Annotated in this window: 61 protein-coding genes (1 of these 61 running past the window's edge); 24 read left to right on the top strand and 37 right to left on the bottom strand. The window is 64.0% G+C overall.

Annotated features, from left to right (window positions below; genetic code table 11):
* Positions 1-1103 carry the 3' portion of a methanol/ethanol family PQQ-dependent dehydrogenase gene (locus AC0L20_RS33435; RefSeq protein ID WP_027519387.1) on the top strand. Its footprint begins 637 nt before the window's first position, so only the last 1103 of its 1740 coding nucleotides appear in the window; its start codon lies beyond the left edge, outside the window; it ends in the stop codon at positions 1101-1103.
* 305 nt (positions 1104-1408) lie between these two features.
* Here AC0L20_RS33435 and AC0L20_RS33430 read toward each other — a convergent pair whose 3' ends face one another.
* From AC0L20_RS33430 to xoxF5, 7 genes are all read right to left on the bottom strand, one after another.
* A complete protein-coding gene (locus tag AC0L20_RS33430; RefSeq protein WP_027566531.1) occupies positions 1409-1669 on the bottom strand; it encodes a hypothetical protein in 261 nt (86 codons plus the stop codon).
* Between the two features lie 57 nt (positions 1670-1726).
* The gene (locus AC0L20_RS33425) at positions 1727-4039 is read right to left on the bottom strand and encodes a xanthine dehydrogenase family protein molybdopterin-binding subunit (RefSeq protein WP_473294764.1); all 2313 of its coding nucleotides are present in this window, start codon (positions 4037-4039) and stop codon (positions 1727-1729) included.
* Position 4040: 1 nt separating this feature from the next.
* Positions 4041-4493 carry a (2Fe-2S)-binding protein gene (locus AC0L20_RS33420; RefSeq protein WP_007601363.1) on the bottom strand — a complete coding sequence of 151 codons (453 nt, stop codon included), beginning with the start codon at positions 4491-4493 and terminating at the stop codon, positions 4041-4043.
* Between the two features lie 656 nt (positions 4494-5149).
* Positions 5150-5713, bottom strand: coding sequence for an S-(hydroxymethyl)glutathione synthase (gfa, locus tag AC0L20_RS33415; RefSeq protein WP_027519384.1), 564 nt, complete (start codon positions 5711-5713; stop codon positions 5150-5152).
* Between the two features lie 33 nt (positions 5714-5746).
* Complete coding sequence (locus tag AC0L20_RS33410) at positions 5747-6856, bottom strand: S-(hydroxymethyl)glutathione dehydrogenase/class III alcohol dehydrogenase (RefSeq protein ID WP_027566533.1); 1110 nt, start codon at positions 6854-6856, stop codon at positions 5747-5749.
* 61 nt (positions 6857-6917) lie between these two features.
* Positions 6918-7406 carry a c-type cytochrome, methanol metabolism-related gene (locus tag AC0L20_RS33405; protein WP_473294794.1) on the bottom strand — a complete coding sequence of 163 codons (489 nt, stop codon included), beginning with the start codon at positions 7404-7406 and terminating at the stop codon, positions 6918-6920.
* A gap of 109 nt (positions 7407-7515) precedes the next feature.
* Positions 7516-9321, bottom strand: a complete 1806-nt coding sequence (gene xoxF5, locus AC0L20_RS33400; RefSeq protein ID WP_007601367.1) for a lanthanide-dependent methanol dehydrogenase XoxF5 — start codon at positions 9319-9321, stop codon at positions 7516-7518.
* A 510-nt stretch (positions 9322-9831) separates the two neighbouring features.
* Here xoxF5 and AC0L20_RS33395 point away from each other — a divergent pair.
* Positions 9832-10800 carry a helix-turn-helix domain-containing protein gene (locus AC0L20_RS33395; RefSeq protein WP_007601369.1) on the top strand — a complete coding sequence of 323 codons (969 nt, stop codon included), beginning with the start codon at positions 9832-9834 and terminating at the stop codon, positions 10798-10800.
* A gap of 56 nt (positions 10801-10856) precedes the next feature.
* On the opposite strand, the gene AC0L20_RS33390 is transcribed toward AC0L20_RS33395, so the two are convergent.
* The 6 genes from AC0L20_RS33390 to AC0L20_RS33365 form a co-directional block, all read right to left on the bottom strand.
* Entirely contained in the window at positions 10857-11282 is a 426-nt protein-coding gene (locus tag AC0L20_RS33390) for a hypothetical protein (RefSeq protein WP_027566537.1), read from the bottom strand.
* Positions 11283-11411: 129 nt separating this feature from the next.
* On the bottom strand, positions 11412-12401 hold the full coding sequence (locus AC0L20_RS33385) for a Bug family tripartite tricarboxylate transporter substrate binding protein (RefSeq protein ID WP_473294763.1): 990 nt from the start codon (positions 12399-12401) through the stop codon (positions 11412-11414).
* A 110-nt stretch (positions 12402-12511) separates the two neighbouring features.
* Positions 12512-13522 (bottom strand): FUSC family protein, encoded by a 1011-nt coding sequence (locus AC0L20_RS33380; protein WP_473294762.1) that lies wholly within the window; start codon positions 13520-13522, stop codon positions 12512-12514.
* A 127-nt stretch (positions 13523-13649) separates the two neighbouring features.
* Positions 13650-14579 (bottom strand): substrate-binding periplasmic protein, encoded by a 930-nt coding sequence (locus AC0L20_RS33375; RefSeq protein ID WP_473294761.1) that lies wholly within the window; start codon positions 14577-14579, stop codon positions 13650-13652.
* Positions 14576-14932 (bottom strand): c-type cytochrome, encoded by a 357-nt coding sequence (locus AC0L20_RS33370; RefSeq protein WP_027566541.1) that lies wholly within the window; start codon positions 14930-14932, stop codon positions 14576-14578. Before AC0L20_RS33370 ends, AC0L20_RS33375 begins: the two co-directional genes overlap by 4 nt.
* Positions 14933-14942: 10 nt before the next feature.
* On the bottom strand, positions 14943-16607 hold the full coding sequence (locus AC0L20_RS33365; RefSeq protein WP_247436601.1) for a methanol/ethanol family PQQ-dependent dehydrogenase: 1665 nt from the start codon (positions 16605-16607) through the stop codon (positions 14943-14945).
* 344 nt (positions 16608-16951) lie between these two features.
* Between AC0L20_RS33365 and AC0L20_RS33360 the strand changes: the two genes are divergently transcribed.
* The 4 genes from AC0L20_RS33360 to AC0L20_RS33345 all read left to right on the top strand — a co-directional run bounded on the left by AC0L20_RS33360 (position 16952) and on the right by AC0L20_RS33345 (position 18880).
* A complete protein-coding gene (locus AC0L20_RS33360) occupies positions 16952-17344 on the top strand; it encodes an EF-hand domain-containing protein (protein ID WP_473294760.1) in 393 nt (130 codons plus the stop codon).
* A 171-nt stretch (positions 17345-17515) separates the two neighbouring features.
* On the top strand, positions 17516-17596 hold the full coding sequence (gene pqqA, locus AC0L20_RS33355) for a pyrroloquinoline quinone precursor peptide PqqA (protein WP_018460299.1): 81 nt from the start codon (positions 17516-17518) through the stop codon (positions 17594-17596).
* Positions 17597-17632: 36 nt separating this feature from the next.
* Positions 17633-18538 carry a hypothetical protein gene (locus tag AC0L20_RS33350; RefSeq protein WP_473294759.1) on the top strand — a complete coding sequence of 302 codons (906 nt, stop codon included), beginning with the start codon at positions 17633-17635 and terminating at the stop codon, positions 18536-18538.
* 132 nt (positions 18539-18670) lie between these two features.
* The gene (locus tag AC0L20_RS33345; protein WP_027566545.1) at positions 18671-18880 is read left to right on the top strand and encodes a hypothetical protein; all 210 of its coding nucleotides are present in this window, start codon (positions 18671-18673) and stop codon (positions 18878-18880) included.
* 168 nt (positions 18881-19048) lie between these two features.
* Here the strand turns inward: AC0L20_RS33345 and AC0L20_RS33340 are convergent, their stop codons facing one another.
* Genes AC0L20_RS33340 through AC0L20_RS33325 form a run of 4 tightly spaced genes read right to left on the bottom strand, consistent with a single transcriptional unit; the run spans position 19049 to position 21869 of the window.
* Complete coding sequence (locus AC0L20_RS33340) at positions 19049-19402, bottom strand: hypothetical protein (RefSeq protein WP_007601387.1); 354 nt, start codon at positions 19400-19402, stop codon at positions 19049-19051.
* Between the two features lie 47 nt (positions 19403-19449).
* On the bottom strand, positions 19450-20160 hold the full coding sequence (locus AC0L20_RS33335) for an ABC transporter ATP-binding protein (RefSeq protein WP_473294758.1): 711 nt from the start codon (positions 20158-20160) through the stop codon (positions 19450-19452).
* Positions 20150-20887: an ABC transporter permease gene (locus AC0L20_RS33330; protein WP_456768809.1), complete on the bottom strand. Its 738-nt coding sequence runs from the start codon at positions 20885-20887 to the stop codon at positions 20150-20152. Before AC0L20_RS33330 ends, AC0L20_RS33335 begins: the two co-directional genes overlap by 11 nt.
* A 1-nt stretch (position 20888) precedes the next feature.
* Positions 20889-21869 (bottom strand): ABC transporter substrate-binding protein, encoded by a 981-nt coding sequence (locus AC0L20_RS33325; protein WP_473294793.1) that lies wholly within the window; start codon positions 21867-21869, stop codon positions 20889-20891.
* A gap of 87 nt (positions 21870-21956) precedes the next feature.
* Between AC0L20_RS33325 and AC0L20_RS33320 the strand changes: the two genes are divergently transcribed.
* The gene (locus tag AC0L20_RS33320; RefSeq protein WP_473294757.1) at positions 21957-22316 is read left to right on the top strand and encodes a hypothetical protein; all 360 of its coding nucleotides are present in this window, start codon (positions 21957-21959) and stop codon (positions 22314-22316) included.
* A 231-nt stretch (positions 22317-22547) separates the two neighbouring features.
* Here the strand turns inward: AC0L20_RS33320 and AC0L20_RS33315 are convergent, their stop codons facing one another.
* Both AC0L20_RS33315 and AC0L20_RS33310 read right to left on the bottom strand, forming a co-directional pair.
* Positions 22548-23366 carry a quinoprotein dehydrogenase-associated SoxYZ-like carrier gene (locus AC0L20_RS33315; protein WP_473294756.1) on the bottom strand — a complete coding sequence of 273 codons (819 nt, stop codon included), beginning with the start codon at positions 23364-23366 and terminating at the stop codon, positions 22548-22550.
* Between the two features lie 50 nt (positions 23367-23416).
* Positions 23417-24343, bottom strand: a complete 927-nt coding sequence (locus AC0L20_RS33310) for a quinoprotein relay system zinc metallohydrolase 2 (RefSeq protein WP_473294755.1) — start codon at positions 24341-24343, stop codon at positions 23417-23419.
* Positions 24344-24471: 128 nt separating this feature from the next.
* Between AC0L20_RS33310 and AC0L20_RS33305 the strand changes: the two genes are divergently transcribed.
* Together AC0L20_RS33305 and AC0L20_RS33300 are read left to right on the top strand one after the other, a co-directional pair.
* Positions 24472-25353 (top strand): substrate-binding domain-containing protein, encoded by an 882-nt coding sequence (locus AC0L20_RS33305; RefSeq protein WP_473294754.1) that lies wholly within the window; start codon positions 24472-24474, stop codon positions 25351-25353.
* 1 nt (position 25354) lies between these two features.
* On the top strand, positions 25355-25912 hold the full coding sequence (locus AC0L20_RS33300) for a PQQ-dependent catabolism-associated CXXCW motif protein (RefSeq protein ID WP_473294753.1): 558 nt from the start codon (positions 25355-25357) through the stop codon (positions 25910-25912).
* A 140-nt stretch (positions 25913-26052) separates the two neighbouring features.
* Here AC0L20_RS33300 and AC0L20_RS33295 read toward each other — a convergent pair whose 3' ends face one another.
* The 6 genes from AC0L20_RS33295 to AC0L20_RS33270 all read right to left on the bottom strand — a co-directional run bounded on the left by AC0L20_RS33295 (position 26053) and on the right by AC0L20_RS33270 (position 30901).
* Positions 26053-26352, bottom strand: coding sequence for a copper-binding protein (locus tag AC0L20_RS33295; protein ID WP_007601401.1), 300 nt, complete (start codon positions 26350-26352; stop codon positions 26053-26055).
* A gap of 131 nt (positions 26353-26483) precedes the next feature.
* Positions 26484-27098, bottom strand: a complete 615-nt coding sequence (locus tag AC0L20_RS33290) for a hypothetical protein (protein ID WP_473294752.1) — start codon at positions 27096-27098, stop codon at positions 26484-26486.
* Positions 27095-27943: an ABC transporter permease gene (locus tag AC0L20_RS33285; RefSeq protein WP_473294751.1), complete on the bottom strand. Its 849-nt coding sequence runs from the start codon at positions 27941-27943 to the stop codon at positions 27095-27097. Before AC0L20_RS33285 ends, AC0L20_RS33290 begins: the two co-directional genes overlap by 4 nt.
* Entirely contained in the window at positions 27940-28746 is an 807-nt protein-coding gene (locus AC0L20_RS33280) for an ABC transporter ATP-binding protein (protein WP_473294750.1), read from the bottom strand. Before AC0L20_RS33280 ends, AC0L20_RS33285 begins: the two co-directional genes overlap by 4 nt.
* Positions 28743-29735: a YVTN family beta-propeller repeat protein gene (locus tag AC0L20_RS33275; protein WP_473294749.1), complete on the bottom strand. Its 993-nt coding sequence runs from the start codon at positions 29733-29735 to the stop codon at positions 28743-28745. The genes AC0L20_RS33280 and AC0L20_RS33275 overlap by 4 nt, the downstream gene beginning before the upstream one ends.
* On the bottom strand, positions 29720-30901 hold the full coding sequence (locus AC0L20_RS33270) for an ABC transporter substrate-binding protein (protein ID WP_473294748.1): 1182 nt from the start codon (positions 30899-30901) through the stop codon (positions 29720-29722). The genes AC0L20_RS33275 and AC0L20_RS33270 overlap by 16 nt, the downstream gene beginning before the upstream one ends.
* Positions 30902-31028: 127 nt before the next feature.
* On the opposite strand from AC0L20_RS33270, the gene AC0L20_RS33265 reads away from it, so the two are divergent.
* Positions 31029-31532, top strand: coding sequence for a DUF3280 domain-containing protein (locus AC0L20_RS33265; RefSeq protein ID WP_456768819.1), 504 nt, complete (start codon positions 31029-31031; stop codon positions 31530-31532).
* Between the two features lie 24 nt (positions 31533-31556).
* On the opposite strand, the gene fghA is transcribed toward AC0L20_RS33265, so the two are convergent.
* Together fghA and AC0L20_RS33255 are read right to left on the bottom strand one after the other, a co-directional pair.
* Positions 31557-32402, bottom strand: a complete 846-nt coding sequence (fghA, locus tag AC0L20_RS33260) for an S-formylglutathione hydrolase (RefSeq protein ID WP_473294747.1) — start codon at positions 32400-32402, stop codon at positions 31557-31559.
* A 70-nt stretch (positions 32403-32472) separates the two neighbouring features.
* The gene (locus AC0L20_RS33255) at positions 32473-33093 is read right to left on the bottom strand and encodes a response regulator (RefSeq protein WP_018460280.1); all 621 of its coding nucleotides are present in this window, start codon (positions 33091-33093) and stop codon (positions 32473-32475) included.
* 144 nt (positions 33094-33237) lie between these two features.
* Here AC0L20_RS33255 and AC0L20_RS33250 point away from each other — a divergent pair, with 144 nt between their 5' ends.
* The 6 genes from AC0L20_RS33250 (at position 33238) to AC0L20_RS33225 (ending at position 38739) form a co-directional block, all read left to right on the top strand.
* Positions 33238-34596 carry a histidine kinase gene (locus AC0L20_RS33250; protein ID WP_247290576.1) on the top strand — a complete coding sequence of 453 codons (1359 nt, stop codon included), beginning with the start codon at positions 33238-33240 and terminating at the stop codon, positions 34594-34596.
* Positions 34597-34749: 153 nt separating this feature from the next.
* A complete protein-coding gene (locus AC0L20_RS33245; protein WP_473294746.1) occupies positions 34750-37257 on the top strand; it encodes a TonB-dependent receptor in 2508 nt (835 codons plus the stop codon).
* A 150-nt stretch (positions 37258-37407) separates the two neighbouring features.
* Positions 37408-37707, top strand: a complete 300-nt coding sequence (locus tag AC0L20_RS33240; protein WP_007601417.1) for a hypothetical protein — start codon at positions 37408-37410, stop codon at positions 37705-37707.
* A complete protein-coding gene (locus AC0L20_RS33235) occupies positions 37704-37937 on the top strand; it encodes a hypothetical protein (RefSeq protein ID WP_063995436.1) in 234 nt (77 codons plus the stop codon). Before AC0L20_RS33240 ends, AC0L20_RS33235 begins: the two co-directional genes overlap by 4 nt.
* Before the next feature lie 167 nt (positions 37938-38104).
* Positions 38105-38272: a hypothetical protein gene (locus tag AC0L20_RS33230; protein ID WP_473294745.1), complete on the top strand. Its 168-nt coding sequence runs from the start codon at positions 38105-38107 to the stop codon at positions 38270-38272.
* Positions 38273-38331: 59 nt separating this feature from the next.
* Positions 38332-38739 (top strand): hypothetical protein, encoded by a 408-nt coding sequence (locus AC0L20_RS33225; protein ID WP_473294744.1) that lies wholly within the window; start codon positions 38332-38334, stop codon positions 38737-38739.
* A 27-nt stretch (positions 38740-38766) separates the two neighbouring features.
* Here AC0L20_RS33225 and AC0L20_RS33220 read toward each other — a convergent pair whose 3' ends face one another.
* Complete coding sequence (locus AC0L20_RS33220; protein WP_473294743.1) at positions 38767-38973, bottom strand: hypothetical protein; 207 nt, start codon at positions 38971-38973, stop codon at positions 38767-38769.
* Positions 38974-39441: 468 nt separating this feature from the next.
* Between AC0L20_RS33220 and AC0L20_RS33215 the strand changes: the two genes are divergently transcribed.
* The 3 genes from AC0L20_RS33215 (at position 39442) to AC0L20_RS33205 (ending at position 43146) form a co-directional block, all read left to right on the top strand.
* A complete protein-coding gene (locus AC0L20_RS33215; protein WP_473294742.1) occupies positions 39442-40905 on the top strand; it encodes a GH1 family beta-glucosidase in 1464 nt (487 codons plus the stop codon).
* A 235-nt stretch (positions 40906-41140) separates the two neighbouring features.
* Positions 41141-42373, top strand: a complete 1233-nt coding sequence (locus AC0L20_RS33210) for an acetyl-CoA C-acetyltransferase (RefSeq protein WP_473294741.1) — start codon at positions 41141-41143, stop codon at positions 42371-42373.
* 470 nt (positions 42374-42843) lie between these two features.
* The gene (locus AC0L20_RS33205; protein WP_007601427.1) at positions 42844-43146 is read left to right on the top strand and encodes an HU family DNA-binding protein; all 303 of its coding nucleotides are present in this window, start codon (positions 42844-42846) and stop codon (positions 43144-43146) included.
* 72 nt (positions 43147-43218) lie between these two features.
* On the opposite strand, the gene AC0L20_RS33200 is transcribed toward AC0L20_RS33205, so the two are convergent.
* From AC0L20_RS33200 to AC0L20_RS33170, 7 genes are all read right to left on the bottom strand, one after another.
* A complete protein-coding gene (locus AC0L20_RS33200; RefSeq protein ID WP_473294740.1) occupies positions 43219-43374 on the bottom strand; it encodes a hypothetical protein in 156 nt (51 codons plus the stop codon).
* 5 nt (positions 43375-43379) lie between these two features.
* Positions 43380-45785 (bottom strand): endopeptidase La, encoded by a 2406-nt coding sequence (lon, locus tag AC0L20_RS33195; protein WP_473294739.1) that lies wholly within the window; start codon positions 45783-45785, stop codon positions 43380-43382.
* A gap of 8 nt (positions 45786-45793) precedes the next feature.
* Positions 45794-46177, bottom strand: a complete 384-nt coding sequence (locus AC0L20_RS33190) for an Hsp20/alpha crystallin family protein (protein WP_007601432.1) — start codon at positions 46175-46177, stop codon at positions 45794-45796.
* Positions 46178-46331: 154 nt separating this feature from the next.
* Positions 46332-46898 carry a YciE/YciF ferroxidase family protein gene (locus AC0L20_RS33185; protein ID WP_473294738.1) on the bottom strand — a complete coding sequence of 189 codons (567 nt, stop codon included), beginning with the start codon at positions 46896-46898 and terminating at the stop codon, positions 46332-46334.
* Positions 46899-47001: 103 nt separating this feature from the next.
* Positions 47002-47208: a hypothetical protein gene (locus AC0L20_RS33180; protein WP_456768828.1), complete on the bottom strand. Its 207-nt coding sequence runs from the start codon at positions 47206-47208 to the stop codon at positions 47002-47004.
* 92 nt (positions 47209-47300) lie between these two features.
* Positions 47301-48488: a carboxylate-amine ligase gene (locus tag AC0L20_RS33175; RefSeq protein ID WP_473294737.1), complete on the bottom strand. Its 1188-nt coding sequence runs from the start codon at positions 48486-48488 to the stop codon at positions 47301-47303.
* A 3-nt stretch (positions 48489-48491) separates the two neighbouring features.
* Entirely contained in the window at positions 48492-49439 is a 948-nt protein-coding gene (locus AC0L20_RS33170; RefSeq protein WP_473294736.1) for a gamma-glutamyl-gamma-aminobutyrate hydrolase family protein, read from the bottom strand.
* Between the two features lie 155 nt (positions 49440-49594).
* Between AC0L20_RS33170 and AC0L20_RS33165 the strand changes: the two genes are divergently transcribed.
* The 3 genes from AC0L20_RS33165 to AC0L20_RS33155 all read left to right on the top strand — a co-directional run bounded on the left by AC0L20_RS33165 (position 49595) and on the right by AC0L20_RS33155 (position 52833).
* Positions 49595-50221: a MarC family protein gene (locus tag AC0L20_RS33165; protein ID WP_473294735.1), complete on the top strand. Its 627-nt coding sequence runs from the start codon at positions 49595-49597 to the stop codon at positions 50219-50221.
* A 158-nt stretch (positions 50222-50379) separates the two neighbouring features.
* A complete protein-coding gene (locus AC0L20_RS33160) occupies positions 50380-51033 on the top strand; it encodes a class II aldolase/adducin family protein (protein WP_473294734.1) in 654 nt (217 codons plus the stop codon).
* Positions 51034-51045: 12 nt separating this feature from the next.
* Complete coding sequence (locus AC0L20_RS33155; RefSeq protein WP_473294733.1) at positions 51046-52833, top strand: chloride channel protein; 1788 nt, start codon at positions 51046-51048, stop codon at positions 52831-52833.
* 49 nt (positions 52834-52882) lie between these two features.
* On the opposite strand, the gene AC0L20_RS33150 is transcribed toward AC0L20_RS33155, so the two are convergent.
* A complete protein-coding gene (locus AC0L20_RS33150; protein WP_473294732.1) occupies positions 52883-53140 on the bottom strand; it encodes a DUF2798 domain-containing protein in 258 nt (85 codons plus the stop codon).
* A 47-nt stretch (positions 53141-53187) separates the two neighbouring features.
* Here AC0L20_RS33150 and AC0L20_RS33145 point away from each other — a divergent pair, with 47 nt between their 5' ends.
* Both AC0L20_RS33145 and AC0L20_RS33140 read left to right on the top strand, forming a co-directional pair.
* Positions 53188-53382, top strand: coding sequence for a hypothetical protein (locus AC0L20_RS33145; RefSeq protein WP_473294731.1), 195 nt, complete (start codon positions 53188-53190; stop codon positions 53380-53382).
* Positions 53383-53428: 46 nt separating this feature from the next.
* Positions 53429-53818 carry a hypothetical protein gene (locus AC0L20_RS33140; RefSeq protein WP_473294730.1) on the top strand — a complete coding sequence of 130 codons (390 nt, stop codon included), beginning with the start codon at positions 53429-53431 and terminating at the stop codon, positions 53816-53818.
* Positions 53819-53898: 80 nt separating this feature from the next.
* Here AC0L20_RS33140 and AC0L20_RS33135 read toward each other — a convergent pair.
* The coding region (locus tag AC0L20_RS33135) for a hypothetical protein (protein WP_473294729.1) at positions 53899-54080 on the bottom strand (182 nt) is incomplete at its 5' end.

Genomic DNA, 54080 nt, shown 5'->3' with positions numbered 1-54080 from the left:
ATGCCAAGGACGGCAAGGAGCTGTGGCGGACCTATACCATTCCGGGCGAAGGCGAACCCGGCCACGACACTTGGCAGGGCGAGGACTGGAAGAACGGCGGCGGCTCGGCCTGGATGACCGGCAATTACGACAAGGACACCAAGACGATCTATTGGGGCGTCGGCAACGCCGCGCCGTGGCCCGGTGAGATGCATCCGGGCGACAATCTCTATACTTCCTCGGTGCTCGCGCTCGATCCGAACACCGGCAAGATCAAGACCTATCACCAGTATCACCAGAACGATTCCTGGGATTGGGACGAGGTCGAAGCGCCGATGTTGATCGACCTGCAACGCGACGGCCGCAACATCAAGAGCCTGGTCCATCCGGGACGCGATGCGATCTTCTGGATACTCGAGCGCACGCCGACCAAGATCAACTACGTCGCCGGCTGGCCGTTCGTCTCCACCGACGTCTGGAAGGGCATCGACGCCGAGAGCGGCAGGCCGATCGTCGATCCCGCGCACAAGCCGATGGTCGGCAAGCGCGTGGAGTTCTGTCCGTCGCTGTGGGGCGGCAAGGATTGGCCGTCGGCGGCCTACAGCCAGAAGACCGGCCTCGTCTACGTGCCCGCCAACGAGAATTTCTGCGGCGGGTTCACCGGCGAGAAGGTTCCGCTCAAGCCCGGCGAGCTCTGGCTCGGCACCAAGCCGGAGGACATCGGGCTGAAGACGAAGCCCGGGGCGGATCATTTCGGCGAGCTCCAGGCCTGGGATCCCGTGACGGGCAAGAAGATGTGGCAACACAACTTCCCGAAATCGCAGCTGTTCGGCTCGGTGACGGCGACCGCGGGCGATCTCGTCTTCGTGGGCGGCACCAACGACCGCAACTTCCGCGCCTTCAACGCGAAGTCCGGCGAGCTGTTGTGGGAGCAGAAGACCAACTCCGGCATCATGGGCATGCCGGTGTCCTATGAGATCGACGGCACGCAATACATCGCGATCCAGTCGGGATGGGGCGTGGATGCACAGCGCATCCAGGATGCACTCGTGACCAACAATATCGGCATCGAAGCCAACGTGCCGCAAGGCGGCGTGATCTGGGTGTTCGCGCTCAAGAAATAAGCTCCGCTGGCGGATCGAAAGAAGCGGAGTGTCAGGGGGCAAATGCGGCGGACGTCAGCGTCCGCCGCATTTTGCGTCGGCGTCTTCCCTTCTCCCCTTGCGGAAGAAGGTGGCGCGAACGCCGGATGACGGGCTCCATCCGCGCATCTCAATATGCGAGATTCGCGCAGGCATACCCCCCACCCAGCGTGATCGTGGCAACCGGCGTCGCTGCCCTCTCCCGCAAGGGGGAGGGCACATCGATGCGCTTCGGCGAAGAAGTAGAGCCGATAATCACGACGTCAAAACGCCGATGTGCCAGATCGCTACTTCCCCTCGCGCTCGACCTTGTCCTTTTCCTTCTGGTTCATCTCGCGAACCTTGGGATCTGGATTGTGCTGTCCGGTGGTCTGGGTGGTCGAGGGCGGCGTGGCATTGGCGTTGGGCACAGAGTTCTGGTCCGGCGTGCTGGGGCGCGTCGCCGTTGTCGGCGGCGTGGTGTTGCTCTGGGCGTATGCGCCAGTGGCCGTCAAAAGAAAGGCGCTCGACAGCAACGAGACTGCGAGCGCCTTTGAGATATGGGTCATCGATCTGCTCCTGTCAGATCGATGCAAACGGCGCGAGGCCGCCTTGTGTTCCCGCCTTTACGCTTCCAATTGCTTGCCGAGCGGAAGGCTGCGGATGCGTTTTCCGGTCGCGGCGAAGATGGCGTTCATCAGCGCCGGCGCGAATGGCGGGACGCCGGGCTCGCCCACGCCGCTCGGCGGCGTGTCGGGTCCGGGCGGCACGATGTAGACGTTGGTCACCGCAGGGGATTCGTCGATCCTGAGGACCTGGAAGTCGTCGAAGTTCTTCTGCTGCACCTTGCCGTCCTTGAAGGTGATCTCGCCGTATTTGGCGAGACTGAGCCCCATGATCGCCGCGCCCTCGATCTGCGAGGCGATGCGCTCGGGGTTGACATAGGTGCCGCAGTCGATGGCGGTGTCCACCCGCGGCACCGTCAGCTTGCCCTTGTCGTCGACGGCAACCTCGACGATGGTCGCGATATAGCTGACGAAGCTGCGGTGCACGGCGATGCCGAGGCCATGGCCCTTCGGCACCTGACGTCCCCATTGGCCCTTCTCGGCGACCAGTTCGACCACCTTGCGCAGGCGCGCGGTGTCGATCGGATAGCTGTCCAAGGGCTCGCCGTAGTTCCACATGTCCTTCACAGCAGGCTTGACGATGCGCGGGCTGCCGATCAGCGCGAGCAGCGTCTCCTTCTGGTCGCGGCCGGTCGCATGGGCGATCTCGCCCACCATCGACTGCACCGCGAAGGCGCGCGGGATGTTCGAGACCGAGCGGAACCAGCCGATGCGGCTGAACGCCGCGGCCTCCGGGTTCTCGCAGGAGATATTGGCGATCTCGAACGGCATGTCGACGAGGCCCATGCCGAGCTCGAAGGGCGCCTGGTTCTTGGCACCCGCGGCGAATGTCGAGGCGATGGTCGGGGCCACGCTGCGATGGCGCCAGGCGATCACCTTGCCGCTCTTGTCGAGCCCCGCCTCGATCCGTTCCACGGAGACCGTGTGCAGGAAGTCGTGGCGGACGTCGTCCTCGCGCGTCCACTGCACCTTGACAGGCACGCCGAGCTCCTTCGACAGCAGCGCGGCCTCGAGTGCGAAGTCGCATTTCGACTTGCGGCCGAAACCGCCACCGAGCAGCGTGACGTTGACGGTGACATTGCCCTCGGGAATGCCAAGCGTCTTCGCAACGTCCTCGCGCGTGCCGCCCGGGCTCTGCACCGGCGCCCAGATCTCCGCCTTGTCACCCTTGACGTCGGCGACAGCCACCGGCGGCTCCATGCTGACATGGGCAAGGTGCGGCAGATAATATTCGCCGACGACGACCTTGTCGGCGCCCTTCAGAGCAGCCTCGGCGTCGCCTTCCTGGCGCACGACGAGCCCCGGCTTGCGCGAGGCCTCCTCGAGCTCCTTGCGGTAGGCGACGGAATCGTATTTGCCGTTGGCGCCGTCGTCCCAGGTCAGCTTCAGCGCGTCGCGGCCCTTGATCGCCGCGCCGGTGTTGCGCGCGATCACGGCAACACCGCCGAGCGGCTGGAATTTCGACGGCCACGGCCATCCGCGCACCTGCATCACCTTCTCGACGCCGGGGACCTTCAACGCCGCGTCCGGATCGAACTTGACCAGCTTGCCGCCGGTCACCGGCGGGCGCGCGATCACGGCATACTTCATGCCTGGCAGCCGCACGTCCGCGCCGTAACGTGCCTTACCGGTGGTGATGTCGTGGAGATCGACGATGCCGATCTGGCCCTTGCCGAGATAGCGGAAGTCCTTGGGGTCCTTCAGCTTGAGCCCTTCGATGCTCGGCACCGATTCCTTGGCGGCGTCGGCCGCGAGCTCGCCGAAGCCGAGCTTGCGGCTCGTCGCGCTGTGGACGACCTCATGATTGACGGCCTTGACCTCGGTTGCCGGCACGCCCCAGCGTTTCGCTGCGGCCTGCTCGAGCATGGTGCGGGCGGAGGCACCGATCTGGCGCATCGGGATCAAATAATGCCGCGTGCTGCGCGAGCCGTCGGTGTCCTGGTTGCCGAATTTGACCTCGTCGCCATGGGCCTGTTCCACCTTGACCCGCGACCAGTCGGCTTCCATCTCCTCGGCCACGATCAGCGGCAGGCTGGTGCGCACGCCCGTGCCCATCTCGGCGCGGTGGGCGAGGATGGTGACGGTGCCGTCGGGTGCGACCGCGACGAACACGCGCGGATCGACCACGACGCCGTGGGGCATCTTGCCGGCGCCGGTCTCGTAGGCGAACGCCTGGCGCGACATCACGGGCGCTGCGAGTACGAAGCCGCCGGTGATGCCGAGTCCCTTCAGGATGCTGCGGCGTGAAACCTTCTCGACTTTGATGTTCTTCTCGAAGCCACGAAGCTTCTTCGGGGTGTCGATGAAATTCATGTCACACTCCCGTCGATGCGAGATGGACCGCATTCTCGATGCGCTGGTAGCAGCCGCAGCGGCAGATGTTGCCGGACATCGCTTCGCGGATCTGGTCGTGCGACGGCTTTGGATTGTCCATTAGCAGCGCGGCCGCCTGCATGATCTGGCCTGCCTGGCAGAAGCCGCATTGGGGAACGTTGACCTGCCGCCAGGCCTTCTGCACCGGGTGATCGCCGTTCGGATGCAGTCCCTCGATCGTCGTGATCTCGCGGCCGGCGACGTCGTTGATCGACGTGATGCAGGCGCGCACGGCCTCCTTGTCGACGATGACGGTGCAGGCGCCGCACAGGGCCTGGCCACAGCCGAACTTGGTGCCGGTCAGCCCGGCCTCGTCGCGCAGAAACCAGAGTAGCGGGAGATCCGGGTCGCCGTCCCAGCTCTGTTCCTGGCCGTTGATCTTCACCTTGATCATGATCGTCCCTCGCTCTTCATAAGCTTGTTGATTTCAGATTTTCCAGATGCCGGTCGGTGCAATGTCCGCTGCGCGGCGTCGCATTCCAGCGGTCATCCCGCGCGGGCAGATCCCGGCAGAACTCAGGAATGCCAATGTCATGTCCGGATGTGTTCGATACCTCCCGTCGTGTTCTTGATTATTGAATTCGCGCGGCATCGTCACGTCGCGATCTTAGCAAGGATCGCTTCGGTCTAGCATTCACAGCCAAGTGTTCTCTCGTCAGCTGTTCTCGATGGGAAAAGATTGCAACGAAGGTTTGTCAAAAGCAGGGCGCCGCATCACGCTGCGCGCCTCTGCACATGGGCACAATGAAAAAAAGCTTCGTCCGCCAGAAGACCTGTGCGGACGAAGCAGGATGCCTCAGTCGAGGGAGGGAGAAACGCAGGCGCCGCGGACTTCAAGCAGGGAGCCGGCGGCCCTGCGCAGTCATTCAGAGACCAGGACTGAGGGAGTTGACGGTCCCACACAAGTGCAGTCGAGCAGCGGCGGCATCGCCGCGATTGTCCCGGGCCGGCTCCGTCCGCTCGCTGGGTGTAGTGGAACCAGCGAGCGGGTGGGGCGCGGTAAACGTCAGGCAGCCTTGCTCGGGCGGCCTTTGCTTAAGCGGCCTTGGCTCAGGCAGCCTTGGCCTTCGCCACGTGGGTCGCGATGGCGTCCATCAGCGCCGGCGACAGACAGTCATAGGGCTCGAGGCCAAGCTCCTTGAACCGAGCCCGTATTCCGCCCATCTGCTCCGGCTTCACGCCCGATTCGATCACCGACGAGACGAAGGCAGCGAATTGCGGCGCCTGCGAACCCTGTTCCTGGAACAGTTCGGGGTGGATGAAGTCGAGGCCGTAGAACGGGTGACCCTTGTTCTCGATACGGCCATACATGTGCGTGCCACAGGCCTTGCAGGCGTAGCGCTGGATCACCGCCGACGGGTCAACGATCTGGAGCTTGTCGCCGTTCTCGAGCACGGTGACGTTCTGGCGGGGTACCACGGCGACGACGGAGAAATTCGCGCCCTGCGGTTTCCAGCACTTGGTGCAGCCACAGGCGTGGTTATGCGCGACGTCGCCCTTGACGGCGACCTTGACCTGATGGTCGCTGCATTTACATGCGAGCGTGCCGCCGGCGAAGCTGCCGCTGCCCTGTTTGATGCCGTTATCGATCGAGGGATGGAGTGCAACAGTCATGGGTCGATCCTCCTTGGGGTGACGCTTTTCGAGTTAGAACACGACGACTGAACGGATCGATTTGCCCTCATGCATAAGGTCGAAGCCTTTGTTGATGTCTTCGAGCTTGAGCGTGTGGGTAATCATCGGGTCGATCTGGATCTTTCCGTTCATGTACCAGTCGACAATCTTCGGCACGTCGGTCCGGCCCCGCGCGCCACCGAAGGCGGTGCCGCGCCAGTTTCGCCCGGTGACGAGCTGGAACGGGCGGGTCGCGATCTCCTTGCCGGATTCGGCAACGCCGATGATGATCGAGGTGCCCCAGCCACGATGGCAGGCTTCCAGCGCCTGGCGCATCACTGTGGTATTGCCGGTGCAGTCGAAGGTGTAGTCGGCGCCTCCGTCCGTCAGGGTCACGAGATGCGGGACGATGTCGCCGGTGATCTTCTTGGGATTGACGAAATCGGTCATGCCGAACCGGCGTCCCCATTCCTCCTTGGAGTCGTTGATGTCGACGCCGATGATCTTGTCCGCGCCAGCCATCTTGGCGCCCTGGATCACGTTCAGGCCGATGCCGCCGAGGCCGAACACGACCACGTTGGAGCCCGGCTCGACCTTGGCGGTGTTGACGACGGCGCCGACGCCGGTGGTGACGCCGCAGCCGATGTAGCAGCTCTTGTCGAACGGCGCGTCCTCGCGGATCTTGGCGACCGCGATCTCCGGCAGCACGGTGAAGTTCGAGAAGGTCGAGCAGCCCATGTAGTGGTAGATCGGCTTGCCCTTGTAGGAGAAGCGGCTGGTGCCGTCGGGCATCACGCCCTTGCCCTGCGTCGCGCGGATTGCGGTGCAGAGATTGGTCTTCTGGCTGAGGCAGCTTTTGCATTGCCGGCATTCCGGCGTGTAGAGCGGGATGACATGGTCGCCCGGCTTCACCGAGGTCACGCCAGGGCCGATCTCGCGGATGATGCCCGCGCCCTCGTGGCCCAGGATCGACGGGAAGATTCCTTCGCTGTCGAAGCCGTCGAGCGTGTAGGCGTCGGTATGGCAGATGCCCGTCGCCTTGATCTCGACCAGGACTTCGCCGACCTTCGGTCCTTCCAGATCGACTTCGACGATCTCGAGCGGCTTCTTGGCTTCGAAAGCGACGGCGGCACGTGTCTTCATCTTAAACTCCTCAAATTCCGGCAGGGCGCCAAGAACCAGGTCTTGGTCGGGCTCCGCACGTTCACTTCTTGCCCATGCACGAATCTTCGTTCTTGGTATAGGCGTCGTTCTTGTCCTCGTGCTTGCCAGGTCTGGTGCGGCCCCAGGCCTCGTTGGAGCGGGCGCGCAGATAGACGTAGAGATCGTCCATGTAGCAGGCGACGTTCGGGTTATCGCCGAAGGCCGGCATCACGTTCTCTGCGGCAGTCGAGATGTTCTTGCGGCCGGAGGCGACGACGCCGAGAAAGTCGGCATAGCTCATCGTCTTCAGCGAATCCTTCAGCGCCGGGGCGTAGGTCGAGCCCATGCCATCCGGGCCGTGACACACATGGCAGTCCGAGTGATAGCGGCGGTATCCGGAATAGGTGTACCAGTCGACGGATCCGTCAGTGACCTTATAGGTTGGGTTGCCTTCCTTGTCGGACCATTCGCCGGTTTCGTTCTGCTTGACGGCGGTCGGGTCGCCTGAGCCGTCCGCGACGGCAATTCCCCCGGACGCGACCAAGAACATCGCAGCAATGGCAGAGCAGATTTTACGCAAGAGATTTTCCTCAGAAGGCATTCGGTGAGACGAGCCGGCGCGTGGAGTTGATCCACGCGCCGGAGCGATGCTGAGAGGCCTAGTTGGGCAGCGAGAACACGGTCAGCGTACCGCCGAGTGCGGTGTAGTTGCTGAGCGCCGCGTAGCCACCGACTGCGCCGAGACCGGCGGTCGGATCGGTCAGGCCTGCCGCCAGACCAATGCCGGCCCAGCCGCCCACGCCGGAGAGCACTGCGACATACTGCTTGCCGCCGTTCTCATAGGTGGTGACGTTGCCGATGATGCCGGAGGGAGTCTTGAACTTGTAGAGCTCCTTGCCGGTCTTGGCGTCGACTGCCTTCAGGTAGCCTTCGAGCGTTCCGTAGAACACCACGTTGCCTGCGGTTGCGAGCGCACCCGACCAGACCGAGAACTGCTCCTTGTTCGACCAGACGATCTTGCCGGTCTTGCCGTCCCAGGCGATGAAGTTACCCATGTGGGTTTCACCCTGCGGCGGATACATCGAGAGCGTCGCGCCCACATAGGGCTGGCCCGCGGTGTAGCTCACCTTGAACGGTTCGTAGTCCATGCAGACGTGGTTGGTCGGAACGTAGAACAGCTGCGTGTCTGGCGAGTAGGCTGCCGGCTGCTCGTCCTTGGTGCCGAGCGCGGCCGGGCAGATGCCCTTCACGTTGTGGTCCTCGCCCGCCTTGTCGGTCGAAGCGGTGTCGAGCACCTTCGGACGGCCGTAGGTCGCCGAGTTCTTGTCCATGTCGACGCCGGAGGTCCAGTTCACCTTCGGATCGTACTTCTCGGCGACCAGGAGCTCACCGGTGGCACGATCGAGCGTGTAGCCGAGGCCGTTACGATCGAAGTGCGTCAGCAGCTTGCGCGGCTGGCCGTTGATGGCCTGGTCCGAGAGGATCATCTCGTTGACGCCGTCATAGTCCCACTCGTCGTGGGGCGTCATCTGATAAACCCACTTGGCCTGGCCGGTGTCAGGGTTGCGAGCCCAGATCGTCATCGACCATTTGTTGTCGCCGGGACGCTGCTTCGGATTCCAGGTCGAGGGATTGCCCGATCCGTAGTAGACGAGGTTCAGCTCGGGATCGTACGAGATCCAGCCCCAGGTGGCGCCGCCGCCGATCTTCCACTGATCGCCTTGCCAGGTCTTGAGGCTGGAGTCCTTGCCGATCGGCTTGCCGAGCGCGGTGGTCTTCTCTGCGTCGACCAGGATTTGATCATCCGGTCCTTCGGAGTAGCCGCGCCAAGCCAGCTTGCCCGTCTTGATGTCGTAGGCGGTCATATGGGCTTGAACACCGAACTCACCGCCGGAGATGCCGATCAGCACCTTGTCCTTGACGACCATGGGGGCCGAAGTACCGGTCTCGCCCTTGCTGGCGTCGCCGTTCTTCGCGGTCCATGCCACCTGACCGCTCTTGGCATCGAGCGCGACGAGCGTGGTGTCGGCCTGATGCAGGAAGATCTTGCCGTCGCCATAGGCCAAGCCGCGGTTGACCGTGTCGCAGCACATCACCGGGATGACGTTCGGATCCTGCTTCGGCTCGTACTTCCAGACGATCTTGTTCTCGTTCGAAAGGTCAATAGCGTAGACCTTGTTCGGGAACGGCGTGTGGACGTACATCATGTTGCCGATGATCAGCGGGCCGCCTTCGTGGCCGCGCAGCACGCCGGTCGAGAAGGTCCAGGCGACCTGGAGCTTGCCTACGTTTTGTGCGTTGATCTGGTTCAGCTTGGAATAGCGGGTGTTGGCGTAGTCGCCCGTCGGCATCACCCAGTCTTTCGGGTTCTGCGACATCTTGAGCACTTCATCGTTGGCCGACGCGCTGCCGACGGCGAGAGCCGCCGCGGAGCCAAGATAGGCCGCGAGTAGTACCTTGCGCATAGTCATTCCTCCGTTGTCTCGTTTATTTTTCCGAAGCATTGCTCAATCACCGGGCTTCTCGTCCGGTGTCTGCTCGTGCAGGGCGGTCACGTTTGGGACCAGAAACGATGCTGGGTGCTTTCTCCTCCTGATGAGAGCTACGGGTCCACGTGCGGAGCGGCCCGTTCTTGTTGTTCCTGATACAATCCCTAACGACTTCGTTATCGGGAAACTTGCCCAAGAGAGAAGCTGGTTTGCTTGACAGCGCACGGGTAGGAAGTTTTTGATTTTGCAGTAGCGAATTCAGCGGCTTCCGCAACGCATTGGGACCGTCTCCCACGCTTAGGTTCCCCTTGACGGCGCTGCAACTAAGGCGGAGGATTAACTTACAAGGGTGGCAATGGAACGATGGCGCTCGTTCTGGAAGATCGCTCAAAATCGAGGTAAACGTCACGCAATCACGGTTCAGGGCTCCGGCAGCGCGGCTCGCGATTCGCGTCAAATTTCCGGATCAAACCAGTGGCTGGATTAATGTCCGACACAATTCACACGCTCTCGACGACGGGCATGACGCCGAAACGTCAGATCCAAAGCTGGATCGACGGGCTGACCAGCCTGTGTGGGCATTTCGACGTCGATCCGCTGGAAGCGTCTTCGCTTGAAGGCCGCATCGACTACACCAGCGTCTCGCGTCTGAAGCTCTGCCAGATCGAGGTCAGCCAGCATCGCATCGCGCACACCCTGGCGCGCGCCAAGGCCAACGAACACCCCTATATCAAGATCCACTTCCAGACCTACGGTGTGTCCTATTTCGAGCAGGAAGGCCGTCACATCGAGCTGAACCCGGGCGACATCATCGCCTATGACGTCTCCTGTCCGCATTCGATCATCAGCCCCGCTTTCACGCGCCACGACGTGGTGATCGTGCCGAAAGCGCTGCTGCGCGACCGCGGGTTCCCGTCGCAGCGAATGCCCGCCTGCAAATTGACCTCACGCACGGGGACGGGGCGGATCGCCCATGATTTCGTCCATGCGACCTTCGACGAGGCGGCCAAGCTGTCGGCGAACAGTGCGGTCGGCGTCGCCGATTCGCTGATCGACCTCTTGCTGCTGCCGCTGCGCGAGGCGGACACGATGCTCGATCGCGTCGGTCCCGAAGCGACCTATGTGCGCGCGCAGTTCTTCATCCGCGAGCATTTGCGCGATCCGGATCTGTGCATCGACCAGATCTCCGGCGAGCTCGGCTGCTCCAAGCGTTATCTGCACATGCTGTTCTCGGAGCGCGGCACCACGGTGAGCGACTACATCTGGCAGGCGCGTCTTCAGAATTGCCGCCAGGAGCTCGAGGCCCACGCCGGCAAGACCATCACCGACGTCGCGTTTTCTTGGGGCTTCTCCAGCTCATCGCATTTCAGCCGGGTGTTCCGGAAGTATTTCGGCGTGGTGCCGTCCTCGATCCACAAGGCGCAACAGGGCGCGGTTGCCGCGGACGAGCACTAGGCAAACGCCAGGTTCGGCGACGACGACGGTTGACCGTCACGCGCCCGCGATGTCTCTCACGCCGATATGGCGATATAGGGAATGCTGGTCAGGAGAGCGGCGAGCAGCACCGCATTGCCGAGCATTCCACTCCAATGTAGTCGGCGTAGCCGGCGCGGGGCCTCAGCATCGCCGGCGTCCCTGGCGCTGAGCTGTTCGTCCATCCGTTGCATGAACCAGCGGCGTCCGTAGATCGCCAAGGCTGCAAGGAGGCCAACGCCCATCGCGGCGACCAGACGACCGTCGAGCAGGAAAGCGACCGCTCCGATGAGTCCGGCAACGCGCATCACCAGAAAATGCGCATTGAACATTCCGCGCAAAAGCTGGGCGACGGGCTGGATATCCAGCTTCACCAGCAGGAAGGCCGGAGACGCCAACGTGAAATAGCCCATCGGAAAGAGCAGGATGATCATGACGGCTACGGCAACGCCATCCGGTGTCATGGGATCGGCCTTTCTCGTCCGCGCCGGCGAGACCTTCCCGCCGGGTCGCACAATCATAGCGGGAAAATACGTTTCCGGCACTAGGCTTTGGTCGGATGCTGCGCCGCGAAGGGCGTCTTGTCTCGCGGTTCAGGAGGGCTCGAGGCCGAGCGACCGCGCGCTCTCGATCCAGATCGGCAGCTCGCGCTGATATAGGGCGTTGGTTTCCTTGAAGCCGATCGCGGGTTCGAGCACGAACGTGTTGAGAACCTCCTTCACCTTCGGATCGTTGTTGGCAGCGACGCAAAGCTCCGCCAGGCGGTCGACGACCGGCTGCGGTGTCGCCTTCGGCACGGCCCAACCGGAGAAGCCGCTAACGGTGAAGAATTTCGACGTCGCGCCCTGCTCGGGGAGAGTCTTGATATCGGGGATGGCGTCGACCTTCTTCGAATGCACCGCGAACACGGTGCCACGGTCGCTCTGCAAAACCGATTGCGCTGCCGTGTAGCTGCCCATGGCCACGTCGAGCGTACCTTCCAGCATGCCCGTCCACATCGGGGCTTCGCCGCGATAGTGGATCGGCTCGATGGCAAGGCCATACTGCTTGTTGAGCTCGTGGACCGTCATATGCGGGGCCGAGCCCGCGCTATAGGTGCCGAAGTTGACCTTGCCGCTCTTGCGCGCAAAGGCGACGAAATCCTCCAGCGTCTTGACGCCGGTCTTCGGGTTCGCCACCAGCAATAGGCCGGCGCCCGGAATGACGCTGACGAGCGTCAAATCCTTGTCCATGTCGTAGCCAGGAGTCTTCATCACCACCCGGTTCATGATGTAGGTGGTCGAGATCGAGCACAGGATGGTGTGGCCGTCGGGCTCCGCGCGGGCGACCTCCGCCGTCCCGATCGCGCCCGCGGCACCGGGCTTGTTCTCGACGACGACGGTCTTTCCGACCTGCTTGGCAATGAATTCGCCATAGGCGCGCGCGAGCAGGTCGGTCTGTCCGCCGGCGGGATAGCTGCAAATCATGCGGATCTGCCGCGATGGCCACGCAGCCTGCGCCGAGGCGCCGCGCGAGACGAAGGGCATCGCGAGTGCGGTGGTGCCGGCGGCGATGAAGTGGCGGCGATCGAGCGTTGCGGACATGATTCTCTCCCGGATTGCCGTCGACGGTACTGCATCGGATCGCCTCTGCCATGGGTGGCAGGCGAGACACATTGGCGCATTCGAAGGGCCGCGCTGTGCCTATTCGGGCGTCATCCGGACAATCCCACTTTTCGCATGACACGCAGCCAGGCGATTTCGGTCAGGGCTACCGCAAGCAAGCCAAAGGTGCCGCCGATCAGCACGTTGACGATGCGCTCCTCCGCGATGCCGCTGGCGCTGCCGGCGAAAGAGGCGGCCAGCGCGATGAAGAAGCAGCGCAGGCCGAAGCCGATGATGTAGCGGGAAAACGAGATCAGCGTGAGGGTGGCCGCGAGAACCGCGAGCGCATAGCCGACCCGGCTTTGCGGCAGCACCATGCCGGCGAGGAAACCGAGCGGCACGCCGGCGACGGCGCCGATCGCCCGCTGCTTCAGCTTGCCGGTCGAAGCGGCGAGATCGCCGACCACGACGCTTGCGGCCGACCACATCACCCATTGGCCCTGCGCGAGATCGAGGATCTCGACCAGAGCCGCCGCAGCGAATACCGCAAGGGCGGTTGCCGCCGCGGACACAAACCATTCGGCCGCGGGCGCTCCGAACGAGGTCGCGGCATCGCCGCACCGTCGCTGGTCGTAAATCCGGATAGCGCAGACCAGCGCCAGCGCGATCGGAGAGGACACGATGATCATGCCGGCATGGCGCAGAGCTTCCGAGGCGCTCACGCCCTCCCGCACCTCGCAGGCAAGATACACGGCGGGGATGAACACCCAATTCCCAAGCGTGCGGAAATGTTCGCCGTGGCGCGTCACTGCGACTGCAAGGAATCCGGCGAGCGCCGTCAGCACTGCGAATAGCGGCTTGATCGGGCTCGCGAGGAACAGCGCGGCAAAGGTGAGGAGGATGGCGAGATAATGCCACGCGACGACTTTTGGCGGCAGGCGCAGCCTGAGCGCGGGAATGAGCAACGAGACCGCGACCAACCCGAGATTCAGCAGCGCCGTCTCGCGCGCGAAGAAGTAGGCGGCGACTAGGGGGCCGACGACGATCAGCGCCCGCACCAATTCGCCGGTCTTGATTTCGCGCGAGAGGAGATCGCGCAGGCTTGCGGCGGAAGGATTCACGATGCCACCGGATGGCCGAATGAAAACGGCGGCATCATAGGGTGCAGAATGTCGCCGAGCTAGCGATGGTTGTAACGGGCCCATCGCCGACCACTTTATCCGTCATTCCGGGAGCCGGACGCTCCGGTCACCGCTGAATGATCTTCATCCAGACGTCGCCGAGGATCGCAGGCTCACGTGGCGGCAGATAGGTCAGCCCCGCCTGCGTGCCGAATTCGGCGATCTTGCCCTCGGCAGCAAGCCCGGTCAGCGCCTTGTTGACGGCGTCGATCAGCGCGGGATCGCTGGCGAGTCCGACATAGCCGCGATTGGCTCCGATCGGATAGTAGTAGCCGGACGCGGTGATCGCCGTATCGGGGTGCGCGGCGCGATGGGCGTCGAGGCGGCCGAGGTCGATCAGCGTCGCGTCATAGTCGCCGCGGGCAAGTGCACCGAGGAGATCATCGCGGCCGGGGACGAGATGGGTGATGTCGTCGATCAGGCGCCCTTTGTCGAAGGTCATGAGGATCGCATCGCCGAGCGAGCCGCTCTCGATGACGAGGCGCAGGCCGGCGAGATCGCCGATATCGCCGATCTTGCGACCCCGCGCCTTCGGTCCGAGCACGACCGTCATCGGCGAGTAGACATAGGGCTGGCTCGGCGCGAGCACGCCGAGCGCGACGCGGCGGCGCCGGTCGTCGCGCGTGGCGCCGGCAAAATCCGGCAGGCGCGCCGTTTTCATGCCGGGCTTGACGAGGGAGTCCGTCGTCAGCGCGTAGCCGCCGACGAGCGAGCAGCGGCCGTCGGACAGCAGCGCATTGGCCTCGAGCTGCGGGCTCGAATCCTCGTCCAGCTTGCTCTCGAACCACTGGATCGTCAGCGGCCGTCCGAGCCGGTCGGCGATCGCCTGCGCCAGCAGCACGTCGAAACCAGAGCCCGGCTTGCCCTTGTGGTGCACCGAGAGCGGTGGCCTGTCCTCGTCGAGACAAATCTTGAGCGGATCGTCGGCCGCGCGTGCAGCCGTGGCCGCCGCCGCGAGGATCGCGGCAATGCTCCAAGCGGCCAGCCAGCGCCTCATGGTTTTCTCCGGCTCGAGATGAAGGCCCAGAGATTCCCGATCTCCTCGTCGCTGAGAATGTCGGCCCAAGGCGGCATCTTGTTGTTCTTGCCGTTCTTCACCGTGGTGACGAAGCGCGTCTTGTCGTCGGGGAACGCGCGCAGGTCCGGCGTGATGGTGCCGGGGTTCATCATGTTGGGGCCGTGGCAGTGCGAGCATTTCTCGGCATAGGTCGACTTGCCGTGGTCGATCTGTGCCTGCACGGGATTGCCGGTTGAATCATCCGCGGCACGAACGGTCGCCGCAAGCGCGACCGTCAGCACCGCGACGGTGGCGAGGATCGCCACCGTCTTGTGAGATAGTTTTCTCAGCATCGTGCCGTGGTTATTGCTTGACCGCAAAAACCCAAAGCGAGCCGCCGGGCGGGACTTTGGCCAGCCGTTCGTCGCCGGAGAACAGCGAGTAGACGCCGCCATAGCCGCTCGTCACCGCGACATACTGCACGCCGTCCTGCTGCCAGGTCACCGGTTGTCCCTCGATGCCCGAGCCGGTCTGGAACTGCCAGAGCTTCTTGCCGGTGTCGGCATCGAAGGCCTCGAACTCGCCGGTCAGCGCGCCCGAGAACACGACGCCGCCCGCGGTCGACAGCACGCCGGAGAAGCGCGGGATGTCGCTTGGTGCTTCCCACTTCGCCTTGCCGGTCATGGGATCGATCGCCTTCAGATGACCGCGCGGGCCGTCACCCCATTCCCAGAGATCGGTGAGGTCCATGCCGAGATACCATTCACCCTGCTTGAAGGTGGCGGGTTCGGTCTTGTACCTGCCGCCGAAGGCGAGCGTGTTGGCGTAGGCGAGGCCGGTCTGCGGATTGAACGACATCGGCTCCCAGTTCTTGCCGCCGAGGATCGACGGATAGACGGTCACCTTCTTGCCCTCACGCGCATCCTTCGAGACGTCGGTCTCGATGGGGCGTCCGGTCTTCATGTCGATTCCGGTCGCCCAGTTGACCTTCACGTAAGGATTGGCCGCGAGCAGCTTTCCGTTGGTGCGGTCGAGCACGTAGAAGAAGCCGTTGCGGTTGGCGTCCATCAACACCTTGGTCGGCTTGCCCTCGACGTTCATGTCGGCGAGGACCATCTCGGCCACGCTGTCATAGTCGAACGGATTGTTGGGCGAGAACTGGTAGTGCCACTTGATCTTGCCGGTTTTGGGATCCATCGCCAGCACGGAGCAGGTGTAGAGGTTGTCGCCCGGGCGCACCGCCGAGTTGAACGGTCCGGGATTGCCGATACCCCAATAGACCGTGTTCAGCTCGGGATCATAGGAGCCCGTGATCCAGGTCGAGCCACCGCCGAGCTTCCAGGTATCGCCCTTCCAGGTGTCGCCGCCGGGCTCGTCCGGGGAGGGGATCGAATGGGTGCGCCACAAATGCTTGCCCGTTGCCGGATCCCAGCCGTCGATGAAGCCGCGGGTGCCGAACTCGGCGCCGGAGATGCCGGTGATCACGATGCCGTCGGCGACCAGCGGCGCCACCGTCATCGAATATCCCTCCTTGATGTCGGCCGCCTTCTGCCGCCACAGCTCCTTGCCGTCCTTGGCGTCGAGCGCGATCACGTTGGCGTCGAGCGTGGTGCGGAACACCTTGCCGTCATAGAGTGCGGCGCCGCGATTGATGATGCCGCAGCAGACGATGCGCGGAGTCTCCGCAGGATACTCGACCTTGGATTTCCAGATCTGCTTGCCGGTCTTGGCGTCGACCGCCATGGTCGCGTTGTGCGACGTCACGTAGATCACGCCCTGGTACACCAGCGGCTGCGATTCCTCGCTGCGATCGTCGTTGAAAGAGTAGTTCCAGACCGGGACAAGGTTCTTGACGCTGTCCTTGTTGATCTGGTTCAGCGTCGAGAAACGCTGGAGATTGTAGCCCATCCCGTAATTGAGAACGTTCGATGTATCGGTCGCACCCTTGACCAGCTGCTCGCTGGTTTGTGCATTTGCACAAGTCGATGCAAGCATGACGAGGCTCGCGGCCATCGCAAAGCGTTTCATCCGTCCCTCCCAATATGCGCGCCTATTGACGCTGCGACAGCAACACTCCGCCCGAATGCAAAACGCGTCAATACGAAAGTCGCAATTGCGATGCCGATATGGTGGGCGGCGCGGGATGCCGGTCACCTGACGGAGAGCTGACAAGCAACTCTCACTTGTGCGCAGGCGCTGAAGAAATTCCGCGGCATGGAGCAGGGCGCGTGCGCGACGGCAGCGGTCGGGCCGACGGGTTCCGCAAGTTGTACGGGCGCAGTCTGCAATTCGGGGCTTGAACCGAGGCTCGCTTGTGCACTTATGTCGTGTCGATCCGGCTCGAATCGGAGCTCTTGGTCTGGGAGGTTTTCATGATATCGCGTCGCTCTGTTGCACTTGCGCTCACGATTGCACTGCTGTCCGGTCCGGCATGGTCGGCCTCCGGCAACGCGGTCAAGACGTTCGATACCGACAATGACGGCACGCTCGATCTGGCCGAGGTGAAGAAGGCGGCGGCCGCGTTGTTCGCCAAGCTCGATCCCGATCACGACGGCACGCTCGACGCCCGCGAGTTGCGCGGACGGTTAACGGCGAAAGAACTCGCCGCCGCCGATCCCGATCGCGACGGGACTCTCACGCTCGACGAATATCTCTCGGCCGTGGAGCAGCGCTTCAACGCAGCAAATCCCGACAAAGATGGAACGCTGGATGCGAAGGAGCTGAACTCGCGCGCCGGCCGCGCGCTGCTGCGCTTGTTGCGGTGAGCGCCGCGCCGCTTGACTGGGAGCGAAGGCGAGTTGTCCGAGAGAGAAATTTGCAAGCGTGATGCGACAGTTCGCTGTGTCAACGGCGCGATTCCCGACTTGCGCTGTGGCTGACGCAGCCCTAGGTTTTGGCCGGCGCGATGTCGCGCTCAATCCCTTGGGAGTCCCCGAATGGCCTGGAAAGCTCCGAAGATCGTGGAAGTGCCGGTCGGCATGGAAATCAACATGTACGCCTGCGCTTTGCGCAAGTAAGACCACAAGTAAGACTGACGACCTGCCGCGGCTTCGATGGCAACCACCGTCGAAGCCGTGGTAGTGTCGGGGATGCGCGCGAGAGCCCTTACATTCTGGACCATAACCGCCTGCACCGTCGCGCTCGCGCCGGCATGCGTCAGCGCCGAAGAGGGCTTCGATACCGAGCACATTTTCGGCTTCATGATCGGCACCGATGTCGGCAATCCCGGCGAGCGCGAATTTCAGACCCAGACGACAGGTCGATTCGGCAAAGGGGGCGGGACCTATCGCGCGCTGTCGCAGGAGGTCGAGATCGAGGTCGTGCCGCTGCCGAACTTCCGCGTCGAGGTCGGCGGCACGGCCACGCTGCACGACATCACCGGCGTCCCCGATATCGGCGACCGCCGCCAGCTCAATTTCCAGGGCGCTTCGCTCGACCTGCGCTATCGCCTGCTCGATCGCGAGCACGCGCCGTTCGGGTTGACCGTCGCCGCCGAACTCCATGGCGACCGCATCGACGAGACCTCGGGCGCAAAAGGGCGGATGTACGGTACCGATTTCACGCTCGCCTTCGATCGCGAGCTGATCCCGAACTTTGCTATCGGGGCGCTCAACCTGATCTATCAGCCCGAATGGGCGCGTTTCGAGATGGCGGGACTGTCCGAAAAGAGCTCGACCATCGGCGCGGCCTTCGCCGGCCTAGTGCGCGTGCGGCCCGATGTGCTGCTCGGCGGCGAGGTGCGCTACTTCCGGCAGTACGAAGGCATCGGCCTCGGCGAGTTCGCAGGACAGGCGCTCTTCGTCGGTCCGACCGCTTATTTCCAGCTTTCCGAGCGCTCGCGCCTGACCATGAGCTGGAGCATGCAGGCCTGGGGCCGTTCGGCCGGATCGGGCGGCAATCTTGACCTCGTCAATTTCGAGCGCCACCAGGCGAGGCTGGTGTTTGGGGTTAATTTCTAGCGCTCGCGGCCCGGTTGCGGGGAGAGGTGACGGGGCAATTCCCGCTCCATTTCGCGCGGCCGGATTGAAACTTCCGGCTCCTCGGAACGTAATCTTTTGTGCTAACTTCATCGCCTCTGCGAGGATCCCGGCATGAACCCGATCGACCTGGTGGTGACTGTGTGTGCGGTGCTCTCGCCTGCGACCTGCGAGGAGCAGCATCTGGTGTTCAACTATGCGGGGTCGCCGACGCAATGCGCGATGGCTGCGCCGCCCTATATCGCGCAATGGGTCGGCGACCATCCGAAGTGGCAGGCGGTGCGATGGCGCTGCGAGTATCCGCACCCGAATGACAAGGCGTAAGCGCTGCGCTGCCTTGCTGGTTACGACGGGCCGGGGTCCTCATCCTGAGGAGCTTGCGAAGCAAGCGTCTCGAAGGATGGCCGCGGGCGACAGACGGGCCTGCATGGTTCGAGACGCGCGTTCCGCGCTCCTCACCATGAGGGGAAAACGCTCGTAACGCAGCCCGCGCTACTTGCTGCAGTCCTTCAGATCCTTGTCGGCGATCGAGAACACCGCATCCGCCTTGATCTCGATGTCGCGCACGATGCACTGCCGCGCATTGGGATAGCTGACCCTGGCGTCGTAGCGGCCGGGCTCGACGCCGGTGATGCGCAGCCGCTCGTCGTGGTCGACCTCCTTGTCCTTGTCGTTCAGGCACTGGTTCGGACCCCACTCGGTCTTCCCGGCCGGCGAGAGCTGGAAGCCGGAGATCGTCTCCGTCGTCAGATTCCAGAGCCGGATACCCTTGCCCTTGGCCTGCGCGAGCGCCGCGCCCGGCATCGCAACCAACAGGATGCCGATCGCAATCAGCGTACGCCGCATGGTGAATCTCCCGCGAAGATGTCGTTGGTCCAGTTGACCATGAGTTCTCATTTTGATTCAAGCTGCAACGCCGCGAGCTCGGCCCTGATCATGCCGAGCTCGGCCTCGCTGCGCTCCGCGCGCGGGATGGCAATCGGCACCTCGCGCACGATGCGCGCCGGTCGCGGCGACAGCAAGAACAGGCGGTCGCCGAGCCGGATCGCGTCATCCAGGCTGTGGGTGACGAGCAACGTCATCACCGGACGGCGCGCCACCAGCGTCGCGATCTCGTCGCGCAAACGGCCGGCGAGTGCGTCGTCGAGCGAGGCGAGGGGTTCGTCGAGCACGAGCAGGTCGGGCTCCACCGCAAAGGCGCGGGCGAGCGCGACGCGCCGGGCGAGGCCTAGCGACAGCTCGCCGGGAAAGTGGTTGCGATGCGCGTCCAGCTCCAGGATCCTGAACAGCTCGGCAAGCTTGGCGTCGGTGACATCGGGTGCCGCAAGCCGCACATTCTGCTCGACCGAGCGCCATGGCAGCAGCCGCGGCTCCTGGAAAACCATGCCGATCCGCGCTTCCGGCGGGCGCGAGACGCGTCCCTCGAAATCGCGGTCGAGCCCGAGGATGATGCGCAGCATCGTGCTCTTGCCGCAGCCGGACGGACCGATCAGCACGCCGACCTCGCCGGATTGCAGCGCGAAGCTGACCGGCGCGAGCACCTCCTGCGTTCCGCCCGCGGCACTCCTGAACGTCTTGCCTGTGATATCGACCTCAAGCCGCACGGGGTCGCCACCGTGTCGCACGGGCTTCGAACGGTTGCACCAGCGCGGTTTCGATCACCAGCACGACGGCGGCGAAGGTTAGCGAATAGGCCAGCAGCCGCGGCGTGTCGAACAGCTGGAAGGCGACGCCGATCTCGAAGCCGACGCCGTTGGGTCGCCCCAGGAGTTCGGCGACCAGTACGATCTTCCACACCAGCGATAATCCGGACCGGGCTGAGGCTGCGATATAGGGTGCCAGTTGCGGCAGCACGACGTGGCGGAAGGCGCGCCAGCGTGGCATCGCGAACACGCTCGCCATCTCGTCGAGCGAGCGGTCGAGCGCGCGTGCGCCCTCGCGCAGGGTGACGATGGCGGTCGGCAGCTTGTTGATCGCGATCGCCGCGATCGCTGCGGCCTCGGTGAGGCCGGCCCAGATATAGGCCAGCACGATCACGACCAGCGCGGGCAGGTTCAGCAGCAGGATCAGCCAGGGATCGCCGAGTCGGTCGGCGAGCTTCACCCGTCCCATCAGATAGCCGATGGCGCTGCCGAGTGACATCGCCAGCACGAAGGCGAGGCTTACGCGGGCAAGCGTGGCGCCGAGATGCAGGAACAGCGCGCCGCTCGATGCTTCCGCGATGACGACGTCGAGCACGGCGGGCGGGGAGGGCAGCTTTGCGGCGCCGACGAACAGCGCGGCAATCCACCAGATCGCGAGCAACAGGGCAAACGACAGAAGACGCAGCACCTCAGTCTCCGGGAACTGCGTGATAGAACGTGCCGGGATCGAGCTCGGCGGCCGGGCCCACGAGGTCGCGTCCGCCGGTCTCGGCCAGCACGCGGTAGAGCACGCGCGCGTCCTTTTCTTCGTCATCGATGCTCCGGCGCGGAATGCCGTCGCGATAGCGCTCGCGATAGGTCTTGAGCAGGGTGGCATCGCTCGTGCCGGTGAGCGGCGCGATCTTGTCCCAGGCGGCATCCGAGGTCACCAGCAGCTGCTTGGCCTTGCGCGTCATCGCGATGAAACGCGCCACGGCCTCGCGATGACTTGCCGCCCAGCTCTCGTCGAAAACATAGCCGACCGCGGAGACGGCGCCCTTGGCGCCGAGTTTTGGCAATATGTCCTCAATGCCGGTGAGGCGTCTAAAGCCCTTGGCCTCCAGCTGTGCGCAGAAATTCCAGAAGTTGAGGCTCGCATCCATCTCGCCGTCGAGCGCCTTGGCGGCGATCAGAGGCGGAGCACCATAGACGATGGTCGCCTCCGATTTCAGGTCGATGCCGTCCTGCTTCATGCGCGCCTGGAGCAGCAGCCAGCTCTTGTCGATGGGACCACCGCCGACCGCGAGCTTGCGGCCCTTCAAATCGGCGAGCGACTTGATCGGCGAGGCGGCCGGCACCATCACCGCGCCGAGCGCGCTGGAATAGGGATAGAAAGTGAGCTTGGCGCCGAGCGTGCGCTCGCGCGACACCCACAGCCAGTCGGACAGGATGATGTCGGCATTGCCGGCGCGCAGCGCGATCTTGCCGGCCTCGGGGCTCGCAAGCTCGGTGACGTCGAGCGACAGGTCGGCCTCCTTGTCGAGGCCGCCGGCGCGGATCGCGGCCAGCTCCCACGAGAATGTTCCGGTCTTCTGCACCGCAAGGCGAATCGTATCCGCGGCACGGCCGGGCCCGGCTAGTGTCAGCGCCAGCGTCACCGCAAGTGCCAATGATCGACCAATTGCTCTCATCACCTTGTGAGCCGTTTCCTCTGACAGAGTGCTTTTCAGGACAATACGCATAGCATAGCTTCCGTCGCAACCAGCGGGAGGACGCGCATGAATCTGGCCGGACAGCTACGACCGATTGTCGCCGCATTGGCGGTGTGGGCTGCGACCGCGCTCGCCGCGCGGGCTGAAGAGGCCAATGATTATCCGACGTCGGCGCGTGCCGAGTATGTCTATGGCTGCATGAAGGCCAATGGCGAGAGCCGGCAGGCGATCGAGCAATGTTCCTGCTCGATCGACGTGGTGGCCTCGATCGTATCCTATGAGCGCTACGTCACCGCAGAAACCGCGCTCAGCATGTCCCAGGTCCGCGGCAATCTCGGCGTCCAGTTCCGCACCTCGGAGCAGGCGAATTCGGCCGTGAATGATTTGAGGCGAGCGCAGGCGGAAGCCGAGGTGAGGTGTTTCTGAGCCAGCGCCGCGCAGATGGTGCGCCTTCTCCCCTTTGCGGGAGAAGGTGGCGCGAAGCGCCGGATGAGGGGTATGTCGCCGCGAATACTATCGCAAGAGAGTAGCTCGCGGAGGCAAACCCCTCACCCAAGCGAATTTTTGTCTACCAGCGGTGCTGCCCTCTCCCACAAGGGGCGAGGGCACAGCCATCCGCAGCGCATTCGACTTTGAAGGGGGCGGGAAGGTAGCGCGCTACGTTCCCGGCTTCTCCACGTCCCACTCGTTGCGGAACACGTGTCCGTCCGTATCCTTGGCTTCCGCGCGGAAACGCCTGGCACCGTTGGACACATAGGTGAAGCGCAGATTGGGATCTTCCGAGATCGATATGCCGCCTTCCATCGAAAGCACGGGGCTGTCGTCCTGCGTCAGCTTGAGCTGGTTGACGAAGAAGGCGGGAATGTAGAGCTGCGTGACCTGGTCCATCTGCAGCCCGGAATTGTTGGGATGGCCGATCATGATCTGAGCCTCCCGCATGCGGCTCGCCGGGGCCTCCTCGCGCGCGAATTGCCGGTAGCGCATCTGCCCGAGCCGGTTCTGGGCTTCCTCGGCATTCTTCCCCGCCGGGGCCGAGCAGCCGCCGGAGGCCTTTACATAGACTTTCGAGACATAGAGCTGGCCGTCGCTGAGTTCGGCCACCGCATGGACGTCGGTGTAGTTGTTGACGCGCACGCGCGTCGAGATTTCGGTGACGTTGGCATCCGGTCCGAGCTCGAACTTCGCTGCCATCGGCGCTGGATTACGATCGATCACCAGCGTGATCGAACGGATGCGGCGGGCATCGCCAGGCGAGAGCTTGCTGCGCAGGGTCACGGGCACGATGGCCGCGTCCTCGGCGCGATACGGCATTTCGATGCCAATGACATCGCCGCCGTCATTCATCGGACGGTTGCTGAAGATGTCCTGCACCAGTCCCGGCCAGGGATCGTAAGCTTCTTCAGCCCGCGCCGGCACGGCGAATGCAATGCCGAGGAGCAGGCCGATCAGAGGCAGTCGGCGCGTGCATCCCGTCATGGTCTTGGTCCCGCAGACGAAGCAACGTTTCGCGCATCGTAGCGCGTCCGCTACTCCCATTCAATTTCCGAAAATGCTGCGGTTGCGTTGCGGGCATTGTAGTCGTCGAACAGCTCCCAGTGCGGCCGTTCCGAGGCGGCGGCCTTGTCTGCGGCGGTCCGGATCGGCTCGCCCTTCTTGTTCGCTGCCCGGACGTCCGCCAGCAGCGCCATCAGATAGCGCCGCTCATCGGTCAGCGCCGCAGGCCATTCGCTCACGGGGCCGTGACCGGGAACGACGCGCTGCGCCGGAATGCTCTCGAGTTCCGCGAGGGTGCCGAGCCAGCCGCGAATGCTGCCGTCCATCACCGGAATATGGCGGAGGAAGACGAGGTCGCCAGTGAACAGCGTCTTCGTCATCTCATCGAACACGGTCAAATCATTGTCGCTGTGCCCGGCCGGCCAGGCCCGCAAGCTCAGGCGGCGGGCGCCGAGATCGAGCGTCATTGTGTCCGTGACGAGCATTGTGGGCGGCACGATCTTCACGGGAGATATCAATTCGTCGCCCATGATGCGCCTAAAATTGTCGAGATAATACGGCCCGCGGGCAGCGAGCGCCCGCGGCAGCCTGCTGTGACCGACGAAAATGGTGTCCCCGACTGCGAAGGCCGCATTCCCGAAAACATGGTCGGGATGGCCGTGGGTATTGATGACGTAGCGGATCGGCTTGCTGGTGCGGGCTCGCACCGCAGCCAGCAGCGCCTTGCCCTCGCGAACGCTACCGCCGGTATCTATCACGGCTACCGCATCCTCGCCCACGATGAAGCCGACATTGGCGATGTCGCCCTCGTTCTCGCGGGTCATCAGCGCGATGGTCCCGGAGTGTACGAAGATTCCCGGTGCGACTTCGCTCACAGGCAATTCGGCCGCTGCGGCGCATGCTAGCGTCGCTGTCACCAGCAGGGACAAGGCTGCGATCACGAGAGCGATGCGAGACACTTTTCAGCCCCAGTTCAAAGGTTGTGCGCATTGCACTGCAACAAAGAAAAGCCAGCACACAGTCTGGCAAAACATGGCGCGTCATGCGTTGCATGGCTAGCATTCAAACAAGCCCAGGAGGAAGCGCGATGACGGAGGCCGGACGACATCGTCGCTGGTTGTTTTCACTGAGTATCCTGGCTGCGTCTTGCGCGTTCGGCGACGTCGCCAACGCGCAGACCAACGAGACGGGTGACCTCTCGTTCGAGCTGGTCGACCCCAAGGTGTTGCGCGTCTGTTCCGACCCGCGCAATCTGCCGTTCTCGAACGAGAAGGGCGAGGGGTTCGAGAACAAGCTTGCCGAGCTGTTTGCGGACAAGCTCCAGAAGAAGCTCGACTATGTCTTTTTTCCGCAAGCCACCGGCTTCGTGCGCATGACGCTCGGCTCGCATCGCTGCGACGTCATCATGGGCTTCCCCCAAGGCGATGACCTCGTGCAAGGCACCAATCCCTATTACCGCACGAGCTATGCGCTGGTCGCGAAAGCAGGCAGCGGGCTGGAGGAGGTCGACACGCTCGAGGATGCCAGGCTGAAGGGCAAGCATGTCGGCATCGTCGCCGGCACGCCGCCCGCGACCAACATGGCCATCGCGGGACTGATGGGTGATGCAAAGCCCTATCCGCTGATGATCGACACGCGTTACGACAATTCGGCGCAGGCAATGATCGATGATCTCACGGCGGGCAAGATCGACGCCGGCGTGCTGTGGGGACCGATGGCAGGGTTCTACGCGAAGAAGGCGGGCTCGCTTCATGTCACGCCCCTGGTGAAGGAAACCACCGGGCCCAAACTGGTCTATCGCATCGGCATGGGCGTGCGTGGCGCCGACCAGAACTGGAAGCGGCAGCTTAACAAGCTGATTCAGGAGAACCAGGGCGAGATCAACAAGATCCTGCTCGACTTCGGCGTTCCGCTGCTGGACGAGAACGATCGGCCGCTCGGCGCGGAGACGGCCAAAAAGGCACCATGACATGAGGCGGCGCGTTGTCGCCGCGCTGGTCGCCGCCATGCTGATGGCGCCGGTCGTTGCGCAGCAGCAGGAGCCGTTCGAGCCCGAGGGTTATCGCACCGACAATTACCGCGCGCCTGTGCCGGCGACGCTGGGCGGCGCGCGCGTGCTGTCTACGTCAGAAGCCGAGGCGATCTGGCACGCGAAGAGCGGCGCCTTCATCGACGTGCTGCCGCGCGCGCCGAAGCCGAAGAACCTTCCCGCGGGTACCGTCTGGCGCGAGGCGCCGCGCAAAAACATTCCGGGCAGCATCTGGCTGCCGGATACCGGCTACGGCACGCTGCCGCCCGCCATGGACGACTATTTCCAGCGCGGCCTCGCGCGTGCGTCGCGCGGTGATAAGGCCGCGCTGCTCGTGATCTACTGTCTGGCCGATTGCTGGATGTCCTGGAACGCCGCCAAGCGAGCGCTCGCGTACGGCTACTCCAACGTCGCCTGGTATCCCGATGGGACCGACGGCTGGGAGCGTGCAAAGCTTCCTACTGACGAGGCGCAGCCCGAGCCGCGGCCCGAGCAATAGGCAAGAGATCGTCATGCCAGATCGTCATGCCCGGGCTTGTCCCGGGCATCCACGTTCTTGGTGCCGTGTGGCCATGCGTGGATGGCCGGGACAAGCCCGGCCATGACGCCGTGTCGCACGTGGGAAGAGCGAGGAAAAGCCTACTGCTTCTGCAACTTGGTCAGCGTGCCAGTGCCGTTATTGTCGGTCGCAGAGTAGCTCACCCTGTCGCCGGCGTGGACGGCGTCGAGCATCGCGGCATCCTTGGCCTTGTACTCCTGGAGCGCGCCGGCGCCGCCTGCGCTGCCGCCGACTGTGCCCTTCTGTGTCTGCTGGATCGAAATCGTGCTGTTAAGCCGATCTATCCGGGTGACCATTCCGGTCAGATCGTCAGCGAATGCGCTGCTTGCGAGCATGCTGATGGCCGCAGCGCCTGCGAGGATGAATTTCGTGGTTCCCATCGAGGCCTCCCGATGCCTTGGATTACCCGTCGACAAGACATCCTAGACCGATTTGGTTCCGGCATATAGCACAGGTTAATGATCGCAATGGAGGCGCGGGAACCTGCCGCAAGCGGTCAATGAAGCTGACGCTATTCCATTTCCTGTTGGATCACGCGTCCGAGCGCAAACAGCCGCTGGTCGATGGTGGTGGGAACCTCGCAAACGAACCGCACCACCTTGTGGCGGTCCTCGAAAATGCGGGTCTTCCAGATCAGCTCGTTGCTGAGCGCATCGACCTTGGCCTCGTCGCGCGGCGTGGCGCCCTGGAGCGCCTGGAGCTGCACACTCTCCTCGCGGATCTTGTCGGCGGCTTCGCGCTGCTTGCGGCTGACGCGTTCCAGTCCGCTCATGACCTGCGAGCGCTGAGCGTTGAGCGTGTCGAACAGGCCTGCGAACAGCAGTTTCGCATTCGCGGTCTTGTCGGCCGCGGAGCCCGCCAAAAACTCCCTCACCAACTTCTCGGCTTCGTCCAGCGGCGTCTTGCGTGCCGACAATTTGGCGACCAGCGCGCTGACTTTGGCGTCGTCCTTCCACTTGTTCTGCACGTCGTCGAGCGGAGGACCAGCCCACACGGCGGCGAGCGAAATTTCCGGCACTTTGGCCTGCGTGCAGGGCCAATCCGGATAGCGCGGATCGGCCGCGCGTGCCGCCGTGCTCGCGGCGGCGAGCATCAGAGCGGCCATGGCCAGAACCCGAACCGTCATCCTTCGCCTCCCGCAGGGCCCCGTCGCGCCAGCCCGCGCGAGGGATCATAGGCCAGAATCGCGCCGATCATGAAGACGATTGTGCAGGTCGCGACCACCGCCAGCGAGATCCAGTTGATTTGCCCGTACAGCGCGAAGCGGATCAGCTCGACCGCATGGGTGAACGGATTGGCCTCGCAGAGATAATAGAGATAGGGGCTGCCCTCCTGCACCCGCCAGAGCGGGTAAAGCGCCGAGGAGGCGAAGAACATCGGGAAAATGACAAAATTCATCACGCCGGCAAAGTTCTCCAGCTGCTTGATGCCGGAGGAGATCAGCATGCCGAGCGAGCCCAGCATCAGTCCGGACAGGATCAGTGCCGGCAGTACGGTGAGATAGCCGATCGGAGGAGGCGTGATGTCCCAGAACCAGGCGATCAGCAGGAAGGCATAGACCTGGAGCAGCGACACCGCGGTGCCCGCGAGCAGCTTGCAGAACAACAGGTAGCCGCGCGGCAGTGGGCTTACCAGCAGCGTGCGCATGTTCCCCATCTCGCGGTCGTAGACCATCGAGAGTGAGGACTGCATGCCGTTGAAGAGCTGGATCATGGCCATCAGCCCCGGCGCAATGAAGACCTCGTAGAGGATGTAGGTTTCGTAGGGCGGGATGATGGAGATGCCGAGCACCTGGCGGAAACCGGCGGCGAAGATGAACAGCCAGACCAGCGGACGCACCAGCGCCGAGACGAAACGCTCGCGCTGGTGCAGGAAGCGCAGGCCTTCGCGCCAGACGATGCCCGTGAGACAGGTCATGTATTCGGCGGCCGAGAAACCGCGCGGCGCCTCGCGCGTGGTGATGCTGCTCATGCGCCGCCGCCCGGCAGGGTCTGCGCGCCGGTCAGGCGCATGAAGGCGGTGTTGACGTCCTGCGCGCCGGCTTCCGCGACGACGCGGCTCATCGGTCCCTGCGCCAGCACCTTGCCCTGATGCAGCACCACGAGATCGTCACCGGCCATGATCTCGTCGAACAGATGCGTGGCCCAGAGTACGCCGATGCCTTGCTCGCTCACGAGCTGGCGCACATGGCTGATGATGTCGGCGCGTGCCTTGACGTCGAGGCCGACGGTCGGCTCGTCCAGCAAGAGCAGGCGCGGCCGGTGCAGCAGGGCGCGTGCGATCTCCAGCCGCCGCATCTGCCCGCCCGAGAGATCGCGCACCTTGCTGCCGGCGCGCTCGGTAAGCCCGATGCGACCGAGCAGCTCGGCGGCTCGCGCTCGAGCCTCGCGGCGGCTGATGCCGTGGAGTGCGGCGTGATAGAGCAGGTTCTGCGTCAGCGACAGATCGAGATCGAGCGTGCGCGGCTGGAACACGACGCCGAGCAACCGCAGCGCTTCGCCGGGGCTTTTGCCGACGTCATGGCCGAAAATGCCGACGTGGCCGGACTGGATGCCGAACAGCCGTGTGGTCAGCGAGAACAGCGTGCTCTTGCCCGCACCGTTGAGGCCGAGCAGGGCCGTAAAGCTCGCGGGCTGTACGTTGAAGGACACGTCCATCAGTGCGCGGCGCTGGCCATAGGCGTGGCTGACGCTGTCGATCGACAACGCCGGCACCGCTGCCGGATCGGGCCGTGGCGTCTCGCGCTGTTCGGAGATGGGAGCAGGGTTAGTCATGGCGCGATCGTGATACCCCAGGGCAGTTCGCCCACTTGAATGGTCTTGATTACCTTTTGCGCGGCGACGTCGATGACGGAGACGTCGTTCGACACGCCGTTGGTGGTCAGCAGAAATTTTTCGTCCGGCGTGAATGCCATGTGCCAGACCCGTTGTCCGACCAGCAGATATTTCGTCACCTTGCGCGAGGCGGTATCGACCACGGCGATGCGGTTGGCGGGACCGAGCGCGATGAAGGCGGTCTTGTCGTCCCGGGTCATGCCGATGCCGACGGGCTGGATCGCCTCTTTCCTCAACCCCGGAATCTCGAAATTGATCTTGCCGGTCACCTCGTGCTTTCTGGGGTCGATGATCGAGACGGTGCCGCCGATCTCCGAGGACACCCACAATTCGGAAGCGTCGTGCTTGAATTCGGCAAAGCGCGGCCGCGCGTCGACCAGCACGTTGGCGACGATCTGGCGCGACGACGTGTCGATGAAATGCGCCATGTTGGTGGTCTCCGACGTGTTGATCAACGTCTTGCCGTCCGGGCTGATGGTCATGCCCTCGGGCTCGACGCCGACCTGGATGTCGCCAAGGCGGGCGCGCTTCTCGAGGTCGATCACGGTCACCGTGTTGTCGTTCTCGTTGGCGACATAGAGGACCTTGCCGGCGGCATCCTGAGCGAACAATTCCGGGTCGGGCCCGGAGGGCAGGCTGTCCACCACGGCTTGCGTCTTGGCGTCGATCATCTGGATGGTGTCGTCGTCGCCGACCGCGACCATCACGAACTTGCCGTCGCGCGTGAAGTCGATGCCGCGCGGGCGCTGGCCGACCTTGATGGTCTTGGTCACCGTCCAGCTGTCGGTGTCAATCACCGACACCGTGTTGCTCTTCTCGTTCGAGACATAGGCGATGAACGCATGCGCCGGCGCTGCCGCCAGCGCCAGTCCGGACAGCAACCCAACACGCCACGCGCGCAACATCTTCTTCCTCACTTCAGCTTGCATTTGCTCTCCGGGCGGTCATAGCCGAGCGTGTCGAGCTCGGAGACTTGATGCAGGAAACCTTCTTGCGGCGACACCGACACCACCATGCGGCCGTCGACCAGCAGGATCGGCTGGCGCAGTTGCAGGTTCCAGTCGCGCAACGTCAGCTTGGTGCCCTTGAAGGCGGCCACCGAGAAATCCGGACCCTTGATGAAATCGGTGACCTTCTTGATATCGCCGGAATTAGTGCGCGAGGTGGCCTCTCCGATCATGCGCACGGCGGTCCAGGCCTGCATGTCGAGCGCGGTCATCCGCCGCGCATTCAGCTTGACGAAGCGGTTCTGCATCTGGATCGCGCCCCACTGGTCTTGCGCGGCGTCCCAGCTCCGCGGCACGAGACCGGCGGAGCCCGCGACAGGCCGCGGATCCCAGGTGCGATAGGGCAGGTAGGCGCCGAACACCTCGCTCTCGTCAGCGGCGACCAGCACATCGTAGGCCGGAGCCTGTTGCGTGAACACCGGCATCTGGCGCTGGATCAGCGTCACGCCCGAGTCCGTGCGGCGCGCGCCGCCTTTGTCCTCGAAGCTGCGCTCCTGCACGATCTTGGCGCCGAACCGCGTCGCGGTGCGCCGGAGCGCATCGGCGAACAGCCTGTCCTCGTCATGCGAGCCGACGACGAGCAGCCAGCGCTTCCACTGCTTCCACACCAGATATTGGCCGAGCGCATCGGCCAGCATCGCGCGCGTCGGCGCGGTGTGGATGACGTTGGCACGGCAATCGGCCTCGCGCAGCCGCTCGTCGATCGCGCCGGCGTTGAACAGCAGCGTGCCGCGCTCGCGCAGGGCGTCGGCGACTTTCAGCAGCGCGTCGGCCGGCAGGTCGGCGATGATGAAGCCGTTGCGCGAGGCGAGCTCGGTCGCGGCCTGCACGGCATCCTCGCCCTCCTTGATCCGCCGCTCCTCCAGCGCAAAGCGTTGGTTGAGGAACTTGCCGGTGGTGTTGTTGTCCTCGATGGCGAGGCGTGCGCCGGCGACGCCGTCATTCTCCGCGGGCTGCTCGACCAGCGACAGCGTCGATCTGGTACCGGCGATTCCGAGATAGCCGACGCCGATCATGACAGGGTCGGCCGCGAGCGCGCTCGTCGCAGCAACACCCAGGCCGATCAGGCCGACCAACCATCGGATCATGTTTCCTCCAGATGTTCTCCCCGGCTTGACCGCCGATGGAGAATTGTCTCTGCTAAAGCATGACCGATTTGTCAGGCCATGCAACCCCGCATTTCGTCCTCACGCTGCCACGCCGGGAATCACGATCATGCGAGCGCTGATATGTTTCGTCGCTTTGCTGTTGACGGGCTCGGCCGCATTCGCCGATCCGCCGAAACTCGCCGTGTTCGATTTCGAACTGATCGACACCAGCCTGCCCGGCGAGTTCTACGGCTCCAAGCCCGAGGAGGCGCGGCTCGACCTCATCAGTGAGCAGTTGCGCAAGGCACTGGTCGAGTCAGGCAGGTTCCAGCTGCTCGATATCGCGCCGATCCGGGACGCGGCCCGTCACGCCAATCTGCAGGCCTGCGGCGGCTGCGACCTCAAGCTTGCCGGACAGTTGGGTGCCGACCTGGAAATCACCGGCATGGTGCAGAAGGTCTCGAACCTGATCATCAATCTGAACATCTACCTGCGCGACGTGAAGACCGGCAACATGATCACGGCCGCGAGCGCCGACATGCGCGGCAACACGGATGAATCCTGGACGCGCACGATGAGCTATCTGATCCGCAACCGGTTGCTGGCACCGAACTACGGCAAGCCGGAGTAGGTTCTTCCGAGAGAGAAGAAGCCATCACCCTTTCAATCTCTCCGCATGCCAGTGCAGATGGTCGCCCATGAAGGTCGAGATGAAATAATAGCTGTGGTCGTAGCCCGCCTGCCGTCGCAGCGTCAGCGGGATGTTGGCTGTGGTGCAGGCGGCTTGCAGCAGTTCAGGACGAAGCTGCTCCTTCAGGAAATTATCGGCCTCGCCGACATCGACCAGGAAGCCTGAGAACTTCGCGCCGTCCTCGATCAGCGCCACCGTGTCGTGGCTGCGCCAATTGTCCTTGTTCGGCCCGAGATAGCCGGTCAGCGCCTTGATGCCCCAGGGCACGAGCGACGGTGCCACGATCGGCGCAAAGGCGCTGGCCGCGCGAAAACGGTGCGGGTTGCGCAGCGCGACCGTCAGCGCGCCGTGGCCGCCCATCGAATGGCCCATCACCGATTGGCGCTTCGCATCGACCGGAAAATTCTCCGCCACGAGTTTCGGCAGTTCGTCGGTGACGTAGCTCCACATCCGATAATTGCGTGAAAACGGCGCTTCCGTCGCGTCGACATAGAAGCCGGCGCCGAGGCCGAAATCATAGGCGTTGTTGGCATCACCCGGCACGTCGGGCCCGCGCGGTGAGGTGTCGGGCGCGACGAAGATCAAGCCGAGCTCGGCGCAGGCCTTGCGGAATTCGCCCTTCTCGGTGACGTTGGCGTGCGTGCAGGTGAGGCCGGAGAGATACCAGACTACGGGCAGCTTGGCGCCCTGCGCGTGCGGGGGAACATAGACCGAGAACGTCATGTCGGTTCCGGTCGCCTGGCTGGCATGGCGATACACGCCCTGTACGCCGCCATAGGATGTATTGGTCGAGACAGTCTGGATCGTCATGCCGTTATGCTCCGTGGCATCAAACCACATCAGGATTGCAACGCTTGTGTGACCGAATGCGTGGCGGCGGTCAGGCCACGCCGCTGTCGATCGCCAGCCGCACCAGCTCGACAGAGGTTTTCACCCCGAGCTTCTGGCGCATGATGGACGAGGTGTTGGCGACAGTCTTATAGGACGACTGCACCAGCCAGGCGATCTCGGAAAGGCTCTTTCCGGCGCTGAGCAGCCGCAAAATCTCCATCTCGCGCGCGTTCAGCTTCGACAGCGGGCTTTGCGCCAGCGCGGGTCCCGCAAAGGCGATGCTGCGCGCGATCGCGCTCGGCAGATAGGTGCCGCCGCCGCCGACGGTGCGGATCGCCTCGACGAGATCGTCGGGGTCGCCGGTCTTGGAGACATAGCCTTTGGCGCCGCACTCGATCGCACGCGCGGCAAAAGCAGGGTCGTCGTTCATGCTGAACATGATGATTCGGGCCTCGGGCGCGCGCTCGAGGATGCGGCGCGCGAGCTCGAAACCGGACACGGTCGGCAGGTTGATGTCGATGATCGAGAGGTCGGGGCGCTCGACGATGAAGACGCACTCGCCGTCTTCGGCGTCGGCGGCCTCCAAAATCTCGATCTCGCCCTCGTCGGCCAGCACGGCACGGCAGCCGGAGGCGACGATAGGATGATCGTCGACGATCAAAATGCGCATAGGCGTTCCTCGCGACAGCGTCTTGGCCTGTTTCGCGCCCGGCCGGGATTGCTGTACGCTTTCGATTAGATATCGGGCGCTTCGCCTCTGTCAACGTTATCGGACAGGCGCAGGCCAATCCTTCGCGGGGCACGGGCGATACCAATGTGGCAAAATCTATCCTTGCGTGGGCGCATCAACCTGCTGCTGGCGCTGCTGCTGGCACTGGGGCTCGCAGTCAATATCGGCCGCCAGGTCGCGGAAGCCGGGCCGCGCGTGCAGGCCGAGGACCAGAGCGTGATCCGGCTCGCGCGCGAATTCATCGAAATGATCGTGGCGGATCTCAACGAGGCGCCCGATCCGGATGCCAGGCTGAACCAGATCGCACGTGACCTCAGCCGCCTGCGCCATGTCAGCATCGCGCTTCGGGACGAAGCGGGCAGTCCGCTGACGCAGCCCCGGACCGACGCCGACGACGACACCCGCGCGCCGCCGGCCTGGTTCGTCAGCCTGGTGCATCCGGAGCAGACCGCGGTGAGCGTACCCGTCTCGATCCATGGCAAGCCGGGTTCGCTGCTGATCACCTCCCATCCCGATGACGAGATCGCCGAGATCTGGGACGCCATCGTGACCCAGCTCGAGGTCGGCTCTGTGATCGCGCTGGCGCTGTTCCTGGTGATGATGAATGTGATCGGCCGGGCACTGGCGCCGCTCCAATCCCTTGCGGATGTCATGGCCGAGCTCGAAGACGGGCGCTATCAGGCGCGCGTCGCGCCGGGCGGGGCGCCGGAGCTCGCCGCGATCTGCACCAAGCTCAACCATCTTGCGGCAACGCTCAGCGAGGCGATCGAGGACAAGCGGCGCCTCGCCGAGCGAACGGTGTCTCTCCAGGACGTCGAGCGCAAGGAGATCGCGCGCGAGCTCCATGACGAGTTCGGGCCATATCTGTTCTCGCTGCGCGCGCATGCCAGCGCGCTGGCGAAGCAGGCGGACGGACGCGCCCCGAGTGCGGAGGCCGTGCGAAAACACGGCAGTGCCATGCTGGAGCAGATCAACGCGCTTCAGCAGTTCAATCGCCGCGTGCTGGAGCGTCTCCGGCCCGTCGGCCTTGCCGAGCTCGGCCTGCGCCAGGCGCTGGAATCGCTGTCGCGGCTGTGGCGGGAGTCGCATCCCGATGTCACCATCGAGACCGCGATCTCGCCGGCGCTTGGCGTCACCGGGGAGACCGCCGACCTCACCATCTACCGCATCGTGCAGGAGGCGCTCACCAACGTGTTCCGCCACGCCGGCGCGACCTCGGTCAATGTCGTCATCGAGCCGGTGGCGCAGGCGGCAAGCGACGGCCGCGGCTGTGCCCGGGTGCGGGTCAGCGACAATGGCCGTGGCATGGAGCCGGGCCAGAAGCTCGGCTTCGGGCTCGTCGGCATGCGCGAGCGGATCCTGGCGCTGGGCGGCACGCTCAACGTCGTGTCCGGTGATGGCGGTCTGACCGTCGAAGCACTGGTTCCGACGGCGGCGGCCTGATCGCGTCGGGAAAAATTCCCGATTTTGTCGGGAAAATTGGTGCGGATGCGGCCCGACCTTTTGTGGCTGGCGCACGCGTCCCTGCCGACTACACTCGTCTCGACCAACCGGCGAAAATCAAAACAGCCGGTGGTCACGGATGGGAAGGCTGGGATGGGCGATCGTGTTCGGTTCAAGCGTTTTGGGTTCAAGCCTCTTGGGTTCAAGCGTCGTTTGGTGATGGCCTCGGTTTCGACCGGGCTGGTGTCGGGGTTGATCTTCGCGATCCCGGCGGGGGCCGCGCAGGACGAGGAAACCAACGTCCAGAACCTGCCGCCGGTCGAGGTGACGGCGCCGCCGCCGTCGACGGCGCGGCGCACCGCGTCGTCGCGTCCCGTCGCGCACATCGGGGCACCATCATCCGCCAGCCCCAGGACGCGCCTCTACGTCTATCCGACCGCGCCGGGTACCGGCAGAGGTCTCGACGTCGACAAGGTCCCGTCGGCGATCAACGCCGTCGACGCCAGCCAGATCAAGCGTAACGGCTCGATGAACATCACCGACGCGCTTCGCGACAACATCGCCGGCGTCAACATCAGCGAGGTCACCGGCAATCCATTTCAGCCGGATGTCGAATTCCGCGGCTTCGTTGCCTCGCCCGTGACCGGCACGCCGCAAGGCCTCGCCGTGTATCAGAACGGCGTCCGCATCAACGAAGCCTTCTCCGACGCCGTCAACTGGGACCTGATCCCGACCGCCGCGATCAGGTCGGTGACGCTGGTGACCAACAACCCAGCCTTCGGCCTCAACGCGCTGGGTGGCGCGATCAATTTGCAAATGAAGGACGGTTTCACCTATCAAGGTGCGGAGCTTGATCTCATGGGCGGCTCGTTCGGCCGCATCCAGGGCTCGGCGCAATGGGGCAAGACGGTCGACAAGAACTACGGCGTCTATGCCGCGCTCGAAGGCCTGCACGACAGCGGCTTCCGCAATTTCTCCCAATCGGACGTGCGGCGCTTCTACGGCGATGTCGGCTACAAGGCCGGCGACAGCGAATTCCACGCCAACATGGGCGTCGCCAAGAACGATTTCGGCGCCAGCGCCACCGTTCCCGCCGAGCTGCTCGACAAATATTGGGGCGGGACCTACACGACACCGCAGACCACCTCCAATCGCGTCGGCTATCTCAATCTGACCGGCAAGGTCGATGCGACGCCGACCTGGACGCTCGAAGGCACCGCGCATGTGCGCAGGTACGAGCAGAAGCTCGTCGACGGCAATCCGACCGACGCGCAGGAATGCACCGATCCGGGGCTCGCCGGCCTTCTTTGCTTCGGCGACGGCGCGACACCGGCAAACGGCACGAACGGCCTGCCGCTTGCCAATCCTTTCGCGTCCGGGACCATCCTCGGCGAGATCGACCGCAGCTCGATACGTTCGACCACCTTCGGCGTGTCGGGGCAGGCCACCAACACCGATCAACTGTTCGGCCACGACAACCGCTTCGTGATGGGCACGACCTATGATGCTAGCGTCACGCGCTACAACGCCACCGCCGAAATCGGCACGATCGGAGAAAACTACGTCGTCAGCGGCAGCGGTCTCTTCCTGGGGCCGACCGGCGTACCTGAACCCGTTGCCGGCCCTGTCTCGCTGCGGACCGTCAACCAGTATAACGGCCTTTACGCAATGGACACGTTCAATATCACGGACGCCTTCGCCGTCACCGGCGGCGGCCGTTTCAACGTGGCGCGCATCACACTGGAGGATCAGCTCGGGGCCGATCTTAACGGCGATCACACCTTCACCCGATTCAATCCGGTGATCGGCGGCACCTACAAGATCACGCCGGAGCTAACGGCCTATGCCGGCTATTCCGAGGCCAACCGCGTTCCGACGCCGCTCGAGCTCGGCTGCTCCGATCCAGCCCGTCCCTGTCTCATTGCCGCGTTTCTCGTCTCCGATCCGCCATTGAAGCAGGTGGTGTCAAAGACCGTGGAAGCGGGCCTGCGCGGCAGCAAGGAGCTGAACATCGGCACGCTCGGATGGAAGATCGGCGGCTTCCGCGCCACCAATTACGACGACATCGTCGCCGTTCCCGTCCCCGGGCGAACCGGCTTTGGCTATTTTTCTAATGTCGGCCGCACCAGGCGGCAGGGCCTCGAGGCCGAAATCAACGTCAAATCGCCGACGCTTCAATTCCAGGCGAGCTACGCCTTCGTCGACGCGCGCTTCCTCGACGCATTGACCATCGGCTCCAACAGCCCGTTCGCCGATGGCGACGGCAACATCCAGGTCTCGCCCGGCAACCAGCTCCCCGCGATCCCGCGCCATCGCGTCAAGGTCGGTGTCGACTATGCCGTCACCGACGTCTGGAAGGTCGGCGGCAACGCGCTGTTCGTCTCCAGCCAATATCTGGTCGGCGACGAGTCCAACCAATATGCGAAGCTGCCGTCCTACACCGTGTTCAACCTGCACACGTCCTACCAGGTGACCAAGAACTTCCAGCTCTACGGCAAGATCGACAATATCTTCGACAAGCGCTACGCGACCTATGGACAGTTCTTCGATCGCGAAGCCGTGCCCAACTTCACCAATGGCGGTGCCGAGTTCACCGACCCGCGCTCGCTCAGCCCTGCAAGGCCGCGCGCCTTCTATGCGGGAATGCGGGTGACGTTCTGATCTGGCTCTCAAGCCCGGTCCATATGGGATGACGAGGAGGCCGGTTTGCGCCGGCGCGGCGTGCCGCCACGGGCGTGTTCTACCTCAAGCCGATTGACTCATTGTTCATGTTTTGTTCTTATGCTGCTCGTCCAGCCAAGGGAGCGAGCCATGGACAACCGCATCAACGAAATTCGCAGGATCATCAGGGCGTTACGCGTCAGCATGCGTGAGGCCGAGGCGATCATGCATGAGCAGATCAACAGGGACGAGGACTGCAGCTTCGTCGCAGGCGAAGTCATGAAGATGCGCACGGTGATGAGCGGGCTCGTTCAGGAGCGGGCCGCGCTGGGAGACACGGACCCAATCGTCGTCGCCAGCCTCTTCGTTCCCCGCCGTCGGCCGATGCCATCGCGCGTCGGTGTCGAGAAGCGCCGTCTTGTTCCGCCGCGAGAGATGGCACGGGCATGAAGGGGGAGAGGCCGACCTACTTCTCCGACATGCAGGAGCCGCCGGAATTTCTGAAGGCGCTTCATCATGCGCGGCGCCTGTCCTGTCTGGAGGGTTGGTGCCGCATGCACATCGAGGCCATCCAGGTTGCGATTGATCAGTACGCGGAAGCGGCTCTCGGTAACCGGGAGTTCTTCCTCAACAAGCCGCACAGCATCGGCGAGAGTCGGAGAAGCGGTGATGTGCCGTAACAGCGGCGCATGTCGGCGTATCGACCTTCGAAGGTCCGATGATCCCGCGCGCCGGCGAAGCTTGGGGTCGCGCTGTTTTTACCGATCGGAAACCATAGCGAATGATCCTAAAATTGTAACGAAACGAATTGGCTGTATCGGCGTCGATCTGTCGGAGGGACCGTCCGATGACAGAGCATCAGTTGAGAGAGCAGGAATTCCAGATCGCGCGTTACAGGCGTTTGGAGCGCGAAGTGACCGATCCACTTGCCGCGTGTCTGCTTCACAGCATCATTGAAGACCTGGAAGCCGAGCTGCGCAGGGATAGCCCGGATTGGCACGGGCGGCGCGATTAACGCTTTGTTAGCGCTGATCGTGTCGATGATGCGCGAGGGAATACCGGGAGACTGCTCCCATGTTGAAGGACGGCACCTATGCGGCGTGGTACAAGACGCCGCTCGATCAGGGGACCGGGATCGTCCATATCGCGGACGGACAGATCTGGGGCTGCGACAGCCTGATGACCTATCACGGCTCTTGCAAGGTCGACGGCGATCGCTTCACCGCCACCGTATCGACGAAGCGCCATACTGACGGACGCGCAACGGTGTTCGGCGTCGACGATGAGCTCACGCTGGATATCGAGGGAAACTGCCCGGGCAAGGTCGCGACTTACATGGCGACGGCAGCGCAAGTGCCGGGAATGATCCTTCAGGGTACGCTGATACTGACGGAACAGCAGGCGCCCGCACCTGAAAGAAGCCGGCAGATGCCGCCGTTCAATCCCGACAAGCTGCCAAAGTTGCCGAAGCGCTCGCGCTGAGCGAGGGAGCCCCCGTCATCGAGCAGTTCACTGCGAATACGAAAGCTGATCTTCCGTGACGACTCGCTCGATTTTCTCCGACTTGCACTTGATGCGGTATCGGAGACGTCCATCGGCCTCGATGGGCATATGCTGGACGATGGTATAAATCATCGCTGGCTCGGTTGCGGCACGTCCTTGTGGGCCTTGGGGCTGGTGGCGAACGTCTTCATTCAGCTTGTAGGCATACGACATAGATCTACCTCGAATTCACAGTGGCTCTGACGCGGGGTCAGTCGTTGTATCCCTGGCAGGACAGGCACTTGGGTCCAGCGGAAGAGGTGACCACAGTCTGATGCGGTCAAACCGCGTCATAAGTCAGTCGTTCTCTTGGTTGACCGGTGCAGACAGACAATCGCCCAGAGCGGAGCGGCGATGGTTGCACCATATCCCATATTTGCGAACTTTGGTCGTAATTTCCGAGCGGTTTATGGCATTCTGTGAGCCTACGGGCCCTCGTTTCGAGAGGAACTGACAACTTCCTCGCCGGATTGGGCTGGTATTTCGGCTTTGGAGTAGCTCTGCCGACAATTGCCGTGGCCCCTTTCGGACAACTTTGTCGCATTCTGCAATCCTGCATCCTCGGCCCTCGGCTCGCCCGCTTCTCAAACGACCCGCGATTCGCCATGGTGCCGCCGCAAGAGCATCACCGGAGCACTATCAATGTCGGACAAGGTCTCGCGTCGCCAGTTCGCCACGCTGGCAGGATTGTCCGCAGCCGGAATCGCCAATCCTCTTGAGGTCGCGAACGCCAAGCCCGCATCGCCGCCGCGGAGCGTGTACGGCTTTCCGGCGGGCTTTGTCTGGGGCACGGCGACCTCGTCCTATCAGGTCGAGGGCGCCGTCAACGAGGACGGGCGAGGGGCCTCGATCTGGGACAAGTTCGTCCGCATCCCCGGCAAGATCGAGGACGGCTCGACCGGCGATCGCGCCAACGAGCACTATCACCGCTACAAGGAAGACATCGCGCTCATCAGGGAGCTCGGCTGCAAGGCCTATCGCTTCTCGGTAGCCTGGCCGCGGCTGTTTCCGGACGGCGATGGCAAACCCAACCCGAAGGGGCTCGACTTCTACAATCGCCTGGTCGACGAACTCCTCAAGAACGGCATCGAGCCGTGGCTGACGCTCTATCATTGGGACCTGCCGCAATCGCTCCAGGACCGGTTTGGCGGCTGGCGGTCGACGGAGACCTGCAAGATCTTCGGTGATTACGCGGCCTATGTCGCCGGGCACCTGACCGATCGCGTCAAGAACGTATTCACACTGAACGAGAGCGGTCGGTTCGTCCATTTCGGCTACGGCATCGGCATCGACGCGCCCGGCGTGACGCTGCCGCAAGCCGAGGTCAACCAGATCAGGCACAACAGCGCGCTCGCGCACGGGCTCGCGGTGCAGGCGGTCCGCGCCCATGGCCGCCGCGGCACCAGGGTGGGGCCGGCCGAGAACATCGATGCCTGCGCCCCCGCGATCGACACGCCGGAGAACGTCCGTGCCGCCGAGATCGCGCTGCGCGAGATGAACGCCGGCTATCTCAACGTCATCATGACGGGCCAGTACACCGACGCCTTCCTGAAGTTCGCCGGGCGCGACGCGCCGAAATACACCGATGCCGAGCTGAAGATCATATCTTCGCCGGTCGATTTCCTCGGCCTCAACATCTACGCGCCGCAGAACTACGTGGTGGCGTCCGACCAGGGCGCGGGCTTCATGCCGCTGCCGATCCCGAAATCGTTCCCGCACATGAATTCGGACTGGCTGCGCATCGGTCCCGAGACGATCTACTGGGTGCCGAAGCTGGCGGCGAAGATCTGGAAGACGGACGCGATCTATATCAGCGAGAACGGCACCTCCGGCGACGACGTCGTGACGCCCGACGGCAAGATCTACGACACCGACCGCATCATGTATCTGCGCAACTACCTCGCTCAGCTCCAGCGCGCCACCGCCGAAGGCGTGCCGGTGCGCGGCTATTTCCTCTGGAGCCTGATGGACAATTTCGAATGGGTGTTCGGGCTCAACAAGCGCTTTGGGCTCTACCACGTCAATTTCGACACCCAGGTGCGTACGCCGAAACTCAGCGCCAGCTTCTATCGCAACGTGATCGCGAAGAACGCGGCGGGGGCGTAGCGGCGTCTCTTCGCCTCCCCCGCTTGCGGGGAGAGGCCGGATTTTACGCGCAGCGGAAAATCCGGGTGAGGGGGAGTCTCCGCGAGTCCGTCTGTCACCGTCTTTGTTGAGGCAGCCCCTCACCGCAACCCTCTCCCCGTAAGAACGGGGAGAGGGAGTGCAGCGCCGCGCATTGACTCCACTCTCTGCCTTATTCAAAACCGTCCTCAACCACTCATAACAAGAGGATACGCCAATGACCGACGCACTCATCATCGATGCCTGCCGGACCCCGCGCGGCGTCGGCAAGGCCGGCAAGGGCGCGCTCTCGGGCATTCATCCGCAGCAGCTGGGAGCAGCCGTGCTGCGCGCGCTCGCGACGCGCACCGGCATCGACACCGCCGATGTCGACGACATCATCTGGGGCTGCAGCGCACAGGTCGCAACGCAAGGCGGCGATCTCGGCCGCATGTCGGCGCTGGATGCCGGCTACGACGTGCGCGCGAGTGCCGTGACGCTCGACCGCTTCTGCGGCTCCGGCATCACCAGCGTCAACATGGCCGCAAGCTCGATCATGTCGGGCACGGAGGACCTCGTCGTCGCCGGCGGCTGCGAGATGATGTCGATGGAAGGACGTCGCGGCGGTGGCCCGATGATGATGGACAATGGCAATCTGCGCCTGCGTGCGCGGCATCCGCAGTCGCATCAGGGCGTCTGCGCCGACGCGATCGCGACGCTGGAAGGCATCACGCGAAGGGACGTCGACGCGCTCGGCCTCGAAAGCCAGAAGCGTGCCGCGCATGCGATCGCGAACGGCCACTTCAGGAACAGCCTCGTTCCGGTGCATCGCGAGGACGGCAGCCTCGCGCTCGACCATGAAGAATATCCGCGACCGCAGACCACGATGGAAGGGCTGAGCGCGTTGAAGCCCGCATTCCCCGCGGTCGCCGACCATGCGCTCGACGACAAGGGCACGACCTATCGCGGCCTGATCCTGCAGAAGTACCCCGAGCTCGAGATCGACTTCATGCACCACGCCGGCAATTCGTCCGGGGTCGTCGACGGCGCCGCCGCGATCCTGCTGGCGTCGCCGGCTTATGCCAAGGCGCATGGCCTGAAGCCGCGCGCCCGCGTGGTCGCGATGGCCAACATGGGAGACTCGCCGACCTTGATGCTGAACGCGCCGGTGCCGGCGACGCGCAAGGTGCTGGCGAAGGCGGGGCTGACCATCGACGACATCGACCTGTTCGAGATCAATGAGGCCTTTGCCGTGGTTGCGGAAAAATACATCCGCGACCTCAAGCTCGACCGCGCCAGGGTCAACGTCAATGGCGGCTCGATCGCACTCGGCCACCCCATCGGCGCCACCGGTTCGATCCTGATCGGCACCGTGCTCGACGAGCTCGAACGGCGCGACTTGAAGCGCGGTCTCGTCACCATGTGCGCGGCCGGTGGCATGGCCCCGGCCGTCATCATCGAACGTATCTAGGCTTTCTTCTAACCTCTCCCCGCTTGCGGGGAGAGGTCGGATCGCCTCGGCGATGCGGGGCATCGCCGGTGCGATCCGGGTGAGGGGGTACAGGTATATCGTCGATCTGATGCGGGGAGAGAGCCCCTCACCCCAACCCTCTCCCCGTAAGAACGGGGCGAGGGAGAAACACACAACGAGATGATCTAGTCTTATTTTCCAGGGTGAATCGCGACCGGACTCCGACAAAGAGGCCGGTCGTCGCTTGTCGAAAGCATCGAATCAGCTTTAGCAAGGCTGCGTGCGGGCCTTTGAAACAAGGTAAAATCCGCTGCCTAAGGCTTCTCCCGCTCCGGAAGTGGCTAAAAAGCAGGGTTTTTTGCCACAGAGGGCCAAAAAAGCCCGTAAAACCCCGACAAAACTGTGCAGAAGGCTATAGGCCTTCACCGGTTGGTCTAATATGCAGCCGTCAACGAATCAGAGGAGACACGATGGCCACCCAAATGTCGAAATCGCAGCTGATCGAAAAGATCGCGACCACCACCGAGCTTTCCAAGCGTGACGTCAAGAGCGTCATGGAGACGCTGACCGACGTCGGCCACAAGGAGCTCAAGAAGAACGGCCTGTTCCTGGTGCCGGGCTTCGCCAAGTTCGTGGTCATCAAGAAGCCCGCGACCAAGGCGCGCAAGGGCACCAACCCGTTCACGGGCGAAGAGATGATGTTCAAGGCCAAGCCGGCCCGGAAGATCGTCCGCGCCCGTCCGGTCAAGGCCGCCAAGGACGCCGTGGGCTAACAACGCAAAGGCCCCCTCGCGTAGGAGGGGGCCTTTTGTTCGGGGCTGTCGCGAGGACTTGAGACGGAGGGCTCAACCCTTGCGGCGCTTCGCGCGGACCGGGACCGGCTGAAGCCGCGGTCCTGATGCCGCCAGCGCATCACGAACCCCGTCGATGGCGCGATCGAGCAACTGGCGCAGCCGTTGCGTTGTCCGCGATTGCTTCGCTTTTTCCAGCAGTTTCTTCATCGCATTCACTCCGCCGCTTCGACCTTGGCCTCGGCTTGGGCCTCGGCCGGCTCGAGCGCCGCGGCGATAGCCTCGTCGACGCGCTCCAGCCAGATGAATTCGAGGCTGTCCCGCGCGCTCTGCGGGATGTCGTCGTAGTCCCGCTTGTTGCGCGCCGGCAGCATTACCCGCTTCAGGCCCGCGGCCGCAGCCGCCACCACCTTCTCCTTGATGCCACCGACCGGCAGCACCAGGCCGCGCAGCGAGATCTCGCCGGTCATGGCGGTGTCGCTGCGCACCGTGCGATTGGTGAGCAGGGACGTCAGCGCCGTGAACATCGCAACGCCCGCGCTCGGCCCGTCCTTCGGGGTCGCGCCTGCGGGCACGTGAACGTGGATGTCGCTCTTTTCGAACAGCTGCGGATCGATGCCGAGCTGCGTGGCCTTGCTCTTCACCAGCGTCATCGCAGCCTGCACGCTCTCGCGCATGACCTCGCCGAGCTGGCCGGTCAGGATCATGCCGCCACGGCCGGATACCCGCGACGCCTCGATGAACAGGATGTCGCCGCCGACCGGCGTCCAGGCAAGGCCGGTGGCCACGCCTGGAATGCTGGTGCGCTGTGCGATCTCACCTTCGAAGCGCGGCTGGCCGAGCACGGTGCCGATATCCTTCGGCGTCACGACGACCCTTACGGCGGTGCCTTCGGCCACCTGCACGGCAGCATGGCGGAACAGCTTTCCGATCTCGCGCTCGAGGTTACGCACGCCGGCTTCGCGGGTGTAGCCCTTGACCACCAGCTTCAGCGCCTCCGGCTCGATCTCGGCTTGCTCCGGCGTCAAGCCGTTGGCCTCGAGCTGCCGCCGCACCAGATAGCGCTTCGCGATCTCCAGCTTCTCTTCCTGGGTGTAGCCGGTGAGGCTGATCAGCTCCATGCGATCCAGCAGCGGACCCGGGATCTGGTCCAGCATGTTGGCGGTCGCGATGAACACCACGCGCGACAGGTCGAAGGGCACGCCCAGGTAATTATCCCGGAACGTCCCGTTCTGCTCGGGGTCGAGCACCTCCAGCATCGCTGCGGAAGGATCGCCCTGCACGCCGCGACCCATCTTGTCGATCTCGTCCAGCATCATGACGCAGTTCCGCGTGCCGGCCTTCTTGATGCCCTGGATGATGTTGCCGGGCAGCGCGCCGATATAGGTGCGCCGATGGCCGCGGATCTCGGCCTCGTCATGCACGCCGCCGAGGCTGACGCGCACGAAGGGACGGTCCATCGCGCGTGCGATGGATTGGCCGAGCGAGGTCTTGCCGACGCCGGGCGGTCCGACGAAGCACAGGATGGGCGCCTTGCCCTGCGGCGCCAGCTTGCGCACCGCCAGATATTCGATGATCCGGCTCTTGATCTTCTCCAGGCCGAAGTGATCGGCATCAAGAATGCGGCGCGCTTCCTTGATGTCGATCGGCTTCTCCGCGGGCAGCGCCCACGGCAGCTCGATCAGCCAGTCCAGGTAAGTGCGGACCATGCCGGCTTCGCCGGCGGCCTCCGGCATGCGCTCGTAGCGGCGCAGCTCCTTCTTCGCATGTGCATCGGCCTCGGGCGGCATGTTGGCCTTGGCGATGGCAGCGGTCAGCTCGGCGACCTCGGCCGCCTTGCCGTCACCTTCGCCGAGCTGGCGCTGGATGGTCGCCATCTGCTCGCGCAGGATCGCCTCGCGCTGCCGCTCGTCGAAGCTGGCGCGGGTCTGCTGGCCGATCTCGTTGCTGATGCGCAGCACCTCCAGCCGTTCGGCCAGATGCTTCGACACCTTCTCGACGCGCAGGGCGAGGTCGATGGTCTCCAGCACCTCCTGCTTGTCCTGCGGCTTGATGTCCATGAACGAGGTCGCCAGGTCCGCCAGCGCACCGGGCGCAGTGGTGCCCTGGAACATCGCGATCAGCTCGGGCGGCGCCTGCGGCAGCAGCTCGATCGCCTCGATGGCCTGGCGCTGCAGGTTCAGCCCGCGGGCCTCGATCTCGGGCGTGCTCGTGGTCGGCTCCGGAATCTGCTGGATCCGCGCGGCGGGGAACGGCGTCCCCGGCAGGAAGTCGAGGATGCGCGCGCGCTGCACGCCCTGGCAGACGATGTGATGGGTGCCGTCGGGCGCGGTGATGTAGCGCACGATGTTGGCGATGGTCGCGACCCGATAGAGGTCGTCCGGTCCGGGCTCCTCGGTCTCGGGGCTGCGTTGCAGGACGATGCCGACCGGCCGCTGCTCGCGCAACGCCTGTTGCGCGGCGGCGACGGACTTCGGCCGCGCGATCGCGATCGGCGCGATGGCGCCGGGGAACAGCACCATCTCGCGCACGGGAATGATGATCAGCGCGTCTTCGGGAATCTTCACGTCGGAATTGCTCTGGGAATTGGTCGGTGCGGTATTCATTGGTTCGGTGGCCATGATCGACCTCAGGATTTGGCGAGGCGCAGCGCGACGCAGCCGTCCATCACGAAGCGGCTGATGGCGTAGCGGCCAACGGGCAATGCAATGCGGCGCTCAAAACGCCCCTGCGGCAGTTCGAGCCGGTGGATGCGGGCGTTGCGAAGCTCCGGCGGAAGGGTGCGCTGGCCGGAGATGACGAGCACGCCGTCATGGATGACAGTCTCGACATTGTCGGGATTGACGCCGGGAAGCGCGACCAGGATCAGGAGCTCATGCTCGGTTTCGAGCACGTCGATCGGAGGCTCCCAGCAGGCTTCCTGGCGGCCGAACTGCTGGCGCAGCCGTTCGGCGCGGGTCAGCGAGTCCAGGGCTTCGGACAGCATCCAGTCGAGGGGATTTTTGGGTTGCATGATGCGGGCTCGGCGGTGGGGAACGCTGAATATGGGGCCAGTTCCCGAGAATTCCAGCCCGGCGGCGCGCAGGTGCCATGCGGATCGTGCGATCCGAAAACACGAGCGCCGCAGCCTTCCGGCCGCGGCGTTTCGTCGTCACGCCACGTGGGGCTCAGGCCGCCTGGCGGTATTCCTCTTCCGCCTCGAGGTTGATCACGGACGTCGCGAGCTCGGTCAGGATGTGATCGGTCGCCTCTTCCTCGTCCAGCGTCGCCTGCAGCAGCCTTGCGGCGTCCTGCATGCCGAGCTCCTCGGCCCAGGTGCGCAGCGTGCCGTAGCGGGAGATTTCGTAGTGCTCGACCGCCTGCGCGGCTGCAAGCAGACCGGCGTCGAGCGCAGGAGCGTTCTTGAACTCCTTCATGATCTCGGCGCCTTCGTCGGTGATGCCGTTGATCGCTTCGCAAGGCTTGCCGCGGGCCGGCTTGCCCAACATCTTGAAGATCTGGTCCAGACGTTTGACCTGGCCCTGGGTCTCGCGCAGATGCTTGTTGAAAGCCGCCGCGAGCTCCTTCGAGTTGGCGGCCTTGGCCATCTTGGGCAAGGTCTTGATGATCTTATTCTCGGCGAAATAGATGTCCTTGAGCGTCTCCAGGAATAGGTCGCTCAACATTTTCGGCGCCTGACGGGCGCGGCCCGTCGACGATTTCTTGGTTGTGCGCTTCTTTGCTTTCTTGGCCATACATCCTCCTGTCGAGGTGAACGGGAAGGCCCCGCCTTCCTCTATCCTCGGGCGATCAAGACTCTGCGCGGCCAAAGGTTCCCAATATGCAACGCAGTGTGGATTAACCCGGCCGTTTATACGGATCGTCCTGCCGCTGTCGCGCTTCCGTCGCGCGATCGAGGCGTGCGCGCTCGCTGCGACGGAGGTGACCGGCCTTCATGACGCCGTAGACGAGGGCGCCGCCGAGCACGAACGCGCCGATGAACCAGAGCCAAAGCATCTGGCTCGAGGCGTGGCCCAGCAACATGCTAACTCCGCTGTCGCTCATAGATGATCTCCACCATGTCCCTTGCGGTCATGGTCTGCTAAGTCGGATGGCGGAAGGTCGTTCCTCAACCAGCCCTCGTCGCATGCGACGCCTCACACGGGATTGGCGGCAGGCTGCCGCACCGCTGTCCCTTTCGGCTCGCCCGCCCGAGCGGTGAAGTCACCGGCCTCGGTCGAGGTCCGCAGCCATTTCGTCACGTCGCCGATCGCTTCCCGCGGCGATCGGCCGAACTTCCTCAAGCCCCGGAAATATTCCAGTTGAAGATGGGCCGACGTGCCGCGCTTGGGGATGGTCTTGAGATGCTGGATATCGTCCTCGATGCGAAGATGCGCGATGTCGGGCGCCAGCATGGCGATCACCGTCTCGAGCCAGGTCCTGAACGAGACCGGCTCGAACGACACCAGATCGATATAGGTCCCGTCGGTTCCGTAGCGCTGGGCACGCCAGCGGTTCTCCTCGATCAATGCGCGGTGCACGGCCGAATGGGTGGCGTTCAGATCCGGATGGTGCACGGCGTGCCTGACCAGCGCGCGAAACAGCGCCGCTATCGCCACCGAGTCCGCAATTGCCGTGCAGCAGTCAGTGATGCGCAGCTCCAGGGTCGGATGTTGGAGCGAAGGCCGGAGCGCCCACCACACATAGGTGGCATTGGGGACGATGCCTGCATCGACCAGGGTTCTTACATAGGTCTCGTATTCCGCGAGGTTGCGAAACATCTCGGGAAAGCCGGTCCGGGGCAGGGCGTCATTTGCGGCATTGCGGTAGCCGAGCAATCCGGTGGGGTAGCCGCACCAGAACGGCGACGAGGTCGACAGCGCCAGCAGCAGCGGCAGGAACGGGACCAGGCGGTGCATGATCTCGACCCGGTGGTCCGGCTCGGGCACCTCGACGTGGACGTGCAGCCCGCTGATCGGGTTGCCCAGACCAACCATCCCGAGGTCGTTGATGACCTTGCTGTAGCGGCGCTTGCGCGTCATGCGCTGCTGCTGGGGTTGAGCCAACGGATGCGTCCCCGCCGCGACGATACCGACCCCGTGCTCCTTGCCGACCTCAGCCAGAACCGCGCGGTAGTGCGCGAGCTCGGCGATGGCATCGGCTGAAGTCGCCAATGGCGGCGTCGCCACTTCGATCTGCGATTGCAGGATCTCGGTGGTCAGCCGCTCCCCGAGGCGTTTCTGGGCCGCTGCCATATAGGATTTGGGCAGCTCGGACTTCGGTGCCGCCGATTGGCGGTTGACCAGAAAATATTCCTCCTCGATGCCGAAGCGATAACGGTGCATGACCTACGCTGCCCCTTGCGCCTTCGCATGCTGACGAACCGCGTCTCCGAAGGCAGAGAGAATGCGGGCCGACGCATGGTCGGAGCTCGCCCAATAATCGGGATGAAAGAGGGTGCCGAGCGCAAAAGCGCCCGCGCCTTCGACGCTGACGGCCTCGACCGAGCCGTCCTCGGCGACGGCCTCCGCCACCAGACCCGGTGCGAGATCGGCGATCAGGAAGCTGTGCAGCGAATTGACCGTGATGGCATCTGCGCCGCAGATCTGTTGCAACACGCCACTCTTGCGCAGCGTCACTTTTTGCCGCAGCCGATAGCGGGCATCCTCATTGTCCGCCTCGGGCGTGCCGTGGCGTTTGTCCTCCGGCCAACCGTCTGGCTCCTTCGCCAGCGTGCCGCCAAAGGCGACGTTGAGCTCCTGGATTCCGCGGCAGACGAACAGGGCGGGAATGCCGCGCGCCAGCGCGCGGGGAATCAGGCGAAGCGCGACCTCGTCGCGGAATTCATCAAACGGACCATCGCGCGCTTCGTCGGCTGTTTGTCCGTAGCGGGAAGGATGGACGTTGGTCTGTCCACCGCCGATGAAGAGGCCGTCGAGGCCGTCGAGATACGCATCGACATCTGCTTCGGGGGCCGCGGGCAAGACCCGCGGCACGGCGCCAGCGACGAGGCCGACGGCGTTGACGCAGACCAAGGCGACGGAGGCAAGCTGCTCGCCGCGCGCAACGATGGAATCCGAGAGGATGCCGACCTGCGGCGCGCCGCTGCGGGCTTGCCACTGGCCTCGGGATGCGGTGAGCCGCCACTGCTGAAGACCGTAGGCGACTGCGTCCGCGGCGCTGCCGAATTGGTGAATGGCGGCCTTGAGTTCTCTGACGTTTGTCCCTAATCGAAGCGCCCAGCGGCTGCAGGAAATGGGATCGTGCGGATCAATTCTGGAACGGGGCTCGTGCAATTGTCTGTGCTGCTTCTGCTCGTATCGATGATCAGTGAAACGGCAATCCTGCGGAATGGTTGCTTCGCGATTGAGCTCGTTGATCTTTTTGACCCGACACTGAACTAACTTTTGTTATTGCGACGTGCTTGGGCCGTCGGACCGGAAGAGGCGCCATGATTGATTTCTCCCTGTCCGCCTTCGTCACGTTGCTGCTGGTGGTCGATCCCGTTGGCCTCGTGCCCGCCTTTCTCGCCGCGACCGGAGGCATGCCCGACAAGACCAAACGCACCATCGCGCTGCGCGCGCCGGTGATTGCGGCGGCGATCCTGGTGGTGATTGCCTTGATCGGAAACTGGCTGCTGCGCCAGCTCGGGATCGGCATCCCCGCCTTCCAGATCGCCGGCGGGCTGCTGCTGTTCGGCGTGTCCTACCAGATGATCTTCGGCGACCGTCCGCATCGCGAGGCCCGCGAGGCCGACAAGGCAAGCTCCGAGCACGCCTCCGACGTCGCGGTATTCCCGCTGGCGATCCCGATGATGGCCGGTCCCGGCGCGATCGCAACCACGCTGCTCCTGACGGGCGATGCCGGCTACGGGCCGAGGCTCGCGATCATCATCGCGGTCGTGCTCTGCGTGTGCTTGCTCTGCACGCTCTGCTTTGTCTCCGCGAACATGATCGCGCGGAGCCTCGGGCGCACCGGCAACGCCGTCCTCTCGCGCGTGCTCGGTATGCTGCTCGCAGCCTATTCGGTGCAGTTCGTGATCAACGGGATCGCGGCGGTCCGGGCGAGCTTGCCGTAGATCTGCGACAATCTGTTAATGCGTTGATTTTCATGTTTATTTCATGATGCCATGAAGCGGCTGGCGGGATCGCGCGCGATCCGGTCCGCTTTCTCTTGCGCTGCCATATGGCTTGACGTACTCCCCGTCTGACAGGCGCCCATCGTCAGGAAATCGACATGTCGATGACAGCGGACGAGCTCGACAAGAGACAGGCCATCATCGGCGCCTGCCGCCGCATGAACGCGCTCGGCATCAACCAGGGCACTTCGGGCAATATCAGCGTCCGACATGTGGACGGGCTTCTGGTGACCCCGACCAGCGTGCCCTACGACGCGATGACGCCGGACCAGATCGTGTTCATGACGATGGATGGCTCGCACGCGCCCGATCAGAAGCCATCCAGCGAGTGGCGCTTCCACCTCGACATCCTGAAGGCCCGGCCAGACGTCAACGCTGTCGTCCACGCCCATCCGACCTATTGCACCATTCTGGCGATCATGGGCCTGGAGATCCCGCCCGTGCACTACATGATCGCGGCCGCCGGCGGCGACAGCATTCGCTGCGCGCCCTATGCCACCTTCGGAACGGCGGAGCTGTCCGAGCATGCCGTTCGGGCGCTGGAGGGCCGGCTTGCCTGCCTGCTCGACCATCACGGCATGATCGCGATCGGCAAGTCGTTGGACAAGGCGATGTCGCTCGCCGTCGAGGTCGAGACGCTGGCGCAGCAATATCACGGCTGTCTCCAGATCGGAGAGCCGCCGCTGCTGTCGAGCGCCGAGATCGAGCGGGTCCGCCAGCGCATGTCCGGCTACGGCATGTCGGAAGGGTAGGGCGGGCAGAAAGTGTTCCTGCGGATCAGACATCTCGCCGACCGCAAGGGGACGAACCGCGTCATGGTTCGGCTGCGGGCGCTGCTGCGCAGCAACGAATTCTATCTGATCCCGCTTGCGCTGGTGATCGGCACGCTCGCCGGCGCCATCGTGACGCTGATGGCCGAGATTGCGCAGATTGCCCATATGGTGATCTACGGCATTCCCATCGACGTTCGTCTGTCCGCCAATACCAGCGTCAGTCCCTGGGCCGCGCTGATTGCGCCCGCGCTGGGCGGATTGGCGCTCGGTATCATGGAGTGGTGGCGGCGACGGCTCAAGCTCTCCAGCGCGGTCGATCCGATCGAGGCGAACGCGCTGCGTGGCGGCAATCTGTCGATGCGCGACAGCGTGGTGGTGTCGAGCCAGACGTTGATCTCGAACGGTTGCGGCGCCTCAGTCGGCCTCGAGGCCGGCTATACCCAGATCGGCTCGGGCATCGCCTCGCTGCTCGGCAAGTTCTTCAATCTGCGACGCAACGATCTGCGCCTGATCGTCGGCTGCGGCGCCGCCGCGGCGATCGCGGCGGCCTTCGGTGCGCCGATCACCGGGGCCTTCTACGCCTGCGAGCTGATCGTCGGCGTCTATTCGGTCGGCAGCGCCGCGCCGATCCTCGCCGCCTCGCTCGCCGGCGCGCTGACCGCGCAATGGCTCGGCGGCGCGCCATACTCGCTTGAAATACCCAAGGTCAGCGCCGTCGGCGTCGAGCAATATCTGGCGCTGATCGGTCTCGCGCTCGTCACCAGCGGCGTCGGCATCGCCGTGATGCGCTCGTCCTCGATGTTCGAGCGCCTGTTCAAATGGCTGCCGGTCTGGCTACGCCCGGTGATCGGCGGCCTCATCGTCGGCGGCTTTGCGATTGTCACGCCGCAGGTGCTGGCGGCCGGCCACGGCGCGATGGTGCTCGATCTCTTTCACGACATGACGATCGGCCTGATCGCGCTGGTCATCGCCTTGAAGGTGACGGCCTGCTTGATCTCGCTCGCCTCCGGCTTCCGCGGCGGGCTGTTCTTTGCCTCGCTGTTCGTCGGGAGCCTGATCGGAAAGTTCTTTGCCGCGGTGCTGGTTGTGGTCAGCCCGAACTTCGTGATCGATCCGTTGGTGGCCATGCTGACCGGCATGGCGACGCTCGGTGTCGCCATCGTCGGCGGTCCCTTGACCATGTCGTTCCTCGTGCTCGAGATGACCCGGAACGTCGACGTCACCGCCGTGGTGCTGGCCGGCTGCATCGTCACCTCGATCTGCGTCCGCTTCATGTTCGGCCACTCCTTCTCGACCTGGCGCCTGCATCTGCGCGGCGAGACCATTCGCAGCGCCAACGACGTCGGCTGGCTGCGCAACCTCACCGTCGAGCGGCTGATGCGCTCCGATGTCGGCAAGGTGCCGTCGACCACGACGATCGCCGCGGTCCGTCGCGAATTCGTGCTGGGATCGCGGCCCGGGATCGTCATCGTCAACAATGCGGACGAATATGTCGGCCTCGTCCTGCTGCCCGACCTGTTCTCCGGCGACCTCGACACCATCGCCGACGAGATCCAGGTGATCGAGCTCGCGCGCCTGACCGAGATCGTGCTGATCCCGGAAATGAACGTGAAGTCGGCGATGGCGGTGTTCGACGAGGCGGAGGCCGAGATGCTGGCGGTGGTCGATTCCACCGACAGCCGCAAGGTGGTCGGCTTTCTCACCGAGACCTTTGCCCGGCGCCGCTATGTCGAGGAGATCGATAAGGCGACGCGCGGCGTGCTCGGCGCGCTGTCGTAAGGTCACGCGGAAGCGGGACGGCGTGCGTCATGCGCCGCCGTCCGCGCCTCTATCGGTCCGGTTGGGAAGGAGCCGCAACGACGCTCGCCACGATCCGGCGGACCAGTGGCAGCACCATCAGCAGCGTCGGAAACGCGACGAGCCATGACAGCGCCCAGGCGCCCGGCCAGGTCGCGAGAAACGCCGGCGTTGCGCCGAGGCTTCGAAGCGTGGAAATGACCGACACCACGGCCGTCATGAGGATGGACAGCACAAATGGCATCACGATCGGCGCATAGCGCGCCGGCAGTTTGCGAACCGCAATCATCTGATTTCTCTTTGGAATAGGACGCGTCAGTCACGGTGAACCCAAGAATGGCATCGATCCCGACGGCGTCGGTTGATGCGTTGGTTCACGTAAAACGCTTACGGCGACCGAAAAACGGTGCGCCTGTTCATTATCCGCTCATGTTGGATGGTTCAAGCTGGATCTGGACGTTCGGTTTACAAACGTTCGAAGCGTGGCAGATTGCCGCGATCCTGAAACCATTTCAGTGGTTTGCGCATTAAGTCTTGTTTGATTGTGTCGCTTTGAGCGAGAACAGGGAAGGTCAAGATGAATAAGGGACCGATGATTTCTGCAGCCGGCCGCAACGTTGCGTTGGCAGCTTTCGCAAGTCTTGTTCTGATTACGGCCTCTGTCACGCCTTCGGCTGCCAACTCGCCCGCGCCCGCCAAGGCCGCTGCCGTGGGCCCGGCCGCTCAGGCTGCCACAGATTTCAGCGCCGCTCGCCGCCATCGCTATTATCGACGGGGTCCGAACGCAGCAGGCCTTGCCTTCATGGGCGTGGCGGCAGGTCTGATCGGCGGCGCGATCGCGGAGAGCAGGCGCCAGGAGTACTACGAGGACCGCTATAATTACGGCCCCGGTCCTTACTACGGCGGCCAGGGCTATTACGGCGGCGGTCCCTACTATGGTCCGCGCGGCTATTATCAGCCGTATTAGGCGCCTGTCCTCGCTGGGTCTCGTTTCGCGCCAAGGGGCGGTGTTTTGCACTGCCCCTTGTTGCTTCTGCGCGAGGCGTCTCATTGCGCGACCTGTGTCGCGGGCGCGTCAATCCTCTCCAGAAAAAAATATTCCACTTTACCGAAATTCGGTTTTGGCGTATGTGTCGTCCATCCCGGCTCATTCTTGAGGGGCGATCTTGTGGTCGTCACGTTCGCGAGCCGGGCTTGCGGTGGACGCGGCAGCGTTCGGGTGCGAGGAG

Source organism: Bradyrhizobium sp. Kon58, from assembly GCF_055807455.1.
Note: the sequence above shows the minus strand (reverse complement) of the source record. Positions and strands in the feature narration are given on the sequence as shown.

What these genes read in the sequence shown, in the direction of transcription:
- AC0L20_RS33285 (WP_473294751.1), bottom strand. Translation starts at nt 27,943, where the DNA reads ATGAGCAGCATCACCACGCGCGAGGCGCCGCGCGGTTTCTCGGCCGCC.
- AC0L20_RS33235 (WP_063995436.1), top strand. Translation starts at nt 37,704, where the DNA reads ATGAAGGGGGAGAGGCCGACCTACTTCTCCGACATGCAGGAGCCGCCG.
- AC0L20_RS33410 (WP_027566533.1), bottom strand. Translation starts at nt 6,856, where the DNA reads ATGAAGACACGTGCCGCCGTCGCTTTCGAAGCCAAGAAGCCGCTCGAG.
- AC0L20_RS33350 (WP_473294759.1), top strand. Translation starts at nt 17,633, where the DNA reads ATGGCAACCACCGTCGAAGCCGTGGTAGTGTCGGGGATGCGCGCGAGA.
- AC0L20_RS33220 (WP_473294743.1), bottom strand. Translation starts at nt 38,973, where the DNA reads ATGTCGTATGCCTACAAGCTGAATGAAGACGTTCGCCACCAGCCCCAA.
- AC0L20_RS33405 (WP_473294794.1), bottom strand. Translation starts at nt 7,406, where the DNA reads ATGTTCTTGGTCGCGTCCGGGGGAATTGCCGTCGCGGACGGCTCAGGC.
- AC0L20_RS33200 (WP_473294740.1), bottom strand. Translation starts at nt 43,374, where the DNA reads ATGAAGAAACTGCTGGAAAAAGCGAAGCAATCGCGGACAACGCAACGG.
- AC0L20_RS33430 (WP_027566531.1), bottom strand. Translation starts at nt 1,669, where the DNA reads ATGACCCATATCTCAAAGGCGCTCGCAGTCTCGTTGCTGTCGAGCGCC.
- AC0L20_RS33385 (WP_473294763.1), bottom strand. Translation starts at nt 12,401, where the DNA reads ATGTCCGCAACGCTCGATCGCCGCCACTTCATCGCCGCCGGCACCACC.
- AC0L20_RS33275 (WP_473294749.1), bottom strand. Translation starts at nt 29,735, where the DNA reads ATGCAAGCTGAAGTGAGGAAGAAGATGTTGCGCGCGTGGCGTGTTGGG.
- xoxF5 (WP_007601367.1), bottom strand. Translation starts at nt 9,321, where the DNA reads ATGCGCAAGGTACTACTCGCGGCCTATCTTGGCTCCGCGGCGGCTCTC.
- AC0L20_RS33205 (WP_007601427.1), top strand. Translation starts at nt 42,844, where the DNA reads ATGGCCACCCAAATGTCGAAATCGCAGCTGATCGAAAAGATCGCGACC.
- AC0L20_RS33325 (WP_473294793.1), bottom strand. Translation starts at nt 21,869, where the DNA reads ATGAGAGCAATTGGTCGATCATTGGCACTTGCGGTGACGCTGGCGCTG.
- AC0L20_RS33150 (WP_473294732.1), bottom strand. Translation starts at nt 53,140, where the DNA reads ATGATTGCGGTTCGCAAACTGCCGGCGCGCTATGCGCCGATCGTGATG.
- AC0L20_RS33190 (WP_007601432.1), bottom strand. Translation starts at nt 46,177, where the DNA reads ATGCAACCCAAAAATCCCCTCGACTGGATGCTGTCCGAAGCCCTGGAC.
- AC0L20_RS33180 (WP_456768828.1), bottom strand. Translation starts at nt 47,208, where the DNA reads ATGAGCGACAGCGGAGTTAGCATGTTGCTGGGCCACGCCTCGAGCCAG.
- AC0L20_RS33320 (WP_473294757.1), top strand. Translation starts at nt 21,957, where the DNA reads ATGAATCTGGCCGGACAGCTACGACCGATTGTCGCCGCATTGGCGGTG.
- AC0L20_RS33245 (WP_473294746.1), top strand. Translation starts at nt 34,750, where the DNA reads ATGGGCGATCGTGTTCGGTTCAAGCGTTTTGGGTTCAAGCCTCTTGGG.
- AC0L20_RS33370 (WP_027566541.1), bottom strand. Translation starts at nt 14,932, where the DNA reads ATGCTGAGAAAACTATCTCACAAGACGGTGGCGATCCTCGCCACCGTC.
- gfa (WP_027519384.1), bottom strand. Translation starts at nt 5,713, where the DNA reads ATGACTGTTGCACTCCATCCCTCGATCGATAACGGCATCAAACAGGGC.
- AC0L20_RS33160 (WP_473294734.1), top strand. Translation starts at nt 50,380, where the DNA reads ATGTCGATGACAGCGGACGAGCTCGACAAGAGACAGGCCATCATCGGC.
- AC0L20_RS33230 (WP_473294745.1), top strand. Translation starts at nt 38,105, where the DNA reads ATGACAGAGCATCAGTTGAGAGAGCAGGAATTCCAGATCGCGCGTTAC.
- AC0L20_RS33240 (WP_007601417.1), top strand. Translation starts at nt 37,408, where the DNA reads ATGGACAACCGCATCAACGAAATTCGCAGGATCATCAGGGCGTTACGC.
- AC0L20_RS33425 (WP_473294764.1), bottom strand. Translation starts at nt 4,039, where the DNA reads ATGAATTTCATCGACACCCCGAAGAAGCTTCGTGGCTTCGAGAAGAAC.
- AC0L20_RS33140 (WP_473294730.1), top strand. Translation starts at nt 53,429, where the DNA reads ATGAATAAGGGACCGATGATTTCTGCAGCCGGCCGCAACGTTGCGTTG.
- AC0L20_RS33300 (WP_473294753.1), top strand. Translation starts at nt 25,355, where the DNA reads ATGAGGCGGCGCGTTGTCGCCGCGCTGGTCGCCGCCATGCTGATGGCG.
- AC0L20_RS33280 (WP_473294750.1), bottom strand. Translation starts at nt 28,746, where the DNA reads ATGACTAACCCTGCTCCCATCTCCGAACAGCGCGAGACGCCACGGCCC.
- AC0L20_RS33305 (WP_473294754.1), top strand. Translation starts at nt 24,472, where the DNA reads ATGACGGAGGCCGGACGACATCGTCGCTGGTTGTTTTCACTGAGTATC.
- AC0L20_RS33360 (WP_473294760.1), top strand. Translation starts at nt 16,952, where the DNA reads ATGATATCGCGTCGCTCTGTTGCACTTGCGCTCACGATTGCACTGCTG.
- AC0L20_RS33175 (WP_473294737.1), bottom strand. Translation starts at nt 48,488, where the DNA reads ATGCACCGTTATCGCTTCGGCATCGAGGAGGAATATTTTCTGGTCAAC.
- AC0L20_RS33265 (WP_456768819.1), top strand. Translation starts at nt 31,029, where the DNA reads ATGCGAGCGCTGATATGTTTCGTCGCTTTGCTGTTGACGGGCTCGGCC.
- AC0L20_RS33165 (WP_473294735.1), top strand. Translation starts at nt 49,595, where the DNA reads ATGATTGATTTCTCCCTGTCCGCCTTCGTCACGTTGCTGCTGGTGGTC.
- AC0L20_RS33365 (WP_247436601.1), bottom strand. Translation starts at nt 16,607, where the DNA reads ATGAAACGCTTTGCGATGGCCGCGAGCCTCGTCATGCTTGCATCGACT.
- AC0L20_RS33255 (WP_018460280.1), bottom strand. Translation starts at nt 33,093, where the DNA reads ATGCGCATTTTGATCGTCGACGATCATCCTATCGTCGCCTCCGGCTGC.
- AC0L20_RS33390 (WP_027566537.1), bottom strand. Translation starts at nt 11,282, where the DNA reads ATGACACCGGATGGCGTTGCCGTAGCCGTCATGATCATCCTGCTCTTT.
- AC0L20_RS33375 (WP_473294761.1), bottom strand. Translation starts at nt 14,579, where the DNA reads ATGAGGCGCTGGCTGGCCGCTTGGAGCATTGCCGCGATCCTCGCGGCG.
- AC0L20_RS33420 (WP_007601363.1), bottom strand. Translation starts at nt 4,493, where the DNA reads ATGATCAAGGTGAAGATCAACGGCCAGGAACAGAGCTGGGACGGCGAC.
- AC0L20_RS33210 (WP_473294741.1), top strand. Translation starts at nt 41,141, where the DNA reads ATGACCGACGCACTCATCATCGATGCCTGCCGGACCCCGCGCGGCGTC.
- AC0L20_RS33270 (WP_473294748.1), bottom strand. Translation starts at nt 30,901, where the DNA reads ATGATCCGATGGTTGGTCGGCCTGATCGGCCTGGGTGTTGCTGCGACG.
- AC0L20_RS33340 (WP_007601387.1), bottom strand. Translation starts at nt 19,402, where the DNA reads ATGCGGCGTACGCTGATTGCGATCGGCATCCTGTTGGTTGCGATGCCG.
- AC0L20_RS33395 (WP_007601369.1), top strand. Translation starts at nt 9,832, where the DNA reads ATGTCCGACACAATTCACACGCTCTCGACGACGGGCATGACGCCGAAA.
- AC0L20_RS33215 (WP_473294742.1), top strand. Translation starts at nt 39,442, where the DNA reads ATGTCGGACAAGGTCTCGCGTCGCCAGTTCGCCACGCTGGCAGGATTG.
- AC0L20_RS33145 (WP_473294731.1), top strand. Translation starts at nt 53,188, where the DNA reads ATGGCATCGATCCCGACGGCGTCGGTTGATGCGTTGGTTCACGTAAAA.
- AC0L20_RS33185 (WP_473294738.1), bottom strand. Translation starts at nt 46,898, where the DNA reads ATGGCCAAGAAAGCAAAGAAGCGCACAACCAAGAAATCGTCGACGGGC.
- AC0L20_RS33315 (WP_473294756.1), bottom strand. Translation starts at nt 23,366, where the DNA reads ATGACGGGATGCACGCGCCGACTGCCTCTGATCGGCCTGCTCCTCGGC.
- AC0L20_RS33295 (WP_007601401.1), bottom strand. Translation starts at nt 26,352, where the DNA reads ATGGGAACCACGAAATTCATCCTCGCAGGCGCTGCGGCCATCAGCATG.
- fghA (WP_473294747.1), bottom strand. Translation starts at nt 32,402, where the DNA reads ATGACGATCCAGACTGTCTCGACCAATACATCCTATGGCGGCGTACAG.
- AC0L20_RS33290 (WP_473294752.1), bottom strand. Translation starts at nt 27,098, where the DNA reads ATGACGGTTCGGGTTCTGGCCATGGCCGCTCTGATGCTCGCCGCCGCG.
- lon (WP_473294739.1), bottom strand. Translation starts at nt 45,785, where the DNA reads ATGGCCACCGAACCAATGAATACCGCACCGACCAATTCCCAGAGCAAT.
- AC0L20_RS33345 (WP_027566545.1), top strand. Translation starts at nt 18,671, where the DNA reads ATGAACCCGATCGACCTGGTGGTGACTGTGTGTGCGGTGCTCTCGCCT.
- AC0L20_RS33250 (WP_247290576.1), top strand. Translation starts at nt 33,238, where the DNA reads ATGTGGCAAAATCTATCCTTGCGTGGGCGCATCAACCTGCTGCTGGCG.
- AC0L20_RS33225 (WP_473294744.1), top strand. Translation starts at nt 38,332, where the DNA reads ATGTTGAAGGACGGCACCTATGCGGCGTGGTACAAGACGCCGCTCGAT.
- pqqA (WP_018460299.1), top strand. Translation starts at nt 17,516, where the DNA reads ATGGCCTGGAAAGCTCCGAAGATCGTGGAAGTGCCGGTCGGCATGGAA.